Annotated in this window: 51 protein-coding genes, 2 tRNA genes and 1 riboswitch (2 of these 54 only partly in view); of the genes, 30 read left to right on the forward strand and 23 right to left on the reverse strand. The window is 37.4% G+C overall.

Features of this window, described 5'->3' with window-relative positions; all coding sequences use genetic code 11:
- Positions 1 to 609 carry the 5' portion of a beta-1,6-galactofuranosyltransferase gene (locus KO529_RS03670; protein WP_215946553.1) on the reverse strand. It extends 435 nt beyond the left edge of the window, so the window shows 609 of its 1,044 coding nt (coding positions 1-609); it begins with the start codon at positions 607 to 609; its stop codon lies off the left edge, out of view.
- A gap of 137 nt (positions 610 to 746) precedes the next feature.
- Between KO529_RS03670 and glf the strand changes: the two genes are divergently transcribed.
- Complete coding sequence (gene glf, locus KO529_RS03675) at positions 747 to 1,844, forward strand: UDP-galactopyranose mutase (RefSeq protein ID WP_215946554.1); 1,098 nt, start codon at positions 747 to 749, stop codon at positions 1,842 to 1,844.
- An 11-nt stretch (positions 1,845 to 1,855) separates the two neighbouring features.
- Here glf and thrC read toward each other — a convergent pair whose 3' ends face one another.
- The 4 genes from thrC to KO529_RS03695 all read right to left on the reverse strand — a co-directional run bounded on the left by thrC (position 1,856) and on the right by KO529_RS03695 (position 6,843).
- The gene (gene thrC, locus KO529_RS03680) at positions 1,856 to 3,151 is read right to left on the reverse strand and encodes a threonine synthase (RefSeq protein WP_215946555.1); all 1,296 of its coding nucleotides are present in this window, start codon (positions 3,149 to 3,151) and stop codon (positions 1,856 to 1,858) included.
- Between the two features lie 68 nt (positions 3,152 to 3,219).
- Positions 3,220 to 4,152 carry a homoserine kinase gene (locus KO529_RS03685; RefSeq protein ID WP_215946556.1) on the reverse strand — a complete coding sequence of 311 codons (933 nt, stop codon included), beginning with the start codon at positions 4,150 to 4,152 and terminating at the stop codon, positions 3,220 to 3,222.
- Positions 4,153 to 4,188: 36 nt separating this feature from the next.
- A complete protein-coding gene (gene thrA / locus KO529_RS03690) occupies positions 4,189 to 6,633 on the reverse strand; it encodes a bifunctional aspartate kinase/homoserine dehydrogenase I (protein WP_215946557.1) in 2,445 nt (814 codons plus the stop codon).
- 69 nt (positions 6,634 to 6,702) lie between these two features.
- Positions 6,703 to 6,843 (reverse strand): hypothetical protein, encoded by a 141-nt coding sequence (locus tag KO529_RS03695; RefSeq protein ID WP_215946558.1) that lies wholly within the window; start codon positions 6,841 to 6,843, stop codon positions 6,703 to 6,705.
- 58 nt (positions 6,844 to 6,901) lie between these two features.
- Here KO529_RS03695 and KO529_RS03700 point away from each other — a divergent pair, with 58 nt between their 5' ends.
- Positions 6,902 to 8,446, forward strand: a complete 1,545-nt coding sequence (locus tag KO529_RS03700) for an NAD(P)H-hydrate dehydratase (protein ID WP_215946559.1) — start codon at positions 6,902 to 6,904, stop codon at positions 8,444 to 8,446.
- A gap of 37 nt (positions 8,447 to 8,483) precedes the next feature.
- Here KO529_RS03700 and KO529_RS03705 read toward each other — a convergent pair whose 3' ends face one another.
- Both KO529_RS03705 and KO529_RS03710 read right to left on the reverse strand, forming a co-directional pair.
- On the reverse strand, positions 8,484 to 8,894 hold the full coding sequence (locus KO529_RS03705; protein WP_215946560.1) for an STAS/SEC14 domain-containing protein: 411 nt from the start codon (positions 8,892 to 8,894) through the stop codon (positions 8,484 to 8,486).
- Between the two features lie 206 nt (positions 8,895 to 9,100).
- A complete protein-coding gene (locus KO529_RS03710) occupies positions 9,101 to 11,653 on the reverse strand; it encodes an ATP-dependent Clp protease ATP-binding subunit (protein WP_215946561.1) in 2,553 nt (850 codons plus the stop codon).
- Positions 11,654 to 11,910: 257 nt separating this feature from the next.
- On the opposite strand from KO529_RS03710, the gene gyrA reads away from it, so the two are divergent.
- Together gyrA and KO529_RS03720 are read left to right on the forward strand one after the other, a co-directional pair.
- Positions 11,911 to 14,442 carry a DNA gyrase subunit A gene (gene gyrA, locus KO529_RS03715; RefSeq protein ID WP_215946562.1) on the forward strand — a complete coding sequence of 844 codons (2,532 nt, stop codon included), beginning with the start codon at positions 11,911 to 11,913 and terminating at the stop codon, positions 14,440 to 14,442.
- A gap of 33 nt (positions 14,443 to 14,475) precedes the next feature.
- Positions 14,476 to 15,738 carry a tetratricopeptide repeat protein gene (locus tag KO529_RS03720; protein ID WP_215946563.1) on the forward strand — a complete coding sequence of 421 codons (1,263 nt, stop codon included), beginning with the start codon at positions 14,476 to 14,478 and terminating at the stop codon, positions 15,736 to 15,738.
- 54 nt (positions 15,739 to 15,792) lie between these two features.
- On the opposite strand, the gene KO529_RS03725 is transcribed toward KO529_RS03720, so the two are convergent.
- Complete coding sequence (locus tag KO529_RS03725; protein WP_215946564.1) at positions 15,793 to 16,545, reverse strand: NlpC/P60 family protein; 753 nt, start codon at positions 16,543 to 16,545, stop codon at positions 15,793 to 15,795.
- 22 nt (positions 16,546 to 16,567) lie between these two features.
- On the reverse strand, positions 16,568 to 17,743 hold the full coding sequence (locus tag KO529_RS03730) for an acetyl-CoA C-acyltransferase (RefSeq protein WP_215946565.1): 1,176 nt from the start codon (positions 17,741 to 17,743) through the stop codon (positions 16,568 to 16,570).
- 237 nt (positions 17,744 to 17,980) lie between these two features.
- Between KO529_RS03730 and KO529_RS03735 the strand changes: the two genes are divergently transcribed.
- The 4 genes from KO529_RS03735 to KO529_RS03750 all read left to right on the forward strand — a co-directional run bounded on the left by KO529_RS03735 (position 17,981) and on the right by KO529_RS03750 (position 21,847).
- The gene (locus KO529_RS03735; protein ID WP_215946566.1) at positions 17,981 to 20,029 is read left to right on the forward strand and encodes an HD family phosphohydrolase; all 2,049 of its coding nucleotides are present in this window, start codon (positions 17,981 to 17,983) and stop codon (positions 20,027 to 20,029) included.
- Positions 20,030 to 20,185: 156 nt separating this feature from the next.
- Positions 20,186 to 20,269: transfer RNA gene (locus KO529_RS03740), tRNA-Ser, on the forward strand.
- Positions 20,270 to 20,312: 43 nt separating this feature from the next.
- Positions 20,313 to 20,387, forward strand: a tRNA-Pro gene (locus tag KO529_RS03745).
- Positions 20,388 to 20,614: 227 nt separating this feature from the next.
- Complete coding sequence (locus KO529_RS03750; RefSeq protein WP_215946567.1) at positions 20,615 to 21,847, forward strand: site-specific integrase; 1,233 nt, start codon at positions 20,615 to 20,617, stop codon at positions 21,845 to 21,847.
- Positions 21,848 to 22,028: 181 nt separating this feature from the next.
- Here the strand turns inward: KO529_RS03750 and KO529_RS03755 are convergent, their stop codons facing one another.
- Positions 22,029 to 22,244: a helix-turn-helix domain-containing protein gene (locus tag KO529_RS03755; RefSeq protein WP_215946568.1), complete on the reverse strand. Its 216-nt coding sequence runs from the start codon at positions 22,242 to 22,244 to the stop codon at positions 22,029 to 22,031.
- Positions 22,245 to 22,383: 139 nt separating this feature from the next.
- Here KO529_RS03755 and KO529_RS03760 point away from each other — a divergent pair, with 139 nt between their 5' ends.
- From KO529_RS03760 to KO529_RS03820, 13 genes are all read left to right on the forward strand, one after another.
- Entirely contained in the window at positions 22,384 to 22,749 is a 366-nt protein-coding gene (locus KO529_RS03760) for a hypothetical protein (protein WP_215946569.1), read from the forward strand.
- Between the two features lie 9 nt (positions 22,750 to 22,758).
- On the forward strand, positions 22,759 to 23,103 hold the full coding sequence (locus KO529_RS03765; RefSeq protein WP_215946570.1) for a hypothetical protein: 345 nt from the start codon (positions 22,759 to 22,761) through the stop codon (positions 23,101 to 23,103).
- Between the two features lie 277 nt (positions 23,104 to 23,380).
- Positions 23,381 to 24,559 (forward strand): TlpA family protein disulfide reductase, encoded by a 1,179-nt coding sequence (locus KO529_RS03770; protein WP_215946571.1) that lies wholly within the window; start codon positions 23,381 to 23,383, stop codon positions 24,557 to 24,559.
- Between the two features lie 1,167 nt (positions 24,560 to 25,726).
- The gene (locus KO529_RS03775; RefSeq protein WP_215946572.1) at positions 25,727 to 26,254 is read left to right on the forward strand and encodes a GNAT family N-acetyltransferase; all 528 of its coding nucleotides are present in this window, start codon (positions 25,727 to 25,729) and stop codon (positions 26,252 to 26,254) included.
- 133 nt (positions 26,255 to 26,387) lie between these two features.
- Complete coding sequence (locus KO529_RS03780) at positions 26,388 to 27,224, forward strand: maleylpyruvate isomerase N-terminal domain-containing protein (RefSeq protein ID WP_215946573.1); 837 nt, start codon at positions 26,388 to 26,390, stop codon at positions 27,222 to 27,224.
- Positions 27,225 to 27,622: 398 nt separating this feature from the next.
- Positions 27,623 to 28,189, forward strand: coding sequence for a Crp/Fnr family transcriptional regulator (locus KO529_RS03785; RefSeq protein ID WP_215946574.1), 567 nt, complete (start codon positions 27,623 to 27,625; stop codon positions 28,187 to 28,189).
- A gap of 76 nt (positions 28,190 to 28,265) precedes the next feature.
- A complete protein-coding gene (locus tag KO529_RS03790) occupies positions 28,266 to 29,075 on the forward strand; it encodes a sterol desaturase family protein (RefSeq protein ID WP_215946575.1) in 810 nt (269 codons plus the stop codon).
- A 125-nt stretch (positions 29,076 to 29,200) separates the two neighbouring features.
- Entirely contained in the window at positions 29,201 to 29,722 is a 522-nt protein-coding gene (locus KO529_RS03795; protein WP_215946576.1) for a hypothetical protein, read from the forward strand.
- Between the two features lie 248 nt (positions 29,723 to 29,970).
- Complete coding sequence (locus KO529_RS03800) at positions 29,971 to 30,813, forward strand: M43 family zinc metalloprotease (protein ID WP_215946577.1); 843 nt, start codon at positions 29,971 to 29,973, stop codon at positions 30,811 to 30,813.
- An 84-nt stretch (positions 30,814 to 30,897) separates the two neighbouring features.
- Positions 30,898 to 31,374: a protease complex subunit PrcB family protein gene (locus tag KO529_RS03805; protein WP_215946578.1), complete on the forward strand. Its 477-nt coding sequence runs from the start codon at positions 30,898 to 30,900 to the stop codon at positions 31,372 to 31,374.
- 149 nt (positions 31,375 to 31,523) lie between these two features.
- Positions 31,524 to 32,483, forward strand: coding sequence for a DMT family transporter (locus tag KO529_RS03810; protein WP_215946579.1), 960 nt, complete (start codon positions 31,524 to 31,526; stop codon positions 32,481 to 32,483).
- A gap of 138 nt (positions 32,484 to 32,621) precedes the next feature.
- Positions 32,622 to 33,176, forward strand: coding sequence for a DUF5946 family protein (locus KO529_RS03815; protein WP_215946580.1), 555 nt, complete (start codon positions 32,622 to 32,624; stop codon positions 33,174 to 33,176).
- Positions 33,177 to 33,413: 237 nt separating this feature from the next.
- Positions 33,414 to 33,932 (forward strand): GNAT family N-acetyltransferase, encoded by a 519-nt coding sequence (locus KO529_RS03820; RefSeq protein WP_252734296.1) that lies wholly within the window; start codon positions 33,414 to 33,416, stop codon positions 33,930 to 33,932.
- A gap of 737 nt (positions 33,933 to 34,669) precedes the next feature.
- Here KO529_RS03820 and KO529_RS03825 read toward each other — a convergent pair.
- The 5 genes from KO529_RS03825 to KO529_RS03845 form a co-directional block, all read right to left on the reverse strand.
- Positions 34,670 to 36,619 carry a glycoside hydrolase family 97 protein gene (locus KO529_RS03825; protein ID WP_215946581.1) on the reverse strand — a complete coding sequence of 650 codons (1,950 nt, stop codon included), beginning with the start codon at positions 36,617 to 36,619 and terminating at the stop codon, positions 34,670 to 34,672.
- A gap of 15 nt (positions 36,620 to 36,634) precedes the next feature.
- Complete coding sequence (locus KO529_RS03830; RefSeq protein ID WP_215946582.1) at positions 36,635 to 38,680, reverse strand: hypothetical protein; 2,046 nt, start codon at positions 38,678 to 38,680, stop codon at positions 36,635 to 36,637.
- A 394-nt stretch (positions 38,681 to 39,074) separates the two neighbouring features.
- Entirely contained in the window at positions 39,075 to 40,847 is a 1,773-nt protein-coding gene (locus KO529_RS03835) for a RagB/SusD family nutrient uptake outer membrane protein (RefSeq protein WP_215946583.1), read from the reverse strand.
- 75 nt (positions 40,848 to 40,922) lie between these two features.
- Complete coding sequence (locus KO529_RS03840) at positions 40,923 to 44,273, reverse strand: SusC/RagA family TonB-linked outer membrane protein (protein ID WP_215946584.1); 3,351 nt, start codon at positions 44,271 to 44,273, stop codon at positions 40,923 to 40,925.
- A gap of 255 nt (positions 44,274 to 44,528) precedes the next feature.
- Entirely contained in the window at positions 44,529 to 45,704 is a 1,176-nt protein-coding gene (locus KO529_RS03845; protein ID WP_215946585.1) for a FecR family protein, read from the reverse strand.
- A 95-nt stretch (positions 45,705 to 45,799) separates the two neighbouring features.
- Between KO529_RS03845 and KO529_RS03850 the strand changes: the two genes are divergently transcribed.
- From KO529_RS03850 to KO529_RS03890, 9 genes are all read left to right on the forward strand, one after another.
- A complete protein-coding gene (locus tag KO529_RS03850; RefSeq protein ID WP_215946586.1) occupies positions 45,800 to 46,399 on the forward strand; it encodes an RNA polymerase sigma factor in 600 nt (199 codons plus the stop codon).
- Positions 46,400 to 46,867: 468 nt separating this feature from the next.
- Positions 46,868 to 47,461, forward strand: coding sequence for a Crp/Fnr family transcriptional regulator (locus KO529_RS03855; RefSeq protein ID WP_215946587.1), 594 nt, complete (start codon positions 46,868 to 46,870; stop codon positions 47,459 to 47,461).
- A 53-nt stretch (positions 47,462 to 47,514) separates the two neighbouring features.
- Positions 47,515 to 48,159, forward strand: coding sequence for a hypothetical protein (locus KO529_RS03860; protein WP_215946588.1), 645 nt, complete (start codon positions 47,515 to 47,517; stop codon positions 48,157 to 48,159).
- Positions 48,160 to 48,181: 22 nt separating this feature from the next.
- Complete coding sequence (locus tag KO529_RS03865; protein ID WP_215946589.1) at positions 48,182 to 48,637, forward strand: DoxX family protein; 456 nt, start codon at positions 48,182 to 48,184, stop codon at positions 48,635 to 48,637.
- 2 nt (positions 48,638 to 48,639) lie between these two features.
- The gene (locus KO529_RS03870) at positions 48,640 to 49,173 is read left to right on the forward strand and encodes an NADPH-dependent FMN reductase (RefSeq protein WP_215946590.1); all 534 of its coding nucleotides are present in this window, start codon (positions 48,640 to 48,642) and stop codon (positions 49,171 to 49,173) included.
- Positions 49,174 to 49,181: 8 nt separating this feature from the next.
- A complete protein-coding gene (locus KO529_RS03875) occupies positions 49,182 to 49,526 on the forward strand; it encodes a 5-carboxymethyl-2-hydroxymuconate Delta-isomerase (protein WP_215946591.1) in 345 nt (114 codons plus the stop codon).
- Between the two features lie 838 nt (positions 49,527 to 50,364).
- Positions 50,365 to 51,234 (forward strand): DMT family transporter, encoded by an 870-nt coding sequence (locus KO529_RS03880; RefSeq protein ID WP_289847749.1) that lies wholly within the window; start codon positions 50,365 to 50,367, stop codon positions 51,232 to 51,234.
- A 139-nt stretch (positions 51,235 to 51,373) separates the two neighbouring features.
- Positions 51,374 to 51,485, forward strand: a riboswitch (TPP riboswitch).
- Between the two features lie 59 nt (positions 51,486 to 51,544).
- Positions 51,545 to 52,147, forward strand: coding sequence for a nicotinamide riboside transporter PnuC (gene pnuC, locus KO529_RS03885; RefSeq protein WP_215946592.1), 603 nt, complete (start codon positions 51,545 to 51,547; stop codon positions 52,145 to 52,147).
- On the forward strand, positions 52,116 to 53,132 hold the full coding sequence (locus KO529_RS03890) for an acyl-CoA dehydrogenase (RefSeq protein ID WP_215946593.1): 1,017 nt from the start codon (positions 52,116 to 52,118) through the stop codon (positions 53,130 to 53,132). Before pnuC ends, KO529_RS03890 begins: the two co-directional genes overlap by 32 nt.
- 96 nt (positions 53,133 to 53,228) lie before the next feature.
- Here KO529_RS03890 and KO529_RS03895 read toward each other — a convergent pair whose 3' ends face one another.
- The 8 genes from KO529_RS03895 to KO529_RS03930 all read right to left on the reverse strand — a co-directional run.
- Positions 53,229 to 53,399: a Lacal_2735 family protein gene (locus KO529_RS03895; RefSeq protein ID WP_215946594.1), complete on the reverse strand. Its 171-nt coding sequence runs from the start codon at positions 53,397 to 53,399 to the stop codon at positions 53,229 to 53,231.
- 2 nt (positions 53,400 to 53,401) lie between these two features.
- Positions 53,402 to 53,944: a glutathione peroxidase gene (locus tag KO529_RS03900; RefSeq protein ID WP_215946595.1), complete on the reverse strand. Its 543-nt coding sequence runs from the start codon at positions 53,942 to 53,944 to the stop codon at positions 53,402 to 53,404.
- A gap of 3 nt (positions 53,945 to 53,947) precedes the next feature.
- On the reverse strand, positions 53,948 to 54,631 hold the full coding sequence (locus KO529_RS03905) for an SDR family NAD(P)-dependent oxidoreductase (RefSeq protein ID WP_215946596.1): 684 nt from the start codon (positions 54,629 to 54,631) through the stop codon (positions 53,948 to 53,950).
- 14 nt (positions 54,632 to 54,645) lie between these two features.
- The gene (locus tag KO529_RS03910) at positions 54,646 to 54,876 is read right to left on the reverse strand and encodes a hypothetical protein (protein WP_215946597.1); all 231 of its coding nucleotides are present in this window, start codon (positions 54,874 to 54,876) and stop codon (positions 54,646 to 54,648) included.
- A 4-nt stretch (positions 54,877 to 54,880) separates the two neighbouring features.
- On the reverse strand, positions 54,881 to 55,579 hold the full coding sequence (gene folE / locus KO529_RS03915; RefSeq protein ID WP_215946598.1) for a GTP cyclohydrolase I FolE: 699 nt from the start codon (positions 55,577 to 55,579) through the stop codon (positions 54,881 to 54,883).
- 54 nt (positions 55,580 to 55,633) lie between these two features.
- Positions 55,634 to 55,906: a TIGR03643 family protein gene (locus KO529_RS03920; protein ID WP_215946599.1), complete on the reverse strand. Its 273-nt coding sequence runs from the start codon at positions 55,904 to 55,906 to the stop codon at positions 55,634 to 55,636.
- The gene (locus tag KO529_RS03925) at positions 55,903 to 56,334 is read right to left on the reverse strand and encodes a hypothetical protein (RefSeq protein WP_215946600.1); all 432 of its coding nucleotides are present in this window, start codon (positions 56,332 to 56,334) and stop codon (positions 55,903 to 55,905) included. Before KO529_RS03925 ends, KO529_RS03920 begins: the two co-directional genes overlap by 4 nt.
- A 113-nt stretch (positions 56,335 to 56,447) precedes the next feature.
- Positions 56,448 to 57,671: the 3' portion of an SDR family oxidoreductase gene (locus tag KO529_RS03930; protein WP_215946601.1), read on the reverse strand. 201 nt of this gene lie beyond the right edge of the window; the window shows 1,224 of its 1,425 coding nt (coding positions 202-1,425); its start codon lies off the right edge, out of view; the stop codon is at positions 56,448 to 56,450.

Consider the following 57,671-nt stretch of genomic DNA (forward strand, 5'->3'; position numbering starts at 1 on the left):
GTATAGTTTTAAATGAAAACTATTATTTTTTAAGGCATCCAATTTATAGATAAAGGCACTTTTTGCTATTCCCAAGCCACCGGCGAAAACTACATCGAATAGGCCATTGTTAGAAAGTTCCGGAGCAGTATAGCTACTGTTGTTATCCAAATAATCGAACATGTATAGGGGGATCAATTGGGCAGTAGCCCCTTGTTGCTCGAACCATTTTTTCATGTTGTCGTTATGTACAATGATTACATCGGCACATGAGAATTTTTTCATTTCCCGGGCAATATCCTTGTTTTTTCCCATGAGGTATTTAACATCATGAATAATCAACACGATTTTGCATTTTTTTATTCCGGCTATGGTAGTGATGTATTTGTAATATTTGCTTAGAGGGTATTGTATGGCCAAAGTGGAATTTTTTGGCAAACGAATTACGCCCTTGGTTATTCCAAAAAAACTTACTACCGCACCAATAGCAGAACTTGCATAAGTAGTCTGTTTAAATCCTAAATTTCGGAAACCTATGGTGTCCAAGATTCGCTCACAATCTGTTTTCGGCTTGGAGGCCGCACTGTTGGTAGCTTTGTAATTTCGGGAGATATAATATAAATTGGCCATTTTGGGTCGGTTCTTTAAGCTCTACAAATATAACCATGTTATGGCAAAGGGGATTTTTTTTTTGATTTCAATTCGTAAACGTTATAATATACACTAGTTTTACTTTTTTATTCCTATTGGATACTAATCTACCTATAATGAAATACGACTACCTTATTGTGGGAGCTGGACTTTTTGGCGCCGTATTTGCCCACGAGGCCAAGAAGAAAGGAAAAAAATGTCTGGTAATTGATAAACGTCCACATCTTGGAGGTAATGTTTATTGCGAGGAAGTGGAAGGTATAAATGTTCATAAGTACGGAGCCCATATTTTTCATACCAATGACAAAGCAATTTGGGATTATGTAAATAGTTTTGTTGAATTTAATAGATATACCAATTCACCCGTGGCCAATTATAAGGATGAACTTTATAATTTGCCCTTCAATATGAACACCTTTTATCAGTTATGGAAGGTAAAGACGCCTGAAGAAGCTAAGTCGGTTATTGCTGAACAAGTAAAGGAGGTAGGGGTTAAAAATCCAAAAAATTTGGAAGAACAGGCCTTGTCTCTGGTTGGTAAGGATATCTACGAAAAGTTGATAAAAGGGTATACGGAGAAACAATGGGGACGAAAAGCCACGGAACTGCCTGCTTTTATTATAAAAAGATTGCCGTTGCGATTTACCTTCGATAATAATTATTTCAATGACAAATACCAAGGAATTCCCATCGGGGGTTACAATAAGTTGATCAATGGTTTGTTGGAAGGCATAGAAACTCGCTTAGAGGTCGACTTTTTTAAGGATAAAAGGGAATTGGTCGCAATGGCCGATCAGGTAGTGTTCACAGGCAAGATTGATGAGTTTTATGATTACCAATATGGTAAGCTGGAATATAGGAGTCTGGATTTTAAGCATGAAACCCTGGATATGGAAAATTATCAGGGTAATGCAGTCGTAAATTATACAGCTTCAGACATTCCATATACCCGGATTTTAGAGCATAAGCATTTTGAATTTGGAACACAGAAAAAGACCGTAATAACAAAAGAATACCCTACGGAATGGTCTGGCAATAAGGAGCCTTATTATCCCATCAATGATCAACGAAACAGTGACATATACTCCAAGTACAAGACCTTATCCGAAAGGGACAATATCATTTTTGGAGGAAGGCTGGCCGAGTATAAGTACTACGATATGCACCAGGTAATAGCCTCGGCATTGGCCAAGTGTAAAAAAATCTTTAACTAAGATAAAGCATTTTATTTACCCAATAGGTAACCTTTCAGCTCGTCATATAGGGAGATTTTAATCGACTTTTTCTTTTTGCCCATTACTTTTACAATACTCTCCGGTAAATCAATATTTTCACGAATGGTATCCTCCACGACATCCAAGAACTTGACAGGGTGCGCAGTTTCTAGAAAAATGCCGTAAGTATCCGGATGGGTTTGTTGATACTTCTTTAAGCCCAAATAACCTACGGCCCCGTGGGGATCGGCCACATAAGTAAAGTCGTTGTATAATTTCAACATGGCTTCTTTGGTTTCCATGTCTGTAAATGAATAAGAAGATATGTTTTTGGACAGCTCCCCAAAATTATCTTCGTACAAATGCCTTATCCTAATAAAATTACTGGGATCACCAACATCCATGGCGTTGGAAATGGTGGCGATGGAAGCTTTTGGGTCATATGCTCCTGTATCCATGTAACGAGGAACCACGTCATTGACGTTCGTTGAGGCAATAAAATGTTTGCAGGGCATTCCCAGTCTTTGTGCCATAATACCTGCACAGATGTTTCCAAAATTTCCGCTAGGGACAGAAAATATAATATCCTTGCCCTTGGACTTCATCTCCTTGTATGCGAACAGGAAATAAAACATTTGTGGAAGCCATCTGGCCACATTGATACTATTGGCCGAGGTCAATTGCATGTTTTGGATCAACTCTTCGTCCAAGAAAGCTGTTTTTACCATGTTTTGGCAGTCGTCGAAAGTGCCTTCAACTTCTAGGGCAGTAATGTTTTTGCCCAATGTGGTCAACTGTTTTTCTTGAATATCGCTGACCTTTCCACTAGGGTATAGAATAACAACCTTAACTCCGTCCACTCCAAGAAATCCATTGGCCACTGCACCTCCGGTATCTCCGGAAGTAGCTACCAATACGGTTACATCTTTAGTATTTTCGGTTGAAAAATAGCCAAGGCATCTGGCCATAAATCTTGCGCCCACGTCCTTAAAGGCCAAGGTAGGACCATGAAAAAGTTCTAATACGGCCACGTCGTCCTCAATTTCCACAACGGGAAAATCAAAATCCAAAACATCGGCAAGAATTTCTTTAAGCACGTCTTCAGGAATATCCTTGCCCACAAATTGTTGTATGGCCAAAAAGGCAATTTCATGATTGGAATAATCTTCTATCTTGTTAAAAAAATCATTTGGCAGTGCCTCGATTATTTCCGGAAAATATAACCCACGATCTGGGGCAATTCCTTTTATAACTGCGTCTTTGAAAGATACATTGGGTGCTTGTTGATTTAGGCTATAAAAGTTCATATTTATTGTTGTTAGAATGAGTTGTAATTTTTGAGTTCTGACTTAAGTGACCTGAAGGATATAATACATTAGCTTTCCAGTATTTTAATCCCTTGTGTATTTATTTTTGAAACATGTACGTCATAGTCGACCCCAATTTTTTCATATACCTTTCTCATAGCCTCGGCCACTTTAAGGGCAGTATCCTTGCCTTTGCTTAGCGCAAATATAGATGGGCCCGAGCCTGAGATACCACAGCCCAGGGCACCTGCTTCTATGGCATCTTCCTTTACCTTGTCAAATCCCGGAATAAGAATGGATCTAATGGGTTCTATGATATGGTCTACCAAGGACCTGCCTATTAGGTCGTAATCATTGGTAAATAGCCCAGCAATAAGGCCACCCACATTTCCCCATTGCTTTATACCGTCTTCCAGGGAAATGGATGTTTTTAGGATTCGTCTGGAGTCTGAGGTCCTTACTTCTATTTGCGGGTGTATTACCGTTGCGTATAATTCTGGAGGAGTCGGAATTTTCACTATGTCCAATGGTTGGTAACTGCGCACCAAGGTAAAGCCTCCGAACAGGGCAGGGGCAACATTGTCAGCATGGGCAACCCCACTGGCCAATCGCTCTCCTTCCATAGCAAATTTTACCAACTCCAGATTGCTAAAGGGGCTGCCCAGTAGTTGATTCATAGCCCATACCGCTCCCGTAGAACTGGCTGCACTGCTTCCTATACCGCTACCCGCTTTTATTTTCTTGTAAATTTCTATCTCAAAACCACCTACATGATCACTTTCCGCCAACAAGGCCAAACCGGCAACTCCGGCAACATTTTGAAGGGTTTCGGTAGGTAGATCCTGTCCTGAAAGCTTGGTAATCTTTATTCCTTTTTCAGTGGTTTTCCTTACCACCATCTCATCTCCTACGGAATCCAAAGCAAGCCCCAGAACATCAAAGCCACAGGAAACATTGGCTATCGTAGCTGGACAGAAAATTCTAATTTCGTTAGTTTTCATTTCTCATCAAATAAATTTCAAACTTGTGGGGCACTTTTAAAAATTACCTATACGTATAATATCTGCAAAAATTCCAGAGGCAGTAACATCGGCTCCGGCCCCAGCGCCTTTTATAATCATAGGTTGGTTGGGATAGCGTTCTGTGTAGAACAATACGATATTATCACTGCCTTCCAAATTATAGAAATCATGTCCCTTGGGTATCCTTTGCAGACCTACACTGGCTTTTCCGTTTTCGAATTGCGCCACATATTTCAATTTACTGTCTTCCTCAACCGCTTTTTTGTACATCTCTTGAAACGATGCTTCATACTTGGTCAAAGATTTGAAGAAATCCTCATTGTTGGTTGTTTCCAAACTCTCCTGTGGTAGAAAAGGATTGTTCTGAATGTCCTCTATGTTCAGTACATTTCCACTTTCCCTGGCCAGGATCAATATTTTTCGCATTACATCCACCCCACTTAAATCTATTTTGGGATCTGGCTCCGTGTAGCCTTCTTCTTGGGCTTGCTTTACCACATCATGAAAGGTGGTACTATCGTTGAAATTGTTGAAAACGAAATTTAAACTACCTGAAAGTACCGCTTGAATTTTTAATATTTTGTCCCCTGATGCTACTAGATGCTTTAATGTATCGATAATGGGTAATCCCGCACCAACATTTGTTTCAAAAAGAAATGGTGCATTGTACTGTCTGGCTAGATCCTTTAACTCCTGATAATTATCATAGGCCGATGAGCAGGCTATTTTATTACAGGTAACAACGGATATGCTGTTCCTTAAATATGAATTGTAAGTTTCCGAAACCTCTTGGCTGGCGGTATTGTCAACAAAGATGCTATTTCGGTAATTCAGTTTTTTTACTTTTTGGAAGAACAGGTCTAGATCGGTCTTTTCTCCCTTGCTTAGCAATTCTTCCCAGTTCTTAAGGGCTATGCCATCTTCATCGAATATCATGGTCCTGGAATTGGACATACCAATAACCCTTATATTGAGTTTTAACTTCTCTTTTAAATACTTTTTTTGTGATTGTATTTGGTTCAAAAATTTGGCACCTACATTACCCACACCCATGACAAACAGATTCAACTGTTTTATATTTTCCTCAAAAAATTCCTCATGCAATGTATTGAGAGCTTTTTTTACATCTTCCTTAAGGATAACGGCAGATATGTTCCTTTCGGATGCACCTTGGGCTATGGCGCGTATATTAACGTTGTTCTTACCTAAGGTGCTGAACATTTTTCCGCTAAGTCCTTGGTGACTTTTCATGTTATCGCCGACAAGGGCAATGATGGCCAAATCTTTCTCCGCAATTACCGGTTTTATTTTTCCGAGGGAAATTTCAATGTCAAATGCATCATTGATAACTTGTACTGCATGGTCTGCATCCTGATTGTCTATTCCTATGCAGATGGAATGTTCGGATGATGCCTGGGTAATCATTACAACACTGATACCTGCAGTTGATAGCACTTCGAAAAAGCGTTTGGAGATACCTGTAATTCCTACCATGCCAGGTCCTTCAAGGGATACGAGTGCAATATTCTCCACATGGCTTATTCCCCGTACCGTTTTACCTTGTCCATTCTTATTCTTGGTAATCAAAGTACCTGCTGCCTTGGGATCGAAGGTGTTCTTAATGACGATGGAAATTCCTTTGGTCAATACTGGTTGGATCGTGGGCGGATAAAGAACCTTTGCACCAAAATGCGACAGCTCCATGGCTTCTTCATAAGAAATATGGGGAATGGCCATGGCCTGTTTTACTATTTTGGGGTTGGCGGTATACATACCGCTTACATCTGTCCATATTTCCAGAACTTCCGCATTTATGGCATTTGCAACGATGGCAGCAGTATAGTCCGATCCTCCACGCCCTAGGGTGGTGGAATCTCCATTTACGGCCGAAGCAATAAAGCCTCCCATAATAATTACGGAATTATTGCACTTGTCCACGTATTCGGTAATATTGTTGTTCGTAAGATTAAAGTTGACGGCCGCTTTTCCAAAATTGGAATTTGTCTTTATTAGTTGTCTGCTATCGGCATGTACGGTATCTATTCCTTCAACAATAAAATATTCGCCTATGATATAGGAAGATAGCAACTCTCCATAACTCACAATTTTATCCGATAGTTTAGGTGTAATCTCGCCAATTAAATAAGCCCCTTCCAAAAGAGTTTCCAAGGTATTTAGCTCACTCTTTACCTTACTAAGTACCTTACTCTGGGAATGTATTGGGATTAGTTCCTTGATGGTCAAGAGGTGTCTGTCCTCTATTTCCTTTAGTATCGTTTTATAGGTTTGATCCTGTGCAGAAGCTAAAGCGGCGGTTTTTAAAAGAAGATCCGTTATTCCTCCAAGTGCGGAAACCACTACTATGGTTTTGTTGGACCCTAGATCTGCGATAATATTTTTTACTAAGCTTATATTATTGGCGTTGGCCACCGAAGTGCCACCGAATTTTAGAACTTTCATGGTTCAATGGAATTAAGTAAGAAAAACTGAATTTTGATAAAATTGTGTAACGGACGTATATGTAGTAGCTTACCCCAATGGGGTAGTGGTGCTGATAACGGTAATAGCAATGCAACCATCTATAAATGGTGTATTAAGTAGTTTATTGTCCGTATTGTTAAAAGTCATCATAAGAATAAAGAACCAAATGTAGTATTTTTGATTACCCAATCAAATGTTTTTGCGGATTTTTGCCAAATCATCAATTTTTTCTAAAATATCTTATAGAATGAAGATTTTTAATGCCAAACAGATATACGAAGCTGATAAATTCACAATAGAAAAGCAACAAATCACCAGTGAGCAGCTTATGGAAAGGGCTGCAATTCAGATTTTTAATTGGATGCATTCTAGAATGCAGGGTGCCCAAACAAAAATTCATTTGTTTTGCGGTATCGGCAACAATGGTGGGGATGGGCTGGTACTTGCAAGGCATTTGCAGGATCACGATTATAATATAGAGGTATTTGTTGTTAACTATAGCGAACACAGGTCCAAGGATTTTTTAATAAACCTAGATCGATTAAAGGAGAAAGGCGTTTGGCCCAATTTTCTAAATGAACAATCGGAATTACCCGTTATAGGAAAAGATGATATTGTTGTTGATGCTATTTTTGGTATAGGACTGAATAGGGTTCCCGATAAATGGGTGGTAAGGCTTATGCAGCAGCTAAACAACTCAAATGCGTTTATTCTCTCAATAGATATGCCTTCCGGACTTTTTATGGAGGCTGGCCTTCCCAATAAAGAAGGTGTAATAAAAGCAAATTACGTGCTTACTTTTCAAGTGCCTAAACTTGCTTTTTTTCTTCCAGAAACGGGTAAATATATGGATCATTGGGAGATTCTGGATATTGGCTTGGAACAAGAGTTTATGTTTAAGTTGAAACCGCAATATGAGTTGATAGGTAAGAACGAAGTGCTGTCCATGTACATTCCCAGGGAAAAGTATTCGCATAAGGGCAGTTATGGCCATTCATTGATAATTGGTGGAAGTTACGGAAAGATCGGGGCCGTTGTTTTGGCGGCAAAGGGAAGTATGTTGGCCGGAAGCGGATTGGTAACGGCTTTTGTTCCAAGGTGTGGATATTTGCCATTGCAGACGGCATTGCCGGAGGCCATGGTAATTACAGATAATGAAGAAGTGGAAATTTCCAAAATTGATTTCAGTATAATGCCCAGCGTTGTTGGTATTGGGGTTGGAATTGGAACAACCGCGACTACAGTTAAGGCTTTTTCTAATTTTCTAAAGGGGAATAAACTGCCTTTGGTCATAGATGCTGACGGTTTGAACATTCTTTCCAAAAATCAGGACTTGTTTCAAGAAATGCCTCCCCAGACCGTTTTAACCCCGCACCCCAAGGAGTTGGAGCGTTTAATCGGGAAATGGGCCGATGACTTTGACAAGTTGAAAAAAGCAAAGGAGTTCTCTGAAAAATACGATTGTATTTTGGTTATAAAAGGGGCAAACACCATGACTATATATAAGGATATGGGCTATGTTAACACCACAGGAAATCCAGGTATGGCCACTGGTGGAAGCGGGGATGTGCTAACAGGGGTAATCACGGGTATGATCGCTCAGGGTTATTCTCCATTGAATGCTGCTATTTTTGGGGTATACATCCATGGAAAAGCAGCTGATATTGCGGTAGAGAAATGTGGTTTTCAAGCCTTGATTGCCAGTGGTATATTGGATAATATCGGCATGGCCTTTTTAGATCTTTTTCAAGTTTCTGAGCCTGATGTTGCCACTGGTGAAAGTGAGCAATAGAAGGTATGTCATTACCAATTATGATAATGACATACCTTTATTCTGTATTGGATGTTCTTACACGTCTTTTAACCCACATCAGGGCATTATCCTGATCAATGAAGAATTTCATAGGTTTTTTATAAAATAGTCTCTCGATATTAAAATTGTGCATGTCTATTTCTTTTATTGAAACTACAGCAAAAGCCTTAATATTCTCTATTTCCCTAATTTGATTGTATACCATTGGGTCAATGGCATATGAGTTCTTCCTTAAACTTATGTAACCGAAGTTTTTATTCCTGAAATGAATTTCCATAATGCCAATAATTTGAAATACTCTTTCTTTGGTTATGGTGCTTCCTTCGTCAAAAATAGAAACCATGTAATCGTCAAATACCTGTACTTTCCCAATGTCCAGTTGATATTCTCGTACGATAATAGTCTTCTTGGGTCGTCCGACTTTCATTCTCCGTATTTTATATAGTGTGTCTGCAGCGAATGTAGAATTAAGTATAACTATTATAAAAATTATTAGATTAAAGACACTTTAATCGTTTATGTGGAATGAAATGGGGCTTACTGTGATTTATTTCTTACAAACCTCGGGGAATAAATAAAAAAAAGGAGTAGCATTTTGCTACTCCTTTTTTGTGTTTAATATAGATGTCCAATTTAAGTTTTGGATGACTTTTCTGCTTTTTTGATCTTAATAGTAAGTTCTTCCTTGGCCTCATCAAGATCCATATGAATAGTATCGCCTTCCTCCAATTTGGAATTTACGATTTCCTCGGCCAGTGCATCTTCAATATATTTTTGAATAGCTCTCTTAAGTGGCCTGGCGCCGTATTGTTTGTCAAAGCCTTTTTCGGCAATATAATCCTTGGCCTTATCGGTTAGCTGTAAATCATACCCAATATCCTTGATCCTGAGGTATAATTTCTTCAACTCAATATCGATTATCCTGTGGATATCTTCGCGTTCCAGGGCATTAAATACAACAACGTCGTCTATTCTGTTTAAGAATTCCGGTGCAAAGGCCTTCTTTAAGGCGTTTTCGATAACACTTTTTTGATGGGTGTCGGCCTGGGCCTTTTTTGCGGAAGTTCCAAAACCAACTCCTTGGCCAAAATCCTTAAGCTGTCTAGCTCCGATATTGGAGGTCATTATGATGATCGTATTTCTAAAATCGATCTTTCTGCCAAGACTATCTGTTAAATATCCGTCATCCAGCACTTGCAGAAGCATATTGAATACATCTGGGTGTGCTTTTTCAATTTCATCCAATAGAATAACGGAATAAGGCTTACGGCGTACCTTTTCTGTCAACTGTCCGCCTTCTTCGTATCCGACATATCCTGGAGGTGCACCTACTAGTCTTGATATGGCAAATTTCTCCATATATTCACTCATGTCCACTCTGATCAAGGCGTCCTCGGAATCGAATAACTCCTTGGCCAGTATTTTGGCAAGTTGTGTTTTACCTACCCCTGTTTGCCCTAAAAAGATGAAGGAGCCAATAGGTTTGTTAGGGTCTTTTAGACCTGCCCGGTTACGTTGGATCGCTTTGGCAACTTTGGCAACAGCTTCGTCCTGACCAATTACATTGCTCTTGATAAGTTTTGGCAATTCTGCCAATTTATTGCTTTCTGTTTGTGCAATCCTGTTTACGGGAATACCGCTCATCATGGAAACCACGTCGGCAACATTGTCCTCGGTAACGGTTTCTTTGTGTAGCTTACTGTCTTCCTCCCATCGTTCTTGGGCAATGGCCAAATCTTTTTCTATTCGTTTTTCATCATCCCTTAGTTTGGCGGCCTCCTCGTATTTTTGTTTTTTTACGACAGTATTTTTTAGTTCACGAACGTCTTCCAATTGTTTTTCCAGTTCCAATATTTGTTTGGGAACATCCATATTAACAATATGCACGCGCGAACCTGCCTCGTCCAGGGCATCAATGGCCTTGTCCGGTAAATACCTGTCCGTCATATACCTATTGGTAAGTTTTACACAGGCAATTATCGCTTCATCTGTGTAGATTACGTTATGGTGGTCCTCGTACTTTCCTTTGATATTCTTTAAGATCTCAATGGTCTCGGTTACGGTTGTAGGCTCAACGATTACCTTTTGAAATCGTCTTTCCAGGGCACCATCTTTTTCTATGTATTGTCTGTATTCGTCCAAAGTGGTGGCTCCAATACATTGAATTTCACCTCTCGCGAGTGCTGGCTTAAACATATTGGAAGCATCCAAACTACCTGTGGCCCCGCCGGCACCTACAATAGTGTGGATCTCATCGATGAATAGAATTACATCATCATTTTTTTCGAGTTCGTTCATGACCGCCTTCATTCGCTCTTCAAATTGGCCGCGGTATTTGGTACCTGCAACCAAAGAAGCCAAATCCAGGGTTACTACCCTTTTATTGTATAGTATTCTGGAAACTTTCTTGTTGATTATCCTTAGGGCAAGTCCTTCGGCAATGGCACTTTTACCAACACCTGGTTCTCCTATTAGCAGAGGATTGTTCTTTTTTCTTCTACTTAGAATTTGGGAAACCCTTTCAATTTCCTTTTCACGCCCCACAACGGGGTCCAATTTGTTTTCCTCTGCCATTTTGGTCAGGTCGCGACCAAAATTGTCCAATACAGGGGTCTTTGATTTTTTGCTTCCCTTTTGCCCGGTACCGGAAGTGCCAAAAGTGCCTTCTTTTTCTTCATTGGGCTCATCGGAATCACTAGGAAAGGATTCCGAAGTAGGGGAATCTATATAATCGTCATCACTTGTTATCATTGATTTAAACTGGTCTTTTACTCCATCATAGTCCACTTTTAATTTATGTAGTAATTTAGTGGTAGGGTCGTTTTCATTACGTAAAATACATAGTAATAAATGGGCCGTATTGATAGAGGAGCTTTGAAATAATTTAGCTTCTAGAAATGTTGTTTTCAGCGCACGCTCCGCCTGTCTGGTCAGATGCAGGTTCTTTTTGTCCTTTTGTGCAGCGCCAGCATTTGGATTGGCGGGACTTAATATCTCCACTTTTCTTCTCAAGTGATCCAAGTCCACGTCCAATGCGTCTAAAATGCTTATTGCTTTTCCATTACCGTCCCGCAGTAATCCCAGCATTAAATGCTCGGTTCCAATGAAGTCGTGACCCAATCTTAAGGCCTCTTCCTTACTGTAAGCAATAACATCTTTTACTCTAGGGGAAAAATTGTCGTCCATAAAATATCCTTTCAACTTTAAAAATAGTAAATCTATATCAATCTATGGCAAATACTATACCTAATATTCGTTAAAGGTGGTCGATTTGCCGAAATAAGCCATTATTTGCAAAAAAATTAACAATCAAATCGTTATCCGAACCTCATATTTGAAGTGTTAATAAATTCTTCACAAAAGTCTGTCCTAAGTACTTGTATAGTATCGATTTTACGTATATTGTCCTGCTTTTTTAACTAAAAATAAATAGAAGATTTTAAATGGCAGAAGGAGAAAAATTAATTCCGATTAACATTGAAGATGAAATGAAATCTGCCTACATTGATTATTCAATGTCGGTCATTGTGTCACGTGCCCTGCCAGATGTTAGGGATGGTTTAAAGCCAGTGCATAGAAGGGTTTTGTTCGGAATGCACGAGTTAGGTGTTAGATCTAATAGTGCCCATAAGAAATCCGCGCGTATTGTCGGGGAAGTATTAGGTAAGTATCATCCACACGGAGATACTTCTGTTTATGATTCCATGGTGCGTATGGCCCAGGAGTGGAGTTTAAGGTATATGTTGGTCGATGGCCAGGGAAACTTTGGTTCCGTTGATGGTGACAGTCCTGCAGCGATGCGTTATACGGAGGCCCGTATGCGTAAAATTGCGGATGATATGTTGGCCGATATTGATAAGGATACTGTGGATCATCAGCTTAATTTTGATGATTCCTTACAGGAGCCAACGGTACTCCCTACTAGGATACCTAATTTATTGATCAATGGGGCTTCCGGAATTGCAGTGGGTATGGCGACCAATATGCCGCCCCATAACCTCTCGGAAGTAGTGGACGGTACCGTTGCCTATATTGACAATAACGATATTGAGATCGATGAGCTGATTACCCATATCAAGGCACCGGATTTTCCAACAGGTGGTATAATTTATGGCTACGACGGGGTTAAGGAGGCTTTCCATACCGGACGTGGTCGTGTAGTAATGAGGGCGAAAGCCAATTTTGAGGAAGTTCAGGGAAGAGAGAGTATTGTAGTGACGGAAATTCCTTATCAGATCAACAAGGCGGACATGATCAAGAAGACTGCCGATCTGGTCAATGAAAAAAAGATAGAAGGAATTTCTACCATAAGGGATGAATCTGATAGGAACGGTATGCGTATCGTTTATATCCTTAAAAGGGATGCTATTCCAAATATAGTACTTAATACCTTATACAAGTATACTTCCTTACAGTCCTCTTTTAGTGTTAATAACATTGCACTTGTAAACGGAAGGCCACAATTGTTGAACGTTAAGGAGATGATCCACTATTTTGTGGAGCACCGTCACGAAGTGGTTGTAAGGCGCACGGAGTTTGAGCTGAAGAAGGCCGAAGACAGGGCGCACATCCTAGAAGGACTTATTATAGCCTCGGATAATATAGACGAGGTAATTGCGATCATAAGAGCTTCCTCCAATGCTGATGAGGCAAGGGAAAAGCTTATGGAGCGCTTCAAGCTTAGTGAAATTCAGGCCAAGGCCATTGTTGAAATGCGTTTACGCCAATTGACAGGTCTGGAGCAGGATAAATTAAGGACGGAGTACGAAGAAATAATCTTGACCATTGCGGATTTAAAGGATATCCTTGCCAAGAAAGAGCGAAGGATGCAGATAATTAAGGATGAGCTGCTAGAGGTTAAGGACAAGTATGGCGATAACCGTCGTTCCGAAATAAATTTTGCTGGTGGTGACCTAAGTATGGAGGATATGATTCCTGATGAGCAAGTGGTAATTACCATTTCCCATGCCGGTTATATTAAAAGAACGCCTCTTTCGGAATATAAGACCCAAAACAGGGGTGGTGTTGGCCAAAAGGCATCTTCTACTAGAAACGAAGATTTCTTGGAGCATCTTTTCGTGGGTACCAACCACCAATACATGTTGTTCTTTACCCAAAAGGGTAAATGTTTCTGGATGCGCGTGTATGAAATTCCGGAGGGTACCAAAACTTCCAAAGGACGTGCTATCCAAAACTTGATCAATATTGAGAACGATGATATGGTGAAAGCCTTCATCTGTACCCAGGATTTAAAGGATGAGGAATATGTAAACAGTCATTATGTTATTATGGCGACCAAAAAGGGTATCGTTAAAAAAACATCTTTGGAACAATACTCAAGGCCAAGACAGAATGGTATTAATGCGATAAGTATTCGTGAGGACGATGAACTTTTGGAGGCTAAACTTACAACAGGTTCAAGTCAGATTTTCCTAGGGTTAAAGTCCGGTAAGGCTATTAGGTTCGAGGAGGTAAAGACGAGACCTATGGGTAGAAATGCATCCGGTGTACGTGGAATTACCCTGGCACATGATAATGATGAGGTAATAGGTATGGTGGCCGTGCATAATTTTGAAGAGGAAATATTGGTAGTGTCCGAGAATGGGTACGGAAAACGTTCCAGTATTGAAGACTATAGAATCACCAATAGAGGAGGTAAAGGGGTGAAGACTATCTCCATTACCGATAAAACTGGTGGATTGGTAGCTATTAAAAATGTTTCGGACTCCGATGATTTAATGATTATCAATAAATCGGGTATCGCAATTAGGATGAGTGTTGAGGATTTAAGAGTAATGGGTAGGGCAACACAGGGTGTTCGACTTATTAATATTAAAGGCAACGATTCCATTGCTGCTGTGGCCAAAGTTATGAAGGATGAAGACGAAATAGATGACATTACAACCTTGGAGGTAGATGCCAAAGAAGAAGATGGCACGGCTCTTGATAATGATAGTGCGGAAACCAAAGAATAACATTTAAACACTAATAAGTAAATTTAATTTGAAATGAAAACAAATATTTTAATACTCTCGACTATGCTTTTTTCGGTAGTCGGAATTGCTCAAAAGGATGAGATAAAAACGGCTGATAAGGCGTTAAAGTCGGGCGATGCCATGGCTGCAAAAACAGCATTGGATGGTGCATCCTCACTAATTGCCAGTGCAGACCCAAAAATGCAGGCCCAATATTATTTTTTAAGGGGAAGCGCTTATGCTGAACTGGCTAAAAAGGGAACTGCTGGTGCTTTTGATGAAGCTATTTCTTCCCTTAAAAAAGTAAGTGAAGTAGAAGAAAAGAGTGGTAAGGCCAAATACGGATCGGATGCCAAGGAAAAACTTTCTGGTATGACCGCTGATCTGATCAATTCTGCTGTGGAAGATAACAATAACAAAAAGTACGAGGAAGCTGCCGGTAAACTCTATATGGGGTACCAATTAAGTCCTCAGGATACTGTTTATCTTTATTATGCGGCCAGTAGCGCTGTAAATGGAGGACATTATGAGAAGGCACTTAAATATTACAATGAGTTAAAGGATTTGGGTTATGATGGAGGCGGAATGGTTTATAAAGCTACCAACGTGTCTACTGGTGAAGTCGAGGAGATGGAGAAAACACAAAGAGAATTAATGGTTAAATCTGGGGCCTATAAAGATCCAGTGGACGAGAAGACCCCTTCAAAAACCACGGAAATAGTAAAGAATATTGCCTTGATATATACACAATTGGGTCAAGATGACAATGCGTTGGATGCTTATAAGGATGCAAGGGCAAAAGATCCAAAGGATGTGAACTTGATTCTGAACGAAGCCAATCTTTACTATAAGATGGGCGATAAGGAGAAATTCAAGGCTTTAATGGCAGAAGCTTCGGAAGTTGCTCCTGATAATCCTGATTTGTTCTACAATGTTGGTGTTATCAATATGGAACAAGGGTTAATTGAAGATGCAAGGAAAGCTTATAGAAGGGCAATCGAAATTAATCCAGGCTATGTCAATGCACAACTGAATCTTTCTACAACCTATGTTAACGAAGGTAACGGTTTGATAGATGAAATGAACTCACTTGGCAATTCCAAAAAAGATATAGCAAGGTATGATGAATTGAAGGAGAAAAAAGATAGTTTGTTCCGTGACGGGGCCATAATCTTGGAAGATGCCTTAAAATTGAATCCTGATAACCAAAGCATTCTTTCTCAATTAAAGAATATTTATGGTGCCTTAGGAGATAATGAAAACTTCTTGCGCCTTAAAAAGCTTAGCGGAGAGTAATACCATATTTCAACAATATATTAAAGGGCCTATCGCAAAACGATGGCCCTTTTTTTATATGATTTTTTTGATTACCCTTAGCTTATGGGTATAGGTATTTGTTTCGGCATTGAAAATTCCTGTATGGTCTATCCGGTCTATTCTGACCTTGCCAAAGGAATGGATAACATAGTTGTTCTCCATGATAATCCCTACGTGGTCTATAATGCCATCATTATTGTCAAAAAAGGCCAGATCCCCTGGTTCACTTTCCTCAATAAAACTTAAGGCTTCCCCTTGGGTAGATTGCTGTTGGGCTCCTCTGAGTAAACGATAGCCGTTGGTTCTGTAGGCCATTTGGGTAAATCCCGGACCGTCAATTCCAAAAGTGGTTTTTCCTCCCCATAGGTAAGGAGCGTTTAAATAGAGAAGAGCTTTGTTTACGAGTTGGTCCTTGTCCTGTTTTCCGACTGTGAACGAGCCGTCGAACTTGTGGTTTAAAGGACAATTTTGTGGTATGCACGATCCTAGGACAATAGGAAGCAGTACATTGTTCTCTGTTTCTATAAATGAAATAAGTTCGGAAGATATTTTTGTTGATTCCAGACTTTCCATTTCCTTAAATAGGTCTTCGTCAATAAAGGTGAATTGCTGATTACTGACCCAGCCTTCAAAATTATCGAAAGCATTACGGATCTTGCTCCATTTTTTTCTCTGATCCAATACCTTAAAATGTTCCCCGTACAAAAGTTGGGAAACCATTTCGCTGGTGTCGTCTGCAACGGAACGTATTGGGACAATACTAAGGTGGCAAATACCGTATTGCATGGGCTTGCTTTACAAGAACTTATTAATTTCTTTCTATAATTATTGCAGAAGCGCCACCGCCACCATTACATATGGCCGCTGCTCCTATTTTTGCTTTATTTTGATCCAGTATGTTGAGTAATGTAATAATGATCCTTGCCCCGGAACAACCCAAGGGGTGACCTAAAGAAACGGCTCCGCCATTCACATTCACATTTTTATCTGTAAGACCAAGTATTTTCATATTGGCGAGGCCAACCACAGAGAAGGCTTCGTTAAATTCGAAATAATCAACATCTTCCATGCCGATACCGGCTTTGGTCAATGCTTTAGGAAGAGCTTTTGCCGGCGCTGTTGTGAACCAATTGGGTTCCTGGGCCGCATCGGCATAACTTTTTATGGTTGCCAAAGGTTTTAATCCAAGTTCCTTTGCTTTTTCCTTGCTCATTAATACCAAAGCTGCTGCACCATCGTTGATGGTCGAGGCGTTGGCTGCCGTTACCGTACCATCCTTGGAAAATGCAGGGCGCAATCCAGGAATTTTATCCAGTTTAACATTTTTAAATTCTTCATCTTCGGTTACCAGTATGGGTTCGCCCCTTCTTTGTGGGACTTCCACGGGTACTACTTCATTGGCAAATTTTCCACTTGCCCAGGCATTCGCGGATCTTTGGTAGGATTGAATGGCAAAATTATCTTGGTCTTCCCTGCTAAATTCATATTCAATAGCGCAGGCGTCCGCACATGTTCCCATGGCCTGCTGGTCATAAGCGTCGACAAGTCCATCTTTTTGCATGCCATCGATCAATGTGGCGGGCCCAAATTTTTGGCCACTCCTTAAATGAATATAATGAGGTATTAGGCTCATGTTTTCCATACCCCCGGCAACAACAATATTATTGTCTCCCAATGCTATGGACTGGGCGGCCATCATCACCGATTTCATTCCAGAGGCACAGACCTTGTTGACTGTGGTACAGGGGACCGTATTGGGTATGCCGGCATAAATAGCTGCTTGTCTTGCTGGTGCCTGACCGGTTCCTGCCTGAACAACGTTTCCCATTAGAACTTCCTCCACTTTGGAAGGGTCCAATTTAATTTTACTCAATGCACCCTTAATGGCAATAGCGCCAAGTTCAGGTGCCGGAATGGTGGACAATGCTCCCATAAAGCTTCCTATGGGTGTTCTAACAGCGGAAACGATCACAACATCTTTCATCAAGTTCATTTTTATTATCTGCGAATTTAATAAATTAATGTGCAATGAGATGCGCAACGGTAGAATATTCCAAGTTATTTATGAACCCCTCACTGTTTTTTGGGTATTGGTAATAGATGAAATAAAGCCTACGCCCCTTGGTTAAATTCTATAAGTCCGTTTCAAAAGTGGTGTTATTTGGGCAAAGTGTCATTTTAAGTTTATATTTTTCTATTTTTGACTATATATACTTTCCGTATGCGCACTTTTTTGGATAGCCTTTATAAAAATCATTCCCTGGTTTATAAGTATTTTTTATATTTCTCGGCTGTTTTCTTTATTGTATTCTTTTTTCCACGTGGCGGAAAGTTTAAGTACGAATACCAAAAAGGCAAGCCTTGGCAATACAATAATTTTTATGCGCCTTTCGATTTTTCTATAAATAAGGGCGAGGAGGAAATTATTAAGGAAAAGGAGAAAATAGAAAGCAATCATATAGACTACTATTATTATGACCCCGGTATTGTAGCCGAAGTGGACAGCACAATTGGGAAGGAGCTGGGTAAGGTTTTTAATTCCGCCGGTTTCAACCAGAATGAACTAGAAAGGATTCAAGGGGTTGCCAATGACGTTTTGGCGGAGCTATATGCAAATGGCATTCTGTCCAAAATTGAACGTAGGAGTACTAGGAATAGTCTTTATCTGGTTAAGAACAATGAAGCCACTAAATTAAATTTTGATGATGTATATAGCTTATCCGAGGTAGAGGGTGTTATTAGGAAAAAACTGGCTCAAAGTAATTTATCGGCTTATGAGCCCTCTTTTCAGGAGTTGTTCTTCAATTTTATAAAACCTAATGTTAGTTTTGATGCCGATTTATCCAATAAGGAACTGGAGTCCGAATATTCAAAGATTTCCTATACGTTGGGGAATGTGGACGAGGGCAAGCTCATCATTGCCAAAGGGGAAGTGGTGGAACAGGAGGATGTTAGGGTATTGGATTCGTTGAAAAGTGAGTTTGAGTCGGAGTTATGGGAAGAGAACAATCAATATTTTATACTGTTCGGCTATACCGTATTGGTGGCAATGGTATTAATGATGTTTTTTCTTTTTCTTAAAAAATATCGCCCGGAAATCTTTAGGGACAATACAAAAGTGACCTTTATTATAGTAAATATTCTTATCATGGTCTTTTTGACCACCATGGTGGTCAAATATGATGTGGAGTATGTTTTTGTGGTTCCTCTATGTATTTTGCCCTTGGTGCTCAAGACATTTTTTGATGCAAGAATGGGGCTCTTTGTACATGTTCTTACCGTTTTAATTTTGGGTTTTGTGGTGCCCAACAGTTTTGAATATATATTTCTCCAAACTTTGGCCGGTATTGTAACCATCCTGTCCGTATCCGAACTCTATAAAAGGGCTAATTTATTTATATCGGTAGGCCAGATAACCCTTATTTATATTATTGGTTATTTTGCATTTCATATGATCCATGAGGGTAACCTCGAAGATATACAGTGGATGGCTTTTGGGTATTTTTTCTTGAATGGAATGATTACGCTCTTTGTTCAGCCATTAATTTATATTCATGAGAAAATATTTGGTTTGGTATCCGATGTTTCCTTGTTGGAATTGTCCGATACCAATTCCAAATTATTAAAAGAGTTGTCCAATAAGGCTCCGGGAACTTTTCATCATTCCCTTCAGGTAGCCAATTTGGCCGAGGCAGCGGCGAACGAAATTGGAGCCAATGCCATGCTGGTTAGGGTAGGGGCCCTGTACCATGATATTGGTAAAATGAACAACCCTACCTATTTCACGGAAAACCAGATTACCAATGTAAACCCTCATGATGACTTGGAGCCCATAGATGCCGCGGCAATAATTATTAACCACGTCATTGAAGGTATAGAAATAGCAAGGAAGAATAAGGTGCCGGATCGTGTAATAGATTTTATTCGTACCCATCATGGAACTTCATTGGTCTTTTATTTTTACAAAAAACAGGAGGCCTTGGAAGGGGAGGTAAATGAAGAAGATTTTAGATATCCCGGACCGATTCCTTTTTCGAAGGAAACCGCCATTTTAATGATGGCCGATTCTGTGGAAGCTGCTTCCAAGAGTTTAAAGAACCCCACTTTTTTGATAATCGATGAATTCGTAGAAAGGATCATTGAAGGCCAAATCAAGGGCGGCCAGTTTTTAAATGCCAATATAACCTTCAAGGAAATAGAAGCGATAAAGAAGATTTTGAAACAGAAATTGGTCAATATTTATCATTTAAGGGTAGAATATCCAGAGTAGTTGGTTTCTAGAATTGTTTGAAGCTTAATTAGATAAGTTGAATAATTGGACAAATAGTAAGAACAAGTAAAAAAAAAATTGAAAAATTGTTGCGTTCTTATGAATGAAAAAGTACATTTGCAACCGCATTTTTAATGCGTGAGCTTTGAAATTATTGGAGAGGTGCCGGAGTGGTAACGGAGCAGATTGCTAATCTGTCGACGGGTAACTGTCGCCAGGGTTCGAGTCCCTGTCTCTCCGCTTTTTTTTAGAGTAGTATTGTTGAGATGGTTTTAACCATTCTCGGGGTGTAGCGTAGCCCGGTTATCGCGCCGCGTTTGGGACGCGGAGGTCGCAGGTTCGAATCCTGCCACCCCGACGAACCTAGAAATAGGTAGTAGCAAAAACACTGTTAATCACTTGATTTTCAGTGTTTTTTGTTTTTACACATTTTATTTGATATCAAATGATATCATATGTGCACACCTAATTCGGTGTGCAATTCGGTGTGCAACGGTTCACTGGAATTGTAGTAACTTGAAAGAACTTTAGGGTAGGATTTGACTTTTTTCCTTAGTGATCATTGTCTAACTAAAGCCGTTTCAAATGAAAACAAACCAGACCTTTACGGTAATCTTTTTTACGAGAAAATCAAGAAGTGTTGCAAACCTTCTATCCATTTATGTCCGTATCACCATTTTGGGCAAACGTGCGGAGATCAGTTTAAAGCGAAATATCGATGTGGGCCAGTGGGACTGCATCAAGGGCAGGGGCAAGGGCAGGTCGGAGGAGATCCGTAACCTGAACGCCTATTTGGACCAGGTACAGGCGAAACTTATGCAGTGCCACGGCCAACTTGTCCAAGAGGATAAGATAATATCCTCAAATGCCATAAAATTGCGTTTTTTAGGGGAGGATAGTATAACCAAGAGTTTATTGGATCTAATCGAGTATCACAATGAGAACATGGTCCATGTCCTGAAGCCTGGCACCATGAAGAACTACTATACCACGGAAAATTACCTAAAGCGATTTTTAAAGAGCAAGTACAAACAGGAGGATATCCACCTGAAGCAGCTCAACTATCGTTTTATACTGGACCTGGAACATTATTTAAGGAGGTGCACGGACAAAAAGAAACAGCTGTGCCTTAACAATAATGGGGTGATGAAACATTTGGAACGGTTCAAGAAGATGGTCAACCTTGCCGTGAAACTGGAATGGGTAAATAAAAACCCTTTTGACAGGTTCCAATTGAAGTTCAACAAATTCGACCGGGTGTTCCTGACCCAAAGGGAATTAAGGCTTATAGAGGAAACTGAATTCAAACAGGACAGATTGCAACATGTAAAGGACTGTTTTGTGTTTTCCTGTTATACCGGACTTTGCTATGTGGATGTAAAGGAACTTACTTGGGATAAGATCACCAAGGGGATAGATGACCGGAACTGGATCTATACCAAACGGGAAAAAACGGACGAGCTGGTCAAAATTCCTATTCTTCCCCAAGCATGGGAGATTTTGGAAAAGTATAGGGATTACCCTACCCACAATGGATTGCTTCCCATATGTTCCAACCAGAAGGTGAATACGTATCTAAAGGAAATAGCAGGTGCATCTGGGGTTAATAAAAATATTACCTTCCATGTGGCCAGACATACATTTGCCACCACGGTCATGTTGTCCAATGGGGTACCCATTGAAACGGTATCAAAACTTTTGGGCCATACCAAATTGTCTACCACGCAGATATATGCTAGGGTAGTGGAGTCCAAGATTAGCGAAGATATCGGGAATCTATTGATAAGGTTTAAGGAAAGGGAGAGCCAAAGTGCTTAGGAAATGGGCCATTATAAATCATGCAAGTATCTATGGTCGAAAAGAACTTAACAAACGTAATAAATTGGATTTTAGCTGTTGAAAAGAAAGAAATATTTAGAATCTAGTCTATAGCCCAATTGCTTGACTGAAAGGTTAGTATTATAGTTTTACCTTTCACTGATAGACTAGTATGTTAGGACTAAAACTTGAGAAGTTGGTAGAGATGTACGTCCAACGCAATTGCAATGGCGTTTAACGAATAAATAGTAGGGTTAACCTTTCCGTTCTCCAACTTTTCAATTGCTTGTCTGTCCTTGCTGCATGCGCGGGCCAGATCGGATTGCGTCCATCCTTTCTTGTTGCGTAACTCTACTATACGCTTCCCAACCTTTTTATTTAATTGATCTTTGGTCATACAACAAATGTCATTCTATTATATGACAATTTTGTCATATAAAAAGTTGACAAATTAAAATTATTCAATATATTTGTCATATAATTATATGACAATTGAATCTGGGCGTGTCCGGGTAATTTCAAAACTGGAACAAATTATGAAAGCAAAAAAGAAAAGTCTAAATGTTTTGAACGACATTCATAAGTTGCATAACAACCTTATTGGGCTCTTAAAACAGGATCTAGGTAATTCATCAAATACTAATAAAGTGTCTATTGAAATCAAAGACAACAGTGATCTGCTGTTGAACATAGCGAGCCTTCTGGAAGTATGTGTATTTGCTCTGGACGGGAACGGAATGCTATTGTCTCCAAACAATCAAAATGTAACCAAACATGACAGCGTTTGCAGGGTGCTGGAATTGGTCCTAAATATACTGCCACACAGTCAAATGGATTTTATTGACTACGTAACCGAAAAGCTGAACGGTTTGGACAATGCCAAAACAAAATCATCTGAATAAATATGAACTATGAACCCAAACGAAGAAAAACTGATCAATAGCTTAAAACATCAGGCACTGGACCACCACCCTACATTAAAGCCCCACTCCTTCTTTAAAAACAAGTTTGAGGTCAGTCTCTTTTATGTTGACAATCATGTAGATTTGGTATTGACCGTCCGAGCCATGCTCTACTTGGCTATGAAGACAATCGACCCAGAACTAATTGATAATATCAATGACAGATATGAAAAGGAATACATCCGTCAAATACTTACAATTGCCAATAGATTATTGCCACAAGGAGAGGAGGCTCTCTTGGATGATCTTAACCTTTATTATAGAAAGGAAAGGTTGAGGGAAGGTTTAAAATAACAAGTTTGCCAAGAAAAACGAAGAGTAATTATTGAGGCATTTTGGTCCACGAACATTGCTCATTAATTTAGGAAATGCGTACTTTGGGATTGAAAAAAAAAATTATTCTATATTTTAAATTTGGATTAATTTTTCAGTTTAACCGTGGTTTGTTATATACATATTATTAGTTAAATTTTTATTAATTGAATGACATCTTAGGCAAAAATAAATTTACATTAGGAGACAACAGAATGGAAATACAATAACTCTAACTTTATCTGCCATAACATACATCATGAAAAAAGTGATTTATTTAATCTGTTTGATCGGCGTTAACGTGTTCGGTCAGGAGTCTGATAGCTCGATTTTAGAAAAAACCGTTTCCAAAATTTATGAGATTGAAACTGTAAAATATCAATCTACTTTTCAAGCTATGGATAGTGGAACCACATATTCAGATAGGACAGATACGATTTTCTTTGATTTTAGAAGCTCGACTTTTAATTCGACCCCTAAATATCATTTAACCAGCAGTGATGCAGAATTAATTTACGATGGAAAAAGACATATACAGTCATTGGTTAATGAAAAGGTGATTTTGACCAATGAATCACCAAATGCTAATAATCCATTGCTTCTGACAATATATTCTGTAAAAAAGCTTTTACCAAAATTAATGACTAATGATTCTATTCTAATCAAAAGGAAAAATGATACCATAATCAACAACAAAAGCGTCTATGTTTTTAATTTTAAATATAGAAACGGCCGAATTAATTGGGATAAATTTATTACGGAAAGTGTCCATGGTGCCTCATCCGAAATCACCCTAATGATTAGTATTTCGGATTATTTACCTAGAAAAATGATTATGGACAATGGTCCTACCGGAACAATGAGCCGGACTTATGATAACTTTGATTTTGAATATGTTCCTAGAGCCGTGGTTTGGACAGGTGAATTATTGCCAGAAAATTATTCAAAAATGACTTTCACTCAATATTATGAGATTAAAAAGAAAGAAATGCAGTCATTAAAGGGTAGATCAACCGAATCTAAAGCGATAAAGGACATTAAACAATGGGAGCTACCCAATTTAGAAGACGATTCTATGGTGGATGTTTCCAAGCTTAGGGGAAATGTAATTCTCTTAGAATTCTGGTTCAAAAACTGTGGGCCATGTGTTCAGGCAGTTCCAAAACTTAATGCAATCCATGAGAAATATAAACATGGAAAATTCCGGTTATTTGGTATAGAGTATCGAGAGGATTTCCCCCAGGAAAATTTAATGGCTTATATTGAGAAAATAAAAATGGCTTATCCAACGCTATATAAAGGAGGAAGTCTAGCAGCCACTTATGAGGTCACCGCAGCCCCTACATTTGTTCTTATAAGCAAAAAAGGTGATGTTGTTTATGCTGAATCAGGATTTAATGAAAAGGAAATCATTAAACTAATTGAGGCCAACCTTTAATAGTGCAAGGGGCCGACCAAAATCCTAACATTTGGCAATATTTTTTTAATCGAACGAAGACAGAAATTTCAATTTGTTCGGAATAACCAATATTTTTTAGGAATTAATTCTTTAATTAAAAGTGGCAATGGTTAATTATTAATATTTCCATTACTCATGTCTATTTCTGCCTTTCAAATATCGTCTTACTGTTTAGTTTCTGTATCTTTTGTATTAATTTTTTCTTCCCAAATCTTACCATAACTTAACTGCGCATGGATCCTGATTCGATTTTATAGTGTTCGGGCGGATAAGCGTAAATAAAATCGAATTAGGGCGCATTGTGCTTATGTTTTGGAGCACAATGCCCATGCCTTTATTAAGATAATATCCGATAATAAACGTTTGTAAACGGTTAATTTCAAACAAGTGATATGCTCATTTTATTCTGTCCGGTGCTCCAATGAGTATGATTGGGTCAGTATATTACAACGTTTATAGGCAATAGATGCCGTTTTGACCCAATTAACGAAAATTTACTAAAACTCTTCATAGCCAAGCCATTTAAGACCCGAGAATAGCACTAGGATATTATTTGCAGTAAAATCTCCAATGTTTATAGGAGTTTAGAGCGTATTTACATTAAAAATAGGACAGCATCTCCAATTTGATAAGTCAATATGTTACTAAAGATCAACAATTTATAAACCGTAACACCGCTTTAGCGTGTTACCCTCTTGCTATTCCCCCCTTAGTTTAGCAAACACACTATGCTGAAATGTTGTGAGATTTTTATTATTAGATTGGATAGGGAATCGATTAAATAATTGTTTTAAACAAAGGGTTGATTAGCGATTGAGAAGTGACATTGACCCTTTTTCTGAAATTGGTGAGGATCAAATACCATAGAATAGAACCACGTTGGTTCTATTGGATTAGATTAATTGCAGAATAAAATCAGCACTCTTATTTTTTGACTTTGTATTGCACTCACCTTATGGAAAGAGAAGCCAATATTAGGTATATACAACTTCTACTAGGGCCTAATCTTATTAATACTACCGAATTTAATATCCATTTTGAGAAGAAATAGTTCATGGATATTATGGATTTATTATCTTAGTTATTATAAGTGATATATAGTTATTAACTATATCCAAATGTAGGCAACAAGCTGAAAAAACAACCGTGATAAAATTAAAGTCATTTAAAATTAAAGATTGGGAATATCTCAAAAATTGGATTTCAAGTGAATCGGAATTAATCCAATTTGCTGGACCGATTTTCAATTTTCCTATTGACCAAAAACAAGTCGAGTTGTATTTATCTGACTCAAACCGGACTGTATTTAAAATAGAAAATGAAAATAATGAAACAATTGGAATTGCAGAAATAAATATTCCAGAGGAAAACGTTGCGAAATTAGCTCGGATTTTAATCGGAGAAAAATCACTGAGAGGAAAAGGAATCGGAACGGAATTGATTACTAAACTGACTGACTATGGATTTAACAATCTAAAAAAAGAAAGAATTATATTAAATGTATATTCTTGGAATAAGGGAGCAATTAAATGTTATAAAAAAGTTGGATTTTCTCAAACGGACAAACCAATAGAACTTGTGAAAGTTGGTAATGAAGAATGGGAATCAATCGAAATGGAAAAAAAGCCAGTTACCAAAAATGTACCCTATGAAATGCCAGCAGGAAAACCCTGAGTAATTAGTTGATTGGGTCTATACTACTTACGAGAATCCTCTCTGTTATGCTATTCGGTTTGTATTTAATGAATTTCGTTCTTAACCACGTAACTAATTATAAATAAAAACGACATGTGTTATTAATAGAAAAATGAAGAAACCAGAACAAATAAATGTGGTTGCGCTGATACCGGAACTTGATAAGATGCTCCTCGAGTTAGTGGATGGATTGTCAGCCGAAGATTGGGAAAAACAAACTATCGCACCTAAATGGAAGGTGAAAGATGTAGCTGTCCACTTACTGGACGGGAATTTAAGAACACTTTCAATGTTACGTGATGTGTATTATGGCGAGAAACCTGAAAACATCAATTCTTATGAAGATTTAATAGACTTCTTAAACAGGCTAAATGCTGATTGGGTCAAAGCGACTAAAAGGCTTAGCCCAAAAGTCATCGTTGATTTATTAAAATCATCGGGAAAAGAATACTGCGATTTCTTAGCTACCCTAAACCTCAATGATAACGCTGAATTTTCAGTGGCTTGGGCAGGAGAGAACGAATCTAAAAATTGGTTTCACATAGCAAGGGAATATACTGAAAAATGGCATCATCAACAACAGATTAGACTTGCGGTTGGTAGTGAAAAAGCATTGCTTCAAGAAAAATGGTTTTTGCCTTATCTAGATACCTCGATAAGGGCACTACCACATCATTATAGGAATGTAGAAGGAAAAGTTAAAGAACTAATCAAATTCAGTTTTCTCGGAGAAACAGAGAAAAGTTGGTATCTGAACTATGATAACAGGTGGGAATTATTCGAATCTGTGAACCAAATACCTGATTGTGAAGTCCGAATAAAAGATGAATTCGCTTGGAGAATATTTACCAAAGGAATAGGTAGGGAGGAAGCCATATCAAATTCAGAAATAATTGGAAAGCAAGAACTTGGTCTCAAAATTTTTGATATGATTGCGGTTATGGCATAAACAAAATAAAAACCGCACACAGAAATGTATCCAAAACTTCTATACCATTTATAACCTGCTCTACATTATATTTGTGATCCATGTTTCGGGCGTGGTCACGGGCATTTGTATAATTATAAGTTATGATAAGCCCGCCCTACTGCTATAAAAATATTATCCCATTTCCTTAGGTCACCCACCGCTATTCGTGATAAAGGCCCTCAATACTTCGTTATGGGTTTCAACTGCTAGCAGTCCTCAAAAAGGACGGGTTTGAAATTATCCGGATTTGGAGTATTGGATCCATATTTTCTTGTTTAAAATTTTAAATAAGTGAACTGTATGATTAATGCCTATTTGACAATAATGCAAATAAAAAATCATTAATTTTATGGCAGTCTAACACGATACTCAAATTCATGTCGTTTTTAGAATTTTATAACGCCATTTTAAATACTGAGGTCGCCTCTTACGCGGCCTTGCCCTATCCTGTAAAAAAAGCAAATTTCAAAAAGGGTTTGGTCATTACAGACTATGGACAAATTGAGAACGCAGTATATTTTTTAAACTCGGGGATTGTTGAAATGACCGTGAAGAGCTATGTTTCGGAAAAAATGATAGACTTCTTTTTCGAAAATGAAATGTTCACTTCGCTTACCTCCTTCTTGAACCAACGCCCTTCGGATGTGCAAATGACCGCTTTAACGGACTGTAAGGTAGAAATGATTATTTATGAAGACCTGATGGCTGCATATGAAAATTCACTTGATGCCAATAAGTTGGGAAGAATTGTTATAGAACAGGCCTATCTGAACAAAGCCCGGCGTGAAAAGGACTTTTTGGCCAAAACTGCAGAGGAACGTTATGTTGAAATGTTTCGTACCCACTCTAAATACCTATCTAATATTCCTGTTAATAAGATTGCCAAATATTTGGGGATTCACCCTGAAAGTCTGAGTAGAATTAGAGGCAAAATGAATTCCTAACATAGGTCAAGCCTATTTTTTAGTTTATGTTTTTGAGCGCATATATTTTTGCGGTCTAAATATTAAACTAAAGAACATGGAAAATTTTATTTCACATTTACCCTCACCCATCGATTTAATTTTCGACCCTATTTCCTTTATAGTTTTCACTATGTACGGGGCATTAATGGTATGGGAAGCTATTTTTCCTGCAAGGGAGCTTCCCAAAGTGAGATTTTGGAAGTTAAAAGGAATTCTGGCATTCGGTTTCTTCTTTTTTCTATCCTCCTACCTGCCCATAATATGGGATGGATATTTAACCAACTATCAGGTATTTGACTTGACTAGTTTAGGTCCTATTTGGGGAGCAATTGTGGCAATCCTAATTTATGAACTTGGTCTATATCTTTGGCACAGGTCTATGCACAACAGTGATAGGCTTTGGAAGGTGTTTCACCAAATGCACCATAGTGCAGAGCGGATGGACAGTTATGGGGCCTTTTATTTCAGTCCGATGGACATGATAGGGTTTAGTTTCTTGGCCAGCCTTTGCTTGGTAGTGATTGCGGGGTTCACACCGGAGGCGACCACCCTGTTTATTCTTGGCACAACTTTTCTCTCCATATTTCAGCACAGCAATATAAAAACACCGGTTTGGCTGGGATACATTATCCAAAGGCCTGAGGCACATGCCGTACATCATGCAAGAGGAATACATGCCTTTAATTATTCTGACATTCCTGTCTTTGATATGCTGTTCGGGACATTTCTAAATCCAAAACAGTATGAGCATGAGGCGGGGTTCTATGATGGAGCCTCCGAAAAAGTGAAGGAGATGCTCCTTTTTAAGGATATTTCCGAGACTCAAAAAGTAACTCGGCAAACAGAAAAATATTTCCAAAATTAAATACCTGGTTATGGTTTTATGGATCTCCCCTGAATAAAGTAAAGTGGTCTGGACCACAAAATAATATTACACCCAAAGAGTAAAAGTTGATTATTAAAAGTTCACCAACATTAAATTTTAAGATCATGAATAAGTTTTCAATCAGTTTAGCATTAATGGGCTTGACAAGTTTAGGATTCGCCCAAGATTCGTATTTCAATTCGCATTATTCTCAATTGGAGAACTTGGAGGTAATGGGATCCAACTATGAATTTATAGAGGATGTGCAGAACGACCTTACCCCAACCCAAGTCAAGTATCTTGAGAATTTAGTCTGCTATTGGGACGTGACCAAATTGGAGGAGTTTAAAGGTAATAAGGAACAGCCAACAGAGGTTACCTATAGGTCATGGCATGGCTATATTATTGCATCTTATGACCGTGAGGGTAAGATCCTGACCGCAAAGGAACATTTTAAGGACTTTACCTTACCGCAAAAGGTTAGTGTTTCCATTGCTATAAAATACCCGGAATGGACACGTTTAAAAACTAGATATTCCCTGGTTTATAATAGGAACTTGGGAACAAAAAAACTTTTTAAGGTACAAATAGAGAAGGACGGCCAAAAAAAGTGGTTAAAAATTGATGCATCAGGTAGAGTAATCTAATCCGTACTTACTGGATTCTATTAAATGGGAAGTTGGCAAGTCCTTAATTCAACTTCCATAATCCCTGAACCGGTGTAATATGGCCAACAGTCACAAGGTGGACTGTAATATAAACCGGGTATAATCAATGTTATTATCCTGTTAATTCATCATAAATTTTAATAAAAATGAAAATCAATAATAGATTTCACTGGTCGAGTTTGCTTTTTTTTCTAGTATTTTCCTGCAGTAAAGAAGAAAATACAAAAATGCCTATACAGGAACCTCCTTTGTTAGGTATTGAAGTCGTACATCTTCCTGTTGTGGTCCATGTTATTCACACAGGAGAAGAAGTTGGAGTAGGAGCAAACCTCTCAAAAGAACGTATCCTTAGACAGATAGAAATAATCAACGAAGATTTCCGGAGAAAGGAAAAAACAAGGGGTTATAATGAACATCCTGATGGGGGTGATGCAAAAATCGAATTTGTATTGGCCAAATCAAATCCTGACTCGGAACCTATTGATGGAATCAACAGAATAAACATGTCTATAAAAGAAATTAATGATCTAGGGTACAATCAAAATCATTATGCGCAATTCGCATATTGGGACCCAAGTAAATACATAAATATATGGACAACTCCACTACCACTGGATACAGAGTGTTTGGTTTTAGGTTCGGCTACCGGTCCTAAAACTGATCTTCCGGGAACCCAACTGCTAGCGACACCAAAACAAGGTGATGCTGAAGGCATCCTTATTAATTGGATGCATTTTGGTGAGTCCAATATTGTTTGCCACGCGAGATATGGGAGAACATTAACACATGAGATGGGTCATTTTTTAGGCTTGCTGCATACCTGGGGCGGACATGATTGTGAGCTCAATGATTACTGTGATGATACGCCGGCGGTTGATGAAATAGTTTTTGGAAGAAATTCCTTTGAAGGATGCTCAGGAGAAACGATTATGATAGGCAACTACATGAACTATAGTGATGATGATGTAATGAACATTTTTACCAAAGAGCAAATTCAAAGAATCTACTATGTTCTAGATAACCATATTGGAAGAAATAGTTTAATGACAAGTCCAGCTCTGCAATTGTAGCCTTACCCATTTTATGACATATCTAAATTGAACAAATTGCCCAAAACCTTTTTATCCTTTAACATTTTCAAAAACAAAATTATTATGAAAAAAAATATTATAATTCTCTTATTTTCAATACTCGTTATGAGTTGTAATTCGGATGACAATCAGTTTGATATTGTTGATGTTGAAACCACCTTGATTGCTAAGGACAATTTATACGGAGATGGCGCCGAGGGGATAATTGAACAGAATATAGTTATATCTGATCAATCTACTTGGAATGATTTATTAACTAAACTTAATTCAATAAATAATGTTTCTGATAATTTTACGGAAACAGAAATAGACTTTTCAGAATACAGGATTATAGCAGTATTTGATGGGGTTAAGGAAACTGGAGGGTACAGCTTGGAATTAAAATTAATGTCAGATTCCGAAAATATCAGAGTAAATATAACAAAGCTAATTCCTGAGGAAAATGCTTCGTCAGTTATTACTCAACCTTTCCATATTGTGAAAATTCGAAAGTCCGATTTACCATTAATATTTGAACTAAAACCCAGCTTAGAAGAATGATATTTGTAATTGCTTGTACCGGCCTGCTTCTGAAAATTCTTGATAATTTTCAGTTAGTTGTAGACTTACTTAGTTAAGAGATATTCTAAATATATTGATAATCAATAATTTAACTATTTACTTTGTTGTAAATCCTCAATAAGTAGGAAATGAAATCGAATAAATCAATAGCTATTTCTTTAGGCATTTTATCCGCTCTATTTTTTGCGGTAGCCTTTGTGTTAAATAGATCAATGTCTGTTGAAGGCGGACATTGGATATGGAGTTCTTCGCTTCGTTTCTTTTGGATGGTACCATTTTTATTGATCTTGGTGCTCTCAAGAAAAGAACTAAAACCACTGATAAAGGAAATGAAACAGGAACCTTGGCAATGGATACTGTGGAGTACCATAGGTTTTGGGATTTTTTATGGATTATTGACCTTCGCTGCTTCATATGGCCCCTCCTGGCTTGTAGCAAGCACATGGCAAGTAACAATTGTGGCTGGAATGCTAATAGCGCCGATAATAAATAAAACCAATTTTAAAAAAGCCATATCGTTTCAAGCCCTTGTGTTTTCTATTGTTATAGTATGGGGCGTATTTTTTATTCAATTAAGTCAGGCCAAGTCTATTTCAATTAATGAACTTTTGGTAGGCAGTATTCCTGTTATAGTTGCAGCTTTTGCTTATCCATTAGGAAATCGAAAAATGATGCAAGTTTCGAATGGCAAACTCAATGCACTACAAAGAACATTAGGAATGACAATAGCTAGTTTGCCATTTTGGATTTTATTATCAATCTATGGTGTTTCCATTAATGAATTACCGAATGAATCTCAAATATATCAAACCTTAGTAGTTGCGGTATGCTCGGGTGTGATAGCAACCATTTTGTTTTTCACGGCCACAGACAAGGTTCAAAAAAATGAAAGGGCTTTAGCTTCAGTAGAGGCCACTCAAGCTGCCGAAGTAATTTTCGCTCTGATCGGCGAAATACTGATTTTGAAAATTCATTTGCCGGACATTTATTCCATTGTGGGAATATTTTTGGTAATAATGGGCATGCTGTTGCACAGTTTGAAGAAGGAAAAGGTAGTGGTCAATAAAGTACAAACACAGACCCATTGATTAGTAGGCTAATGGGTTATGTTCCGTTTTTATTTATACACGACTTGACAGAAGTGCAGCCAGTGACAGATAAAATTATTATAAGATTCCTAATAGGATATTTAGAAAGTCAACAAAAGAAAAAAACCCTCAGAAAGGATGCAAGACTTTATTGACCAAGCCAGGAAAAATGGTGTGGCACTTCTTGACAAAGGAAAATGTCAATTTTGCGGTGCTGACTACCAAAATGGGGTTTTTGATTGTATGGACCATTATAACAAGGGACTTGAATTGCTAGACCTTAATAATTCGGAATATCATATGACAAGATTTTTAAGTGTTGACGCACACGCCTTACAACATCCTGAAATTCACGGACGGTGGAGCAACCATTTTCATTTGACTAGACTCAATTTAATACTTGATAAGAAGGTACAATGGGATTACCAAAAATCACCACTACTTAGTAACTACTTGAATAAGTATAAACTAAGTAGGCCACATGAAATTCTTGAACTTCCAAAGCCTTTGGAAAGAGGAAAAATAACAGCAAAAGACTTGAACAAGGCCACTTCGGAGGATGATTGCGTAGAACTAATAAAAAATTGGGCAAACGAAGTTTATTTTGCTTGGAGTTTCAATCATTCATTGGTTGCACAAATTGCAAACCGGTTTTTACAATTAAAAGGTAATAGTAAAAGGACGAAAAATTAATAATACATATCCTAAAATGGTGGGAGCAACTATTGCAAACGTTTGATTTTCAAACAATCAATGGCATATATGTTTTTGTTAGGTGCTGTAGGCCCCCTTTTGGCGGCGAAAACATCGGATTGCGTAAAAATCGATCCTTTTTCATTGTAGATAAATTAAGAATTTTATAATTTAAAGTATTGTTTACCAATATTGTAGCATTCCCTAAAAACGTGGAAGTAGAATGTATTTACACATATGACACCGCACATAATGAGACTTCCGCCTTACGACAACTTTCCAACTATTTATGACGAAAAATTAACATTACGACAAATTCAGTATTCTGACTTAAAAGACATTATTGAAATTTCATTTTATGATTCTGTTCAGGCTAAAACTATGATACAAGTAACAGAAATGCAAAACAAAATACATCAAGATTACCTTTACGGCAGTTCCATACATTGGGGCATTGCAGATAAATTAACCGGCAAAATAATTGGGACTTGCGGTTATTACCGTGGACTTTGCAATGGGGAAGGGGAACTGGGTTGCATTTTGTTGCCTCAATATCGTGGTCAAGGTTTTATGACGTCTGCGCTGTCATTAGCAATTGAATTTGGAATAAATAATATGGGACTAAAACGTATTTGGGCAAGTACTACCAAACAAAATAATAATGCAATAAAACTTCTTGAGAGACTTGGCTTTGTTAAGATGGTGGATTTAGATTTTAATGAAGTAGAATATGAATTAAGGCAGAGTATATATTGATGTAGAATAGGAAATAATTCACGGCTGCTAATGTAAGATTCCATTGATCAGAAGTGCTCAATTGCCCAATTTTTTCAATTAATCTTGGTGGGTTTGTTTTTGGTAATTGTTGTCCCGTTCCACTTTGAAAATGCTATATTTTATCATGAACATTGGGAAATTAATATTATTTGTACCTTTAGTACACTAAAGAACAGTAAATAATATCTTTAGAGTTCTGGCTTGGTTTTGAGTGTGCAAACAGGTGTGCAAATCGAAAGAAAAACACATAAATAAATGTAATACAGTGTTTTGGTTGTTGGTAGTTAGGTCTGCCACCCCGACCAAGAAAATCCGATCACGAAAGTGATCGGATTTTTTGTTTTCCGACGCGTAGTGCCACTGGGCACTTAAGCGTAGGAAAACAAAAAAGACGTACAGGCGCGAGCCTGTGTCGGATTATTTTGAGCACCGAACCCTAAAAAGGATCACCGAGCACAGCGAGGTAATCCTAGCTCGAACCAGCTAGTATTTATAGTTGGCATCTCTAGGCACTTAAGCGTAGGAAAACAAAAAATACGTACAGCCGCTAGGCTGCATTCCTTTGTGTTATTCCTATCTGTCGTGATTATCCATTGGTTTATTATGTTATAACCTTTTTGATAGATTTTATATCCAATATCTTCTTATTGTTCGTTGTGTATGTAATGATTTCTACTTTTAAAGTGAAGAATTAAAAAGTAGAAATCATTAATATTCTATTTTTTACTTAGTATGGCAGCCCAGCCTCCACCTGGAGCCATTTGTACATTAACTTTTGAAGAGCGGGTAACTTCAATAGTTTCTTGTGAAAAATCGCTGGCATGTTTGTCTGCATTAATTCCGTCTTTCCATATTTTCATAGTATAAGTTCCGTCATCTAAAAAATCAAGATTTAAGGTAAGGGTTCTTGCATTCCAATCGGTCATTGCCCCCATAAACCAACTCTCTCCAGACCTTCGCGCAACAGCGATATAATCGCTTACTTTTGCCTCTAAAACTTTTGTGTCATCCCAAACTGATGGAACAGCAGAAAGGAATTCCATGCATTCTGGCTCACCATAGTAATTTGACGGATTGTCGGCCAACATCTGCAAAGGACTTTCAAAAATAGTGTACATTGCTAATTGATGACAACGTGTTCCGAGACTCATTGGCTCTGTAAACACCATACGGAAGTTGTTTTTATTTTTATTAATCATTGCCCCCGGAGTAAAATCCATGCTTCCCGCAACCATACGTATAAATGGCAAGGTTACGTTATGCTCAGGATCCGGTATCTTCGACCACTTTGAATTTTCCAGCCCCTTTACACCTTCGTAGGAAATAACATTCGGATAAGCACGGTCTAAACCACTAGGTTTGTATGCCCCGTGGTAGTCAACCAGTAATTTATGTCCGGCACATTCCGCTGCAATTTTTTCATAAAAATTCACCATCCATTGGTCGTCACGCTGCATAAAGTCTATTTTTATACCCTTCGCACCCCAGGCCTGAAACTGGTCAAGCGCTTCATCCATCTTGTCATAAAAAGCCTTCCAGGCTACCCAAAGAATGACACCCACATTTTTCTCTTTTCCATAGTCGATAATTTCTTTTATATCAATATTCTTTTCAAGTTTCATAATATCGGAAAGAACATACCAGCCTTCATCAAGAATGACATACTCCAAACCATATTTTGATGCAAAATCGATGTAATATTTATAGGTTTGTGTATTTACTCCTGCTTCAAAATCAACCCCATAAATATTATTGGCATTCCACCAGTCCCAAGCCACTTTACCCGGCTTAATCCAATCTGTATTATCAATTTTGGTTTCAGGTGCCAATTTGTAAATTAATTCGCTTAGGACCAGATCGGCGTCATTCTCCGAAATTAGTATTGCCCTCCAAGGAAATTCTCGAGGACCATTGCATTCTGCAATATAATCTGCATATTTTGTGGGTTTAAGATCGCGGTCGCCAATTTCTTCTTCTTCCAAAACAACACCAGCGTATTTTCCAACAAGTGCATTCTGGTCTTTGTCACTACCGCGTAAAAACATTCCTGGATAATCCATCAAATTCGATTCGGAAATATAGGTTTTCACACCATTTCCGCAGTCGATCAGTAAGCCTGTTGAAGCAAATCGATCCGTTCCAATTTTTGACAAAGTTTCACGTAAATATTCGCGCTCCTGATGCGTATACATACTTTCTTCTTCGGGGAACCAAAGGTTATGGTCTGCCGGAAAGACAAATGAGGATATCTCGTTTTTTACCTTATATTCTCCCTTTTTGGCAGAAATCCAACGGTAGGCAATACCTTCGTCATATACCCTGAATTGTAAGGAGTATCCTTTAAATAGAAATGTTAATTGGGTATACTCATCCTTGATTTTAGCGTATTTACGCTGAACAACTGGCGATAGTTCTTTCGAGGAAGATATCAATGTGGTTTTTCTTACTCTGGCATTTTTGCCAAATATGGTTCCATCGGTTAATTCCATCGCTATAATTGACGGGACTATAATTTCTGTCCCATTTAGGAAAACGGAATATGTAATTGCTTTCTCAACAGAAACTTTTACTTTTATTCTTCCTGAAGGGGATTCAACAGTGTATTCCTGAGCCGAAAGGGTAAGAAACGCACATATCATCAATACTGTGAAATAAAATTTTTTCATATTAGTTAAGTAGTTTTAATTAAGTGTGAAGGCAATTTTATTATTTCCATCCCACATTTTTTTGTCAATAACCTTATCATTTGAAATTAAGGTTACTTCTAATTTATTTGCCTTGCGCCGAACCATTAGGTCAAAACTGGTTTGAAATGCTTTAATATTGCTGAGGGTCATATAATTCCATTCCTCTGGTAAAACAGGCTTACAGGTGAACGACTTTAAGCCGGTTGGTTCTATTCCAAACAAACCTTCAGTAATAACTCTGCAATACAAACCACTTTCTGCTGATAAATGGCGCTGGTCTCCTTCGGGAAATGCCTCTACCGCAAAAGGGACATGTTCACCTAGTAAGCGTTTTTGGGAATAGTATTTAAAATACTTCATGGCCAAATCGGTTTCTCCGGCATACAGAATACCTTTAAAAGCATATAGGGTTGATCGATCCCAAAAGGTTTTGTTCCCTGCTTCAGTGTAAATACCATTTTTATTCCATAATTCGGGAGAAAATAGTGCTTTTAATGTTTCTTCTTTCCTGTCGAAAATGCCCATTGTTAACGGCAGACATATCCATGACCTGAGTTTTTCATTTAGCTCAAAATATTTATATGTATAATAGCCCATTACATTACCTCCAAAATATTGGTCACAATTTTCTTGAAGTATTTTAGCTGTTTTTTCGTAGTCTTGTGAAAGTTCAGTTTCCATACCTAAGGCTTTAAGTAGTTTGGAAGCACTTTTAAAACCACCGTATGCCAACATATTGGTTGATAAATTTGCTTTTCCGGAAGGGAAACGGCCTTCCAATTCATCGCTATCCGAAGCTATAATGCCATTGGACATCATTTTCCTTTTACAATATTCCAGGCACCATTTAATTAATGGCAGAAGTTCTTTTGCCGTTTCTGTATCTCCGTAAGCCAGAGCGAAACGGGAAGCTCCATATGCTATCATAGCTGCATCACCACGATCTCCAGCGCCATCCCATATATCATTTCCCTCAGCTATAATAGATGAGGGAATGGGTTTATATTCATCGTTGATAAAACGGGCAAAGTGACGAAAACTGTTGATAGCTGATTCGTTACCGTTTTCGTTTCCGACGAAAGGAAAGAAAGGATTAACATACTCTGGCTGGTCGTTTGCCCAAATTGCAGCGTAATAACGTCCACCGCCTGGACCGTGCATAAGTCCACCTTTGGTATTATAGATACTTTCTGTTGCCCTTATCTTGGCAAAACGAAACATTTCATTGATAACCTTATCTGGAGTTTCTAGAATCAGGGAATTGGAAAGCGATGTCACAAAAGCTTCTCTTTTTTCTCTTTCTACATATCCGTCAACCATAAAATGCTGTCCTTGCTTCCTTGCCGAATAAAAAACAGGAACAGAAATTGTTTCTCCGGAATTTATGGTTTTTTCAATTCCTGTACATTTTGCCTCTATGTTATAACTGCCATAAACACCTTTGTCCTCAGGAGTAATAAACGAATAGTGTAACGGTTTAATTTCTGTCTTAACGGGAAGTTTTGATTTGTTGATAACTGTAATTAGCTCCACAAATACCGCTTCGGATGTGGATGGGAATATCTCACGTTTGATTTCAAGGCCATCACTACTATTTGATAAAACCGATAGCAAACCGTTGTACCTGAATTTTACTGGGCGCTCATTTTGAGATGTTACCCCATTTAACAAAATTTCCGGTGTAATGTCCTTCGGAAAATCGTGTATAAGGCTTGCATGTGTGTCGTTTGGGATGGTGCGTAGCATAGGCCAAACCACTTTTCTAGAAAGTACAATTTGCCTATTTTCATCCACACCATACGAAATAATTCCAGAAACTCCGAGACCGCTCATCTCAATATGATCGGTGTGCTTCTTAGGTGTAACATTCCATGTTATTTCCCCAGCATCCGTTATTTCCCAAATATCATTTAGGTCATCTATAGGAGCAAGATTTTCGTAAACTATATTTTCTTTTCTATTTTCTGTCTTACAAGCGTGAAAAGTATACATCAATACAACACATATGAAACTTAAATACTTAATTCTTACTGCCTTCATTTTATATATTATTAATTATAAAAATATCTCTGATAGTTAATATGCACGCATTTCTATGAACAACTTCTAATCTCAGAAAGCGTAAACATGTCCAGCTTAGTATAGGTCTAACTATTGGACTTCTTAAATGAAAACTTTTCAAGCAAGAAGCAAGGTAACTATAGCGGCTACTTTATCGGAGTCTAATTTTTTGCCTTAGTAAAATAGTTCGTTTTAAGTATGATATATTAGAATAATTAATAGCAATTCGATAACAACTTAATAGCTATTTTGAAACAAACCTTAATTTAAGATTTCAATAGTAACTTCCCTAGTTCCGGAGACAGAACTGGGGAAGTATAAGTAGTTTACCAATTCTTATTATTAAAAATAATATACTTATAAACTAGGTCAATTAATCGTAACCAGGATTCTGCGTAAGATCTACCCTATTAAGCTCATATTGCGGTATAGGCTGGAGATAATATTGTTCGGGCCATGTGCGTTGGGCATGTTCATAAACATTATATACTTTGGTATCTGAATTTTTATCTTTTACTACACGCATACCTTTTATGGGTTTACTAAACTCAATATGAGCAATTTTCCAGCGTCTTGCATCGAAAAAACGATGTGTTTCAAAACAAAGTTCAATGCGACGTTCGTGACGTATTTTTTCTCGCAGCTCATCTCCGGAGGCACTAATTGCAGGCATTGATACACGATCACGTACCATATTCAGGTAAGTTAGGGCAGTACCTTCATCACCAGCTTCAAATGAAGCCTCAGCATAATTTAGAAGAATTTCGGCATACCTAATGATAATCCATGGTGTACTACGTGGGTATTGTTCCTCAGCAATATTATATAATGGATCCATGGATTTTCGATAAATATAACTAATCTCCGGGGTATCATTTCCTAATACAGGATTACCAACACTATTATTACCGTAAACTGTTTGGTCAATTCTGAACCCTGGATCTTCTATAGAACCCATAAAATTATTGGATTCCTCGGTGACCCAAAACTCTACTTCAGCATTGTTGATCCAATATGTACCGTCAAATGTTACACTTGCATAGAATCTGGGATCTCTACTTTTTAATGGGTTACCTTCACTATCAATCTGCCCATTTACACCAATACCATAAGGGTCGGCTGCATCAACAGGGTTGTTCCAATCAAAAGCTGTACCATCATTCCATTCAAAAGCATCCACTAAATCTTGATTTATCATGGTTGAGGACCACCCTGATGCATAGCCATTGCCATCAATACCCCCACCGAGGCCTTCAACAACCCCGAAATATGAAAAAAGACCATCGTTGTTTATGGCATCATTACCTCTAGACAAAATGATTTCGTTGTTTTTATTGGTAAGAAAAACCTGTTTGAATTCCGGTTCAAGGTCATAATTATTTAGATCGATTACGGCTTTCGCCGCATTTGCTGCAGTCTGCCATTTTTCCAGGTCTCCCGAAGGATTGAAAAGTGGTGATGCTGCATAAAGCAACATACGTGCTTTTATGGCCAAGGCCGCTCCTTTGGTAAACCTTCCCCAATTATTATCATCGGTATAATTTAAAGGCAAGAGATCGGTGGCAGTATCAAGATCATTAACAACCTGGGCCAACACCTCATCAAAAGAGCTCCTTGAACGGGAAAAGTCATCGTCCAGGCCAAAAGGTTCTGTTACCAATACAACACCGCCATATCGTGCAGCCAAATCCATGTAACTCCATGCCCTTAACGCTAGGATTTCACCTGTCAACCGGTCTTTTTTCTCCTGATCTGCTGTTAATTCAGTAGGTACGTTTTCAATATTTGCCAAAAATATATTACATCCCTGTATAAATTTGTAGTGATAACTCCAAACATCAATACCTGTGGTTATTGATGGAGACATGACACCTCCCCAGTAATCATTAATGCCGTGGTAACCATATTTATGTGTTGCTTCGTCTGTAAATGAGCTCATATGATAGGCTCGTATCCAATCATACCAACCAAGTTTAGGTAGTACCTTGTATTGATTGTTAACGTAGGTCTCAACTAGGTTAAGATCTTGCCAAACGGTGGTTTCAGAGAATTTATCAATGGGTTGTTTATCTAACAGATCTTTACTACAAGAAATCTCTGTCAAAATTACCAATAAAGCCAATATATATTTAAATTGATTTTTCATCCTATAATATTTTTATTTTTCAAATTATGACTATACAAGTCAAGAACTTGTATAATAAATCATTGGATTGTGATTTTATAAGGTAAGTCTTACTCCGACGTTATACACTTTTGTGGATGGGTAAGATAATCCCAGGCTATTCACGATTTCAGGATCGTAGTCCTTAATTTTGTCAAATAGCAATAGATTCATACCGCTAAGGGATATCCTGACATTTCGAATCGACAGTTTTGAGGTAATGCTACTTGGCAAGTTGTATGCCAACTCAAGATTTTTTAACCTAAGGAAGGAAGCGTCTTTTAACCAGAAATCGGATTTAAGTGTATTATAAGTTTCCGACCTGTGATAAAAAGCTCTTGGCATGGTGGCAGTCTCTGCATTATCGGCTGTCCAGCGATCATTATATAACCAAAGAGGAATATTGATATCACCATTTCTTTCCGTTGGATTAATATAGGTTTTTGCGTCTCCTTGTCCCTGCCACATCATACTTAATTCCAATCCTTTGTATTCCATTCCGAAATTTAAACCGAAAATAACTTTAGGGATTGGCGAATCATACAAACGTACCATGTCCAGATCGTTAATATTTCCGTCCTCGTTTACGTCTAGGTATTTAATATCTCCAACCTTTGCTCCTGGGCGTTTAACAGTGGTAGCATCTAATTCTTGTTGAGTATTGAAAATACCATCGGTTTTGTACAAAAGATATGAATCAATGGGGTGTGCTTCTCTTTTTTGATAAACAGGTATGTTTTCCGATTCATCCATAAAAATTATCTCGTTCGAGGTATAGGTGAAGTTTCCGCTAATATTATATGAAAAATCGCCAATTTGTTTTTGATGTAATAACATCAATTCAATTCCCTGGTTTTGTGCTTTTCCTATGTTTTCAGATGGAAGACTCATGCCTGCATAGACAGGTACGGAAGCGTTTCTTGTTGCCAAAATGTTGCTTCTTTTTGAGTAAAAATACTCCAGTTGGAAACCTAATGCACCTCTGTTTATTGAACCTTCCAAGGCCACATTATATGAATTCGCCACTTCCCACGTAATATTGGGATTAGGAGTTCCTGAGAAATATAAAGTGGAAACAACGGCAGGATCTGCACCTAGTACATAGCTATTTCCGGTACTCTGCAATTGTGCTGTTGCTAGATATTGATAATCACCAACATTATCGCTGCCCATTTGTCCATATGAGGCACGCAATTTTAAATTGTCCAGTGTGGGTATTTTTTCCTTAACAAAAGGTTCTTCCGAAATCCTCCAACCTACTGATATACCAGGGAACCATCCAATTCTGTTATCTTCTGGGAACTTGAGTGATTCATCCCTTCGCATAGTAAAATCCAGCAAGTATTTTTGCTTGTAAGCGTATGCCAATCTACCAAAATAGTTGCGATATGCATATTCATAACCTGACCCATCATTCTTTTGTGTATTGACATCACCTGCAAACTGATATGGGATTTGAGTGGAAAGGAAACTACTTCTGGTTGCATTTATCCATTCATTGTTCATAGCATATTGTTCATAAGCAATAAATGTATTGAAGGAATGGTCACCAAAGGTTTTTTCGTAGCCTAATTTCCCATTTAGGGTGTAACGGTAGGAGTTGTAATAATAATCATATAAGTACCTACTTAATACGGGTGTTGAATTTAAGTTGCTATAATCTCCTGTTGAAGCGTCATATGAATATAAATCGTAGTCTTTTGAGAATTGTTTCGTTCTCATATTAGTAAAATCATAGGCAGCAGTTCCTTCAAGGAATAGCCCATCCGTAATAAATGGCAGGTCCCACCTTATGGTAGCCTGTGTATTAAGGGTAGTAGTTAGATCATCCGTTTCACCAGCACTACCCTTAATCTTTTCGGCTACATTTTCACCAAAAAGAGCAGAAGGTAATCCATTTTCGTAGTATAAGGGAACAGTTGGTCTATATGCCAATAGCTGATCAAAAAAACCTATTTCAGAATAGCCTATCGATGCATCATATCCCGAACCGGATCCGAAAGCCTTAATAACATCATCTCTTCTTCCGTTTATATCGGCCGACAATTTTAAATTATCTGTAACCTGAGCATCTAGGTTGGATCGGAAATTATAACTGTTAAAGTTATCAATACCATTTTTAAAGTAAGACTCCTGATAAAGATACCTTCCGGAAAAGTAATATTTAATGGCATCATTACCACCTCTTAAGGATAAGGTGTGTGTAGTTTGTGGTGCAAAATCCTGAAGGAATGTATCAGTCACATCAAAATTCGGATACAGATTAGGGTCGGCCAATGTTTGAAACTTTTGGATTTCTTCATCGGTGTAAATAAAGCCACTTCGTTGTGCTTCTGTGTAATAGGTCGCAAACTGCCAAGACCGTGTCATTTCTGGAACACGCGTAGGTTGAGTCAACCCAAAATCTCCCGTATATTCAATGGTTGGTTTCCCGTCTTTGCCTCTTTTTGTTGTAATAAGGATAACACCGTCTGCCGCCCTGGATCCATAAATAGCAGCTGAAGCATCTTTCAAGACGGATATACTTTCAATGTCATTTGGGTTGATTCTTTCAAATCCACTTCGGTTAGCTATACCGTCAATCACAATGAGCGGGCTCCCCCCTTGCCATGAATTTTTACCCCTAATATTTATCTGGATATTTTCTGATCCGGGGCTTGAACCACGATTATTGACAATAACTCCGGTCATCTGACCTGCTAATGTTGCAGCGAGGTTTGTGGATGGTATTTTTGCGAGTTCATCTCCATCAACAGTCGCAACTGACCCCGTAAGTGTAGACTTTTTTTGTACACCATATCCTACTACGACAACTTCTTCTAGTCCCTGCGCACTTTCTTCCAATTGTACATTCAAGGTAGTTTGCCCACCTAGGGCAACTTCTTTGGTTGTAAAGCCGATATAGGAAATAACCAAAACAGCATTTTCATCTTTAACAGCAATTAAAAAATTTCCGTCAAAATCTGCCTGTGTTCCATTGGTCGTACCTTTTTCAAGAATATTAGCCCCGGTCAAGGGTTGATTATTGCCGTCAGTAATGGTGCCTGAAATTTCAAATTGAAATTCCTTATTTTGTAGGCTCTCTAGTGTGTCTTTAGGTTTTTTTTCACTTATAAGGATGGCATTATTTCTCGTTACCTCAATGTTAAGATTTGCGTGCGATAGACTTTTCTTCAGCAAGGTATTGGTGCTTATCCGTCCTTTTTGCACTTGTACTTTAGGAAACCCCATAAATATACCTTCTTCATAAAAGAATGTATATTCAGTCTGCTCCATGATGAGGTCAAAAATCTCGTCAACAGTTAATGATTCGTTTGCTGCTATTTTTATTTTAGAATGTTGAGAAACAAGATTATTAGGTGATAAAGCAAAAACAGTTGTACAACATAAGAAAATGAATATTCTCATAAAAATAAATAATAGGCGTTTTCTATATAGAAAATAGCCGTGGGTCAATTTAATTTCCATAAATTTGAATGTTATTGGTTGATTAAAATTTTAATTAATTGATAACTATACCAAGGGGGATTGAGCTATAAACTTTTGCGGGTTAAACTTTATCCTCCTTTTTTTTGTAATTGGAATTTATTTCATTGGCACATATTTTAATAGGTTAATAGTATCCGTTTTTTATTAGTATACCGTACTTGATAACAATCATTATTATTTAATAATGATTGTTTTGTCCTTTATTTCGTAATTATTTATAGAATTAGATTTCATAATTGATAAAATTTCTTCAATTGCTTGATGTTTATTTAAAGTTCCTTTGAATTTTATAGATTCTAAATCTTTATTTTCAAAAATTATATCGACATCATACCATCTGGATAATACTTTCATAATATCTTTTAACGGTTTTCCTTTAAAACTAAAAATGCCATTTATCCATGAGATTTCATTTTGAACATCTACTAACTCGACCGATATTTCGCTATTCAAAATGTTTAAATTCAATTGTTCATTTGGCTTCAATAATTGTTTTGCCTTTAAAGTATTTATCTGTACTTTACCTTCGACCAAGGTCGTGTAGACGTTCGATTCGTCTTTATAGGCCTTTATATTGAATTGAGTCCCTAACACCTCAAGTTCCTGTGCTTTATTAATTACCTCAAATTTAGCTCCTAGGTGTTCTTTGCTAGGGGATACCTTAAAATAGGCTTCTCCATAAACAAGTTCTACTATTCGGGATTTATTATCCAAAAATTCAACCGGGTATTTCAATTGTGATTCGGAATTTAGCCAAACTTCTGTTCCATCTGATAATTTTAAATAGAATTGTCCACCTCTAGGTATATTCAATATATTATATACTATTTCTTTTGAACTTTGTCCTTGCGCTTCATATACAATTTGCTCTCCATTGCTACTTATGTTTTGTGTTTGGAATGATGAACCTTTTTCCAATGCTACTACAGAACCATCTTCAAGTAACAAAGTTGCTTTATCCGTACCAGGTTTTATATTGCTATTTACAACTCCCGTAGAATTATTTGATCGGCTATTGAACAATACATCGCTATATATTAAGATAGTAGTCATTATTGCAGTGAAAATTGCAACTGCAGCGTATTTGGTTATATTTATTATTTTGAATTTCTTCCGAGAAATTCTTTTTTCCTTATTGATTCGGCTTACTATATTTGCTTTTGCTCCTTTCTTGTCATACTTGCCAATGCTTTTATTTATAAGAGCATTGGTCTTGATGTATTCATAAAACAAATTTTCGTTTTTGGGATTACTGACCCACCTCTCTAATTGCTGGATTTCATTAATATCAGCCTCCTTTGCAAGAAACTTGATAATTAAATTTTCAATATTTTTATCGGTGTCTTTCATAGCTTTTATATTCATATAACGAAGCTAAAATCGTGATACCACCATTTATTTGAAAAAAAAAAATACATTTGTTAATATTCAAATCCATTTCCCCTATGGAAAAAAAATATTCCGACCAGAAAAAACTTATCAAGGATCTTAAAAATGGTAAAACAAAAGCGTATACTCATCTGGTGGAACTCCATTATGAAAAGCTCTGCATTTATGCAAGAAACTTAGCCAGAGATGACTATAAATCGGAAGATATAGTACAAAATGTTATTGTTAGAATGTGGCAACAACGTGATAAATTAAATTCTAATATTTCTATAAAAAACTACCTTTTTAAATCCGTTTACAATGAATTTATTGATCAATATCGAAAAGATATTGCTATTACAACATTGGAAAAAAAGTATATCATAGGTTTGGATTCTGTTTATGAAGAACAGGACGGGGATGAAACTGAACGACTTATGTCGCAAGTAATGATGATAATAGAGCAATTACCCGCTAAATGTAAAGAAACTTTTTTATTGAATAAAATAGAAGGGCTTACCTATATTGAAATTGCGGAATTTCAAAATGTTTCCGTTAATACAGTAGAAAAACAAATCGGAAAGGCTATTAGAATAGTTCGTGAAAAATTAAAAGATAAAATTTTGGCTGTATTATTTCTATTACTGCGGCAAAATTCGAATAAAGGGAATTTCTAAAATAAATTTAGGATAATAATATTCGTTGATATAACGTAGTGCCTTCAGGCCCTTAAACCAGAAAAAACAAAAAATCCGTACAGCCGCTAGGCTGCAGGGGATTATCTTGAGCGCCGAAACCCGAACAGGTTCACTGAGCACAGCGAGGTAATCCTTTATGGTTTCTAATATTGTTCCTTAACTTATACCACCAAGTGCTTAAGGGGTCAAGACCAATTGTATCGGCCCAATGGCAATAACCGTTTAGACTTCCATACAGTTTTTACTTTTAATAGATTATATATACGCATAGGTATGTGTATTTTCTGGAAAACTATTTCTTGTTCAAAGTAGCAAGTGTTAGTAAACTATAGGTTGTAATGATAGTTGCCAAATTAGAAAGTAGTTAGCTCATTTCAATTGATAAATAACTCACTTTGTTATTTAATATTAATTCTTTAAATTAAATTCTTTCAAACTAAGTGTAAATTGAACTTTAAAGAATCACATACTCTAATACTTAATAATGTCGCAAGGTTTATTGATTTAACCGAGCTTGAAAAACAGAAGTATATTTCTTTGCTTGCAGAAGTAAAAGTGAAAAAGAAAGCATATTTAATGCAAGCAGGTGAAATTGCTCAATATGAGTATTTTATAGCTAAAGGCTGCTTAAAAGTATATACCTTGGATGAAGATGGTGCACCTCACATATCCATGTTTGCAATAGAGGATTATTGGACTGGTGATATGGCAAGTTTTATGACCAAGGAACCAACGCGTTATTTTATTAAGGCTACTGAAGACTCAGAATTATTAGGTATCTCTAGGTCTAATTATGGTTTGCTCTTTCAAGAAATACCAAAATTCGAAAGGTTTTATCGCATATTATATCAAAGGTCGCTCATAAGTTACATAAGGCGTTCCAATCATGGCATATCCTTAGACGCTGTGGAAAGATATATTGCCTTCAAAAAGAAATATCCAAAAGTTGTCAATAGAATTACCCAAAAAGACTTAGCGGCTTATATTGGCATTACGCCAGAATTTATGAGCAAAATTATTTCGAAGGTCAACAGAATGTAAAAGTCTTAAACTAGTTCATTTTTTTTCATGTGTTCCTGTCGGAATTTTGAAGCATGAAAAAAATAATAATCATTATATCTTTTTTAGCAATTGGATTTGAAAACTATTTGCAAGCACAATTTACCCAAGTAGAACTGTTTTCTGGTTTTGATAAAACAGATTTTACCTTATACTCTAGTTATACTATTAATACGAGTGGGACGCTTAGTATTAATACACTGGCTTTCTTTCAGAAATTTAAAGATGAAGTAGCCCAAGGTTTTGATGAGATAGGTGTGCAGCCAACACTATTCTGGAATATTAATAAGAATATTGCAATAGGCCCGTCTTTATATTTCAACAGTGTTGCTGGGTATTCGGAACGTTTGTCGGCAAAGTTCACACTAAAAAAATCACGAGTATTATTTGTAATTATTCCTACAGTTGCCCATTATGAGCAAACGGGCGCTAGCTATGCCGAAGCCTTTGCTCAATTTCAGTTTAACACAGCAATAAATAAAAAAGTTTCTCTTTGGTTAAACGGACAGTTTTTAACTGTATGGGATGCATTCGAGGAGCATTCAAGAAGTTTTCAGCAACTACGTGCGGGTGTGTCATACAACGGACATCAGTTTGGCATTGGTGTAGACTTTGACCAGTACGGGCAGAAACCAATAGAAAAATCATCTTTCGGTTTGTATTTCCGAAAAACTTTATAGACAATTTTAAATCTTAAACATTATGAAACATTTAGTACAAAAACTTTTAAGAACACATCCAAATATTGGATTTAGCATTGCACGATTAACCCTTGGTTTAGTAATATTTCCGCATGGCGCACAAAAATTATTAGGACTCTTTGATGGTTATGGGTATGCAGCAACTATGGAATCATTTACAGGTCAAATGGGATTGCCAAGTATTGTACCCTTTTCAGTAATAATGATTGAATTTTTTGGTTCTATTTGCCTAATTCTAGGACTCTTCAGTAGGTTTTGGGCACTATCACTTATAGGAATGTTTATGGGTATCATTTTTACTACGCAGTTAGAACATGGCTTTTTTATGAATTGGTTTGGTAATCAAGCAGGTGAAGGTTACGAATATTCACTTCTTGTTATCGGCCTAGCATTAACAATATTAGTTAATGGAAGTGGAAAATGGTCAATAGATCAACTAATCTCTAAAAAACAATAATCATGAAAAAAATAATCACAATAGCAGGGAGCAATAGTCAAAAATCTATCAATACAAGCTTAATAACCTATACCAATAATTTATTGGAAAATGTTGATATTATTTCAGTTGACTTAAACGATTATGTTTTGCCAATTTATGGTGCTGATTTTGAAGCTGAAAATGGTATTCCGACTACAGTTAAAAGACTAGACGAGTTATTCAATACTGCGGATGGATTTATAGTATCTCTTGCCGAACATAATGGGTCTTATGCAGCTGTATTTAAAAATACTATAGACTGGTTATCTCGTGTAAATACTAAAATATGGAGAGAGAAGCCTATGCTGTTAATGGCAACCTCGCCAGGTGGTAGAGGCGGAGCAACTGTATTGCAATCAGCAAGTGCCTACTTCCCGTTTATGGGAGCCAACATCACGGATACTTTTTCATTACCATCATTCTATAATAATTTCAAAAACGGAGAAATTAATGATGAATGTTTGAAAGAGGACATTCATTCCAAGGTAAATAATTTTCAAATAATAATTAATTAAATACAATTATGCCACATTTTATAATAGACTCTTCAAAACAAATTGTAGAAAAGAAGTTGCCAGAAAATATCATGCAAAAAGTGTATGATGCTGCAGAATCGACCAAATTATTTCAGCCAGAAGAAATAAAAGTACGCATTAATCCTTTTCAATATTACAATACAGGAAACACAAGCGATAACTTCATCCATGTTTTTGCTAATATAATGGAAGGAAGAAATACGGAACAAAAAGCTAATCTGTCAAAACAAATTATAACAGAACTAAAAGCAATGTTTCCAGAAGTTCCCATTATTTCTATAAACATTAGAGATTTCGATAAAGCTACGTATTGTAACAGGGAAATGGATTAAAACCTAGTTCAGTATTAATGAAAAAATAATATTCTTAGCTATTGTTGAACTACCATGTAATCTGAACATATTAGCCCACGCCAGTACCATTGAAAATCTTATAGGAATTAAAAAAATGTTATTATGGAAGTGTTGCCAAAAACCGGAGTTGTATAGCAACTGAAATGCAATATTGGCTTTAATGCCAGCCTCTATATCGGCGGTGACTACCTTTGGGATATTCTTGCTACTTTGTATTTTTTCATTTTCTTTCTGCTTTGTGTTTGAATTACAGGCCGAGATTAGAGCAAGCATTAACACATAAATAAGCCGAAAGACTTTCATTTATATGATGGATTAATGGTTGTCTTTATTTACAATAATTCTTTCGTTCTCCCAACAGGAATATTGTATACGGTTGATGGTCCTATATCCGAAACCTCATAAATCCAACCTAAACCTTTTTTCCCGATGCGTATGGTAAAAACACTATGGCATTAAAAATATGGAAGCCGGAGAAGATTTTAGGCTTGATATTGATCTTTGTTTCCATTTTATTTGGATCTACAATTTGGAAAGGTGATCGGAGGTTATTCTTGGTTCTGTTTGAATGCCAACTTAACTGATTTTGGTTTTTCATGGACCAGTTATCATATGTGAAGATTATATATGACTTTTTTCAATATCTACACTATAGGGTGATTTAAGTAAACCTATAGGCCACATATGCTGCGGAAATCTAATGATCTATAAAATAAATGGAAATCACTGGGCTATAATAATAAGTAAATCAGAGGTTTTTATACCTTAGCACTTTTAAGCCAATGAATATTGGCTTTGGCAAATCAACAACGCTATTTTGTTACCTATTAAATGGAGTAAATCTTCCGGATTGGATTTTAAAAAGGCGGTACTTTTTATGGTCATCAGCACCTTTTCATTTGCCTTGATGAATGTTTCCGTAAAATATTTGGCCCGTATCCCAACATTCCAAATTGTATTTTTTAGATGTTTTGGTTCGTTCGTATTGGCTACCACTTTTATTTTGGTCAAAGGGATTCCTATATTTGGTAACAAACGAAGATTAATGTTGTTAAGGGCTGGGCTCGGCTTAACGGCTATGAGTCTGTTCTTTCTTTCTCTAAAATACTTAAATGTAGGTACAGCAGTTTCATTACGCTATATAGCCCCTATTTTTGCCGCTATTTTTGCGGTTTTCCTGTTAAGGGAAAAGTTGAAAAATATTCAGTGGGTTTTCTTTCTTACGGCCTTTGCAGGGGTATTGGTTTTAAAAGGATTTGACGGCAACATTAATACCACAGGACTAACTTTAATTTTAACTGCTTCTGTTTTTAGTGGAATGGTCTACGTGGTTATTAGAAAAATTGGAGTTTCAGATCATCCTGCAGTTGTAGTAAATTATTTTATGTTTGTAGGAACCGTTATAGGCGGACTTTTGGCTATTGCCGTTTGGGTACGGCCTATGGGTTACGAATGGGTATTTTTACTACTGTTGGGTGTCTTTGGTTTCATGGGGCAATTATATATGACCAAGGCATTTCAAATTGCAAAAACAAACCTTGTTGCCCCATTAAAATATATTGAAGTGATTTTTACAATTTCCATTGGTGTTTTATGGTTCAGTGAGGCGTATACTATTTATAGTTTCATAGGGCTATTTATGATCATTTCGGCTTTGGTGTTGAACACTTTGGTGAAGAAGGATTAAATATCCGCGTTTCGCAACCTTGATGATAGAAGTATATAGTTATAATTTCACTTACAAATGGGATTATCTAGCTTATGAGTCTTCTTTTTTAAATACATATCTAAAAATAGACTACAAATCGCAAATAAGTTTTAGCTTTGTTTTTGAAATGGGGTGCTTGCCATTAAGGGTGGGCTGAGATGATACCCAGGAGTTTTGGCTCCGAACCTGATCCGGATAATGCCGGCGTAGGGATTTTAGTTCGATGTTGCACCACTGCAAGTCGGTACTTTCTTCATCTTCCCATTTCATAAATAAAGTTAGGGAATCGATGGAGAATTTTTTTACATACCTTACATGGTTGCAGGCATTGGGAACAGTCCTTGGAGTAGCGCAAGTGCTTTTGGCAAGGAATAATAATATCCACAACTATTTATTTGGAATTGTTTCCATACTAATTGGCATTTGGGTACTATACCAAACTAAACTGTATGCGGATATCGTACTCCATCTATACTATTTGTTCATGAGTATTTACGGTTGGCTTTATTGGAAGTATGGTAGGCAAAAAGAAGAAACCCCTATTACTTACTCGGATAAAACAGAACAAATAAAGGCGGTTGGGATTGTGATTGCCTGTTTTGCTCTGATGGTCTATTGGTTAAGGTTTTATACCAATTCGGATGTCCCTATCTGGGATGCGGCTGTAAGTGCCTTTGCCTGGGCCGGAATGTGGCTCATGGCAAAAAGAAAGATGGAGAACTGGATCTACTTAAATATTAGTAATATTATTTCAATTCCCTTGCTCTTGTACAAAGACCTTTATATTTATGCGGGCTTGACCATTTTCTTGTTTATAGTGGGGACGTCGGGATATTTTAAATGGAGAAAATTAATTATAGATGACACAAGTGGACAACCTGCACAAGCTTAGAAGACTAAATTGGGGAGTTGATGTATTTCCACAAGATGTTTTGGATTGGATCAACAATGAAAACCTATGGAACATATGGGTTCCTAAAACTTATGGAGGTTTGGAACTATCCCTAACAGAGGGACTGTCCAGGATTAGGGCATTGGCCATGATTGATGCCAGCTTGGGATGGACCATCACCCTATGTAGCGGAGCCAATTATTTCATAGGCAACTTACAGCCGTCCAAGGCCCAGGAAATTTTTATGAAGGCAGGAGTCTCCCCTTGTTTGGGAGGAAGCGGAGGGGTTTTTGGTACGGCTGAAATGGTTGATGACCAATACAGAATTTCTGGAAAATGGCGCTATGCCACTGGCGCTCCCTACCTCACACATTTTACATTGAATGCGGAAATTTTGGAGAATGGTATGCAATTACGTAATGATGACGGGTCGCCAAGGGTACGGTCATTTGTGATTCCGAAAGATGCGGTGCAGATAATTGAAGACTGGAATACCATGGGCCTTCAAGCTACCGCCACCCATTCTTTTGCCGTTAAAGGTTATATGGCCCATAAGAGCTGTAGTTTTAGCTATAATGATCGCTATCTGCCTCACCCTATTTTTAAAATTCCCTTTGCTCTTTTTGCCGATTTAACACTTTGGATAAATTATATTGGTATAGCCGAACATTTATTGGAAGAAGCCCGTGCCGATATAGATAAAGGGAAGTTGAATGTTTTGGAAAATATTATTCTAGAGTCCGATCGTAAAATATTCCTATACGCCAGTGAAATTGAGAAAAGGATTATTGAAAAAAGAGATTTTGAGGAGGGTTATTTGGAAGGCATACACAATGTGGCTGTAATATCCGTGAAAGGAATTTCTAGGAATATAATAGAAATCTTCCCAAGTTTGGGTGTGAAGGCGAGTACAAAGGGCCATAAGTTAAACCAAATTTTCTGTGATTATTTTACGGCCACCCAACACCACATTTTTACAAAGTAGTTGAACTAGTTGTAACGAATATTCATGTTTCAAGGGTTTTGTGTGATTTTGAATATTATTTTAGAACTAATCCCATTAGTAATATAAATGTTTTGCCTAATTCTTTTGTAGAGCCACGAGTTCCTCCAAGGTTTCCTGAGCTTCTACATATTTTTTGTCGCTTTCAGACCGGTTGATGCTGGAAAGTGTGTGCCACTCCTTCATAAGTCCGTTGTATTTTTCTTGAAGCTTTTCTTCCTTGGATTTGTTTTTGAATATTCCGAACATGACTAATTTTTTAAGTGTTGAGTAATTTTAGAACTCATGGGGTTGGTGTTGGAAAAAAAATAATCCACCAAACTACCTCTTTCGTCCACGAGATATTTTTGAAAATTCCATTTTACAGAAGAATTTTTAAGGCCATTTACAGCTTTGTTTGTAAGCCAACTGTATAAAGGATGTTGGTTTTTTCCTTTAACATCGATTTTTTCGGTTATTAGGAATTTTACCCCATAATTTACTTCACAAAATGTCTCAATTTCGGCAGCGGTACCTGGTTCTTGGCCTCCAAATTGATTACAGGGCAATCCAATAACTACTAAATTGTTTTTATAAGAATCTTGTAGTTCCTGTAATTGCTTGTATTGGGGGGTAAAGCCACATTTTGAAGCCACATTTACAAATAGGATATGCATGCCCTCAAAGTCTTTCAAATAAATGGGGCTGCCACTTAAGCTATTTATTTTGATATCATATATAGATTGCAAATCCATCTTTTCCTTGGGTTTGGAACTAGTGAATAAGGTTGCGGCAAATGTTTTGAGAGGATTCATACATTATATTTTAAAAGTTACAATTCCATAGTCCATTTCAAATATTTGACCTGAGATCGAAGATGCTTTTTCAGACAATAGAAATTCGGCCATTTCCGCTACTTCCTTGGGGTTTAGGAAATTCTTTAAGGGATGACGCTCTTTAATATTTTCGATCATCTTATCATTGCGCAGAAGTTTCGAAGCCAATTGGGTATCCGTAACAGTTGGTGCAATGGCATTAATACGTATGTTGGGTGCCAATTCCGCACCAAGGGATTTTACCAAACCTTCCACGCCGGATTTGGCTGCAGCAATACTGGCATGGTAGGGCATTCCTAATTTGGAGGCCACAGTGCTAAAAAGTAAAATAGAGGGGCGATCAGCCTTTTTGAGCACATCCAAATACTTTTGCATGGCCTTTACGGCCCCAATAACGTTGATTTCATAATCTTCCCTAAAGTCCTCTAAACTTAAACGTGCAAAAGGTTTTAAATTAATACTTCCGGGACAGTATACTAAGGCATCCATGGCCGTAATTTCCGGTAAATCGTCACTAAGAATATCAACATTATAATGTGTTAGGTTGGCGTGGGTATATTCGGGCGCCGACCTACTAAGGTTGATTACTTTTTGGGAATCCACCATATTACCTACAATAGCCTTACCTATTCCTTTACTGCCTCCTACAATGACTATTGTCTTCATTTTTTTTAATGGTCTTAGATATTGGTAACCAAATGTTTGCCCTTTAACCTTTTTTCTACTTTACGTTTTATAGCGGTTAAACGCTTCATGATATCCATAATCTTATCATCCTTCTTACTTTTATAAATTTCATTCAAGCCCAAGATCAGTTCTTTTGCCTTTCTTGAAATTTCAATTCTGTCGCTTGTTGAAAGTGATCTTAATTTCCTTTGCTCAAATTCCAATGCTTCGTTGATGAGGTCCATAATTTTAGTGTTTAATGTAGTTTTGTAATTCTGCTATTTTTGATGGAGTATTAAATTTTCCTCCGTAATAGGAGGTTACGGTTGCGGATGTTTCATCTTTAATGCCCCTTGAAGACACACACAGGTGTTTGGCATCTATAATTACCGCAACGTCGTCAGTGCCCAAAATATCTTTCAAATCTTCTGCGATTTGATTGGTAAGGCGTTCCTGTACCTGTGGCCTTTTTGCGTAGTACTGTACAATTCTATTCAACTTGGACAAACCTATTACTTTTCCCGAGGAGATATAAGCTACATGGGCTTTCCCTATTATCGGTACAAAATGATGTTCGCAGTTGGAATAGAAGGAAATATTCTTTTCCACCAACATTTGATTGTACTGATATTTATTGTCGAATAATGCTATTTTTGGCTTGTTTGCCGGATTTAATCCAGAGAAAATCTCATCGATGTACATCTTGGCAACTCGCTCTGGAGTACCTTTCAGGGAATCGTCTGTAAGATCCAATCCCATTACGTCCATAATTTCCTCAAATAATAGGGCAATACGCTGCTTTTTCTCGGAGTCCGACAGTTTAAAGGCATCCGGTTTCATTGGGGTTTCCAAACCTGTATATAGATGGTCGTCACCAATTTCCCCATGGCTAAATCCATTTAATTTATGGCCATTCTTATTATTAGTAGTTAAGGTTTCTATGTTCATAAAATCTTTTTTATGTGCTGTACTTATGTACTCATACTATAAGTCAAAGCAACGTTATCGTTTTGAAATTGAGTTATTTGAAATCTGTTTTTGTCGAGAACATTTAAAGCGCCCTTGTTCAAAAGTCCTTAATTTTTGGTGTTTGGTGGCACGTCCTTGTACACGTTGGCGCCACATTTTAAAACTACTTGGTCTCATTTCCCGGCGCATAAGCTTAATGACTTCTTGTTCGGGCATAGAGAACTGATAGGTAATGGCTTCAAATGGGGTTCTGTCTTCCCATGCCATTTCAATAATACGGTCAATATCTTTTTCGCCTAAATTCATTTAAAATTTAAAAAATCATATTTAGATTCATATCTCGCTTTTAGTTTTATCAACTTATGTAGAAAAGGTTTACTATTATCAAAGCTTTCATCCTTTCTGAACCTGATAAATCGTCCTTGGGCATATAGACTGCTATAGTCACCTTTATATATTACCAATTGATAATATGGAATTACCCAAGTGAAATTGGTAAATCCTTTAATTATTCCCACTAGTATTCCCAGGGGGCGCAATTCTATATTGGCATAAGTAGCATCAAAAATACTGTTGAGATAATCTTTCATATTTTCACTGGATTCCTCTATGACCATTTTTTTAGAAACCGTACCTTTCATTTTAATGGTTTTTATAAAGCTGAAAGGTTTCCCAACCAGATCGTTTATAAGTAGGGAAGTATCGTTATTTCTATGTGTGGTATCTATAATCATCTTTCTTCTGAACTCTTCTCAAAGTTACATAATGTTTAAGAGTTTTTAAAATAAGTTAAACAGTTTTGGATTCTATTTTCCTATGATGGTATAGGCTATGGTTATAGAAAATACTATTTGGAAACCAGTTTATTGATCAAGCCATTGAAAATAATGCCATGGAAGGGATACACGCTGTACCAATATAAACGGCCAACGAGTCCCCTGGGCCTGAAGGTTGCTGTTTGTTTTAGAAGTCCTTTTTCAATTTTAAATTCGAGCCATGCCTCTCCCGGAAGTTTCATCTCGGCATATAACAAAAGTTTTTTTTCTTTTTTGTCACTGAAAATAACGCGCCAAAAGTCCAAGGCATCACCGGCATCCAATTCGGAAACATGGGTTCTTCCCCTACGTAGTCCAATACCCCCTGCCAATTTATCTAGATATCCTCTTATTTTCCAGAGTGAATTTCCGTAGTACCATCCGGTTGTACCACCAATAGACCAGATTTTGTTGATAGTAGCTTGCTCATTGTTGACTTTACGTTCTTTATAATCTTTGAAGCATCCGTATGTGGGAACATTGATGTATTTGTGCAGGTTATTCTTTAAGCGGCCGCTGCTAATCATGGAATCCTTCCAACTGGATACAATGCTGTTTTGCTCAATTTTTTCAAAAGCCAATTGCACGGCCTCTTTATAAGTTATAGGGTCTACATCCAGGAGTTGATTGATATTGCTGGGTTTCCCAACAATCTGGACGCCCATGCTATCCACTAATGTTGTTGCCAACTTGTAGGAGGTCGAGGTTACAAAATACAGCCAATACGAAGAAAGTTTTGGTGTCATGACCGGTACAGTTAGAATATAACGCTTTAACCCCCTTATTTTCGCAAACTCCAAGAGCATTTGTTTATAGGTCAATATCTCCGGCCCAAAAATGTCAAATGAGGTGTTATAAAGCTCTTTCCTTCCCTTTGCCCGTGATAAAAAGGCCAATACATCCCTTACCGCCAAGGGCTGTGTTTTGGTGTTAAGCCATTTTGGCGCTACCATTACGGGGAGTTTTTCTACCAGATCTCTAATAATCTCAAAGGAAGAACTTCCCGATCCAACAATGATACCTGCCTTAAAAACGGTAAGTCCATAGGAATCCGAGGCTAAAATTTCTTCCACATTTTTTCTGGACTGTAAATGTTTGGAAAGTTGCTCTTCGTTTGTAATGCCACTTAAATAGATAACCTGCTTTAGGTTGGTAGTGGAAAAATAGGCTTTGAAATTGGCTGCACAAGCTGCTTCCAAGCGCTCAAAATTGTTGGAAGAGTTAGACATGGAGTGTATTAGATAATACGCCACATC

This window comes from Arenibacter algicola, assembly GCF_018860365.1.
Lineage (GTDB): Bacteria > Bacteroidota > Bacteroidia > Flavobacteriales > Flavobacteriaceae > Arenibacter > Arenibacter algicola_B.

What these genes read in the sequence shown, in the direction of transcription:
- glf (WP_215946554.1), top strand. Translation starts at nt 747, where the DNA reads ATGAAATACGACTACCTTATTGTGGGAGCTGGACTTTTTGGCGCCGTA.
- thrC (WP_215946555.1), bottom strand. Translation starts at nt 3,151, where the DNA reads ATGAACTTTTATAGCCTAAATCAACAAGCACCCAATGTATCTTTCAAA.
- KO529_RS03685 (WP_215946556.1), bottom strand. Translation starts at nt 4,152, where the DNA reads ATGAAAACTAACGAAATTAGAATTTTCTGTCCAGCTACGATAGCCAAT.
- thrA (WP_215946557.1), bottom strand. Translation starts at nt 6,633, where the DNA reads ATGAAAGTTCTAAAATTCGGTGGCACTTCGGTGGCCAACGCCAATAAT.
- KO529_RS03700 (WP_215946559.1), top strand. Translation starts at nt 6,902, where the DNA reads ATGAAGATTTTTAATGCCAAACAGATATACGAAGCTGATAAATTCACA.
- KO529_RS03705 (WP_215946560.1), bottom strand. Translation starts at nt 8,894, where the DNA reads ATGAAAGTCGGACGACCCAAGAAGACTATTATCGTACGAGAATATCAA.
- KO529_RS03710 (WP_215946561.1), bottom strand. Translation starts at nt 11,653, where the DNA reads ATGGACGACAATTTTTCCCCTAGAGTAAAAGATGTTATTGCTTACAGT.
- gyrA (WP_215946562.1), top strand. Translation starts at nt 11,911, where the DNA reads ATGGCAGAAGGAGAAAAATTAATTCCGATTAACATTGAAGATGAAATG.
- KO529_RS03720 (WP_215946563.1), top strand. Translation starts at nt 14,476, where the DNA reads ATGAAAACAAATATTTTAATACTCTCGACTATGCTTTTTTCGGTAGTC.
- KO529_RS03725 (WP_215946564.1), bottom strand. Translation starts at nt 16,545, where the DNA reads ATGCAATACGGTATTTGCCACCTTAGTATTGTCCCAATACGTTCCGTT.
- KO529_RS03730 (WP_215946565.1), bottom strand. Translation starts at nt 17,743, where the DNA reads ATGAAAGATGTTGTGATCGTTTCCGCTGTTAGAACACCCATAGGAAGC.
- KO529_RS03735 (WP_215946566.1), top strand. Translation starts at nt 17,981, where the DNA reads ATGCGCACTTTTTTGGATAGCCTTTATAAAAATCATTCCCTGGTTTAT.
- KO529_RS03750 (WP_215946567.1), top strand. Translation starts at nt 20,615, where the DNA reads ATGAAAACAAACCAGACCTTTACGGTAATCTTTTTTACGAGAAAATCA.
- KO529_RS03755 (WP_215946568.1), bottom strand. Translation starts at nt 22,244, where the DNA reads ATGACCAAAGATCAATTAAATAAAAAGGTTGGGAAGCGTATAGTAGAG.
- KO529_RS03760 (WP_215946569.1), top strand. Translation starts at nt 22,384, where the DNA reads ATGAAAGCAAAAAAGAAAAGTCTAAATGTTTTGAACGACATTCATAAG.
- KO529_RS03765 (WP_215946570.1), top strand. Translation starts at nt 22,759, where the DNA reads ATGAACCCAAACGAAGAAAAACTGATCAATAGCTTAAAACATCAGGCA.
- KO529_RS03770 (WP_215946571.1), top strand. Translation starts at nt 23,381, where the DNA reads ATGAAAAAAGTGATTTATTTAATCTGTTTGATCGGCGTTAACGTGTTC.
- KO529_RS03780 (WP_215946573.1), top strand. Translation starts at nt 26,388, where the DNA reads ATGAAGAAACCAGAACAAATAAATGTGGTTGCGCTGATACCGGAACTT.
- KO529_RS03785 (WP_215946574.1), top strand. Translation starts at nt 27,623, where the DNA reads ATGTCGTTTTTAGAATTTTATAACGCCATTTTAAATACTGAGGTCGCC.
- KO529_RS03790 (WP_215946575.1), top strand. Translation starts at nt 28,266, where the DNA reads ATGGAAAATTTTATTTCACATTTACCCTCACCCATCGATTTAATTTTC.
- KO529_RS03795 (WP_215946576.1), top strand. Translation starts at nt 29,201, where the DNA reads ATGAATAAGTTTTCAATCAGTTTAGCATTAATGGGCTTGACAAGTTTA.
- KO529_RS03800 (WP_215946577.1), top strand. Translation starts at nt 29,971, where the DNA reads ATGCCTATACAGGAACCTCCTTTGTTAGGTATTGAAGTCGTACATCTT.
- KO529_RS03805 (WP_215946578.1), top strand. Translation starts at nt 30,898, where the DNA reads ATGAAAAAAAATATTATAATTCTCTTATTTTCAATACTCGTTATGAGT.
- KO529_RS03810 (WP_215946579.1), top strand. Translation starts at nt 31,524, where the DNA reads ATGAAATCGAATAAATCAATAGCTATTTCTTTAGGCATTTTATCCGCT.
- KO529_RS03815 (WP_215946580.1), top strand. Translation starts at nt 32,622, where the DNA reads ATGCAAGACTTTATTGACCAAGCCAGGAAAAATGGTGTGGCACTTCTT.
- KO529_RS03820 (WP_252734296.1), top strand. Translation starts at nt 33,414, where the DNA reads ATGACACCGCACATAATGAGACTTCCGCCTTACGACAACTTTCCAACT.
- KO529_RS03825 (WP_215946581.1), bottom strand. Translation starts at nt 36,619, where the DNA reads ATGAAAAAATTTTATTTCACAGTATTGATGATATGTGCGTTTCTTACC.
- KO529_RS03830 (WP_215946582.1), bottom strand. Translation starts at nt 38,680, where the DNA reads ATGAAGGCAGTAAGAATTAAGTATTTAAGTTTCATATGTGTTGTATTG.
- KO529_RS03835 (WP_215946583.1), bottom strand. Translation starts at nt 40,847, where the DNA reads ATGAAAAATCAATTTAAATATATATTGGCTTTATTGGTAATTTTGACA.
- KO529_RS03840 (WP_215946584.1), bottom strand. Translation starts at nt 44,273, where the DNA reads ATGAGAATATTCATTTTCTTATGTTGTACAACTGTTTTTGCTTTATCA.
- KO529_RS03845 (WP_215946585.1), bottom strand. Translation starts at nt 45,704, where the DNA reads ATGAAAGACACCGATAAAAATATTGAAAATTTAATTATCAAGTTTCTT.
- KO529_RS03850 (WP_215946586.1), top strand. Translation starts at nt 45,800, where the DNA reads ATGGAAAAAAAATATTCCGACCAGAAAAAACTTATCAAGGATCTTAAA.
- KO529_RS03860 (WP_215946588.1), top strand. Translation starts at nt 47,515, where the DNA reads ATGAAAAAAATAATAATCATTATATCTTTTTTAGCAATTGGATTTGAA.
- KO529_RS03865 (WP_215946589.1), top strand. Translation starts at nt 48,182, where the DNA reads ATGAAACATTTAGTACAAAAACTTTTAAGAACACATCCAAATATTGGA.
- KO529_RS03870 (WP_215946590.1), top strand. Translation starts at nt 48,640, where the DNA reads ATGAAAAAAATAATCACAATAGCAGGGAGCAATAGTCAAAAATCTATC.
- KO529_RS03875 (WP_215946591.1), top strand. Translation starts at nt 49,182, where the DNA reads ATGCCACATTTTATAATAGACTCTTCAAAACAAATTGTAGAAAAGAAG.
- pnuC (WP_215946592.1), top strand. Translation starts at nt 51,545, where the DNA reads ATGGAGAATTTTTTTACATACCTTACATGGTTGCAGGCATTGGGAACA.
- KO529_RS03890 (WP_215946593.1), top strand. Translation starts at nt 52,116, where the DNA reads ATGACACAAGTGGACAACCTGCACAAGCTTAGAAGACTAAATTGGGGA.
- KO529_RS03895 (WP_215946594.1), bottom strand. Translation starts at nt 53,399, where the DNA reads ATGTTCGGAATATTCAAAAACAAATCCAAGGAAGAAAAGCTTCAAGAA.
- KO529_RS03900 (WP_215946595.1), bottom strand. Translation starts at nt 53,944, where the DNA reads ATGAATCCTCTCAAAACATTTGCCGCAACCTTATTCACTAGTTCCAAA.
- KO529_RS03905 (WP_215946596.1), bottom strand. Translation starts at nt 54,631, where the DNA reads ATGAAGACAATAGTCATTGTAGGAGGCAGTAAAGGAATAGGTAAGGCT.
- KO529_RS03910 (WP_215946597.1), bottom strand. Translation starts at nt 54,876, where the DNA reads ATGGACCTCATCAACGAAGCATTGGAATTTGAGCAAAGGAAATTAAGA.
- folE (WP_215946598.1), bottom strand. Translation starts at nt 55,579, where the DNA reads ATGAACATAGAAACCTTAACTACTAATAATAAGAATGGCCATAAATTA.
- KO529_RS03920 (WP_215946599.1), bottom strand. Translation starts at nt 55,906, where the DNA reads ATGAATTTAGGCGAAAAAGATATTGACCGTATTATTGAAATGGCATGG.
- KO529_RS03925 (WP_215946600.1), bottom strand. Translation starts at nt 56,334, where the DNA reads ATGATTATAGATACCACACATAGAAATAACGATACTTCCCTACTTATA.